Source organism: Nocardia sp. 852002-20019_SCH5090214, assembly GCF_001665865.1.
Taxonomy (GTDB): domain Bacteria; phylum Actinomycetota; class Actinomycetes; order Mycobacteriales; family Mycobacteriaceae; genus Nocardia; species Nocardia nova.
In genome coordinates this window covers 57,672-115,342 of record NZ_LZMK01000235.1, presented here as the reverse complement: position 1 = coordinate 115,342, position 57,671 = coordinate 57,672, and the positions used below count along the sequence as shown (strand labels likewise).

At 68.8% G+C, this 57,671-nt stretch carries 33 protein-coding genes and 1 tRNA gene (2 of these 34 cut by a window edge); 14 read left to right on the top strand and 20 right to left on the bottom strand.

Translation table 11 applies throughout. The features are described 5' to 3' along the window. Together A5780_RS19115 and sigJ are read right to left on the bottom strand one after the other, a co-directional pair. Positions 1 to 1,114 carry the 5' portion of a cytochrome P450 gene (locus A5780_RS19115; protein WP_063017631.1) on the bottom strand. Its footprint begins 113 nt before the window's first position, so 1,114 of the gene's 1,227 nt are visible here — the first part of the coding sequence; the start codon lies at positions 1,112 to 1,114; its stop codon lies off the left edge, out of view. A 148-nt stretch (positions 1,115 to 1,262) separates the two neighbouring features. Beyond that, positions 1,263 to 2,165, bottom strand: a complete 903-nt coding sequence (gene sigJ / locus A5780_RS19110) for an RNA polymerase sigma factor SigJ (RefSeq protein WP_064909144.1) — start codon at positions 2,163 to 2,165, stop codon at positions 1,263 to 1,265. Positions 2,166 to 2,281: 116 nt separating this feature from the next. Between sigJ and A5780_RS19105 the strand changes: the two genes are divergently transcribed. Next, positions 2,282 to 3,049 (top strand): hypothetical protein, encoded by a 768-nt coding sequence (locus tag A5780_RS19105; protein ID WP_146100905.1) that lies wholly within the window; start codon positions 2,282 to 2,284, stop codon positions 3,047 to 3,049. Positions 3,050 to 3,085: 36 nt separating this feature from the next. Here A5780_RS19105 and A5780_RS19100 read toward each other — a convergent pair whose 3' ends face one another. The 5 genes from A5780_RS19100 to A5780_RS41075 all read right to left on the bottom strand — a co-directional run bounded on the left by A5780_RS19100 (position 3,086) and on the right by A5780_RS41075 (position 7,587). Continuing rightward, a complete protein-coding gene (locus A5780_RS19100; RefSeq protein WP_156769557.1) occupies positions 3,086 to 4,861 on the bottom strand; it encodes an ABC transporter ATP-binding protein in 1,776 nt (591 codons plus the stop codon). Beyond that, complete coding sequence (locus A5780_RS19095) at positions 4,851 to 5,300, bottom strand: lasso peptide biosynthesis B2 protein (RefSeq protein ID WP_156769556.1); 450 nt, start codon at positions 5,298 to 5,300, stop codon at positions 4,851 to 4,853. The genes A5780_RS19100 and A5780_RS19095 overlap by 11 nt, the downstream gene beginning before the upstream one ends. Further along, on the bottom strand, positions 5,297 to 5,554 hold the full coding sequence (locus A5780_RS19090; RefSeq protein ID WP_030513325.1) for a lasso peptide biosynthesis PqqD family chaperone: 258 nt from the start codon (positions 5,552 to 5,554) through the stop codon (positions 5,297 to 5,299). Before A5780_RS19090 ends, A5780_RS19095 begins: the two co-directional genes overlap by 4 nt. A gap of 15 nt (positions 5,555 to 5,569) precedes the next feature. Next, on the bottom strand, positions 5,570 to 7,288 hold the full coding sequence (locus A5780_RS19085) for an asparagine synthase-related protein (protein WP_064909142.1): 1,719 nt from the start codon (positions 7,286 to 7,288) through the stop codon (positions 5,570 to 5,572). A 158-nt stretch (positions 7,289 to 7,446) separates the two neighbouring features. Next, on the bottom strand, positions 7,447 to 7,587 hold the full coding sequence (locus A5780_RS41075) for a keywimysin-related RiPP (protein WP_146098681.1): 141 nt from the start codon (positions 7,585 to 7,587) through the stop codon (positions 7,447 to 7,449). A 761-nt stretch (positions 7,588 to 8,348) separates the two neighbouring features. Here A5780_RS41075 and A5780_RS19080 point away from each other — a divergent pair. After that, a complete protein-coding gene (locus tag A5780_RS19080) occupies positions 8,349 to 9,611 on the top strand; it encodes a diguanylate cyclase domain-containing protein (protein ID WP_063017643.1) in 1,263 nt (420 codons plus the stop codon). 31 nt (positions 9,612 to 9,642) lie between these two features. Here A5780_RS19080 and A5780_RS19075 read toward each other — a convergent pair whose 3' ends face one another. The 3 genes from A5780_RS19075 to A5780_RS19065 all read right to left on the bottom strand — a co-directional run bounded on the left by A5780_RS19075 (position 9,643) and on the right by A5780_RS19065 (position 12,692). Beyond that, positions 9,643 to 10,848 (bottom strand): FAD-dependent monooxygenase, encoded by a 1,206-nt coding sequence (locus tag A5780_RS19075; RefSeq protein WP_064909141.1) that lies wholly within the window; start codon positions 10,846 to 10,848, stop codon positions 9,643 to 9,645. 626 nt (positions 10,849 to 11,474) lie between these two features. Beyond that, positions 11,475 to 11,547 (bottom strand) — tRNA-Arg (locus tag A5780_RS19070). 113 nt (positions 11,548 to 11,660) lie between these two features. Beyond that, on the bottom strand, positions 11,661 to 12,692 hold the full coding sequence (locus A5780_RS19065) for a hypothetical protein (RefSeq protein WP_231983012.1): 1,032 nt from the start codon (positions 12,690 to 12,692) through the stop codon (positions 11,661 to 11,663). A 136-nt stretch (positions 12,693 to 12,828) separates the two neighbouring features. On the opposite strand from A5780_RS19065, the gene A5780_RS19060 reads away from it, so the two are divergent. After that, positions 12,829 to 13,683 carry a universal stress protein gene (locus tag A5780_RS19060; protein WP_063017649.1) on the top strand — a complete coding sequence of 285 codons (855 nt, stop codon included), beginning with the start codon at positions 12,829 to 12,831 and terminating at the stop codon, positions 13,681 to 13,683. On the opposite strand, the gene A5780_RS19055 is transcribed toward A5780_RS19060, so the two are convergent. Continuing rightward, on the bottom strand, positions 13,684 to 14,619 hold the full coding sequence (locus tag A5780_RS19055; protein WP_063017669.1) for a TIGR03564 family F420-dependent LLM class oxidoreductase: 936 nt from the start codon (positions 14,617 to 14,619) through the stop codon (positions 13,684 to 13,686). Between the two features lie 139 nt (positions 14,620 to 14,758). Between A5780_RS19055 and A5780_RS19050 the strand changes: the two genes are divergently transcribed. Next, positions 14,759 to 16,996: a M20/M25/M40 family metallo-hydrolase gene (locus A5780_RS19050; protein WP_156769555.1), complete on the top strand. Its 2,238-nt coding sequence runs from the start codon at positions 14,759 to 14,761 to the stop codon at positions 16,994 to 16,996. A 16-nt stretch (positions 16,997 to 17,012) separates the two neighbouring features. On the opposite strand, the gene A5780_RS19045 is transcribed toward A5780_RS19050, so the two are convergent. Then, positions 17,013 to 18,479, bottom strand: a complete 1,467-nt coding sequence (locus tag A5780_RS19045; RefSeq protein WP_030513333.1) for an NAD(P)/FAD-dependent oxidoreductase — start codon at positions 18,477 to 18,479, stop codon at positions 17,013 to 17,015. A gap of 458 nt (positions 18,480 to 18,937) precedes the next feature. Here A5780_RS19045 and A5780_RS19040 point away from each other — a divergent pair, with 458 nt between their 5' ends. The 3 genes from A5780_RS19040 (at position 18,938) to A5780_RS19030 (ending at position 23,145) form a co-directional block, all read left to right on the top strand. Continuing rightward, positions 18,938 to 20,572 (top strand): long-chain fatty acid--CoA ligase, encoded by a 1,635-nt coding sequence (locus A5780_RS19040; protein WP_063017671.1) that lies wholly within the window; start codon positions 18,938 to 18,940, stop codon positions 20,570 to 20,572. Positions 20,573 to 20,775: 203 nt separating this feature from the next. After that, positions 20,776 to 21,261, top strand: coding sequence for a YiiD C-terminal domain-containing protein (locus A5780_RS19035; RefSeq protein ID WP_064905159.1), 486 nt, complete (start codon positions 20,776 to 20,778; stop codon positions 21,259 to 21,261). A gap of 249 nt (positions 21,262 to 21,510) precedes the next feature. After that, positions 21,511 to 23,145, top strand: coding sequence for an acyl-CoA synthetase (locus tag A5780_RS19030; protein ID WP_063017656.1), 1,635 nt, complete (start codon positions 21,511 to 21,513; stop codon positions 23,143 to 23,145). A 44-nt stretch (positions 23,146 to 23,189) separates the two neighbouring features. On the opposite strand, the gene A5780_RS19025 is transcribed toward A5780_RS19030, so the two are convergent. After that, positions 23,190 to 23,582: an SCO5389 family protein gene (locus A5780_RS19025; protein WP_030513337.1), complete on the bottom strand. Its 393-nt coding sequence runs from the start codon at positions 23,580 to 23,582 to the stop codon at positions 23,190 to 23,192. 57 nt (positions 23,583 to 23,639) lie between these two features. Beyond that, positions 23,640 to 24,752 (bottom strand): nitronate monooxygenase, encoded by a 1,113-nt coding sequence (locus tag A5780_RS19020; RefSeq protein ID WP_369829533.1) that lies wholly within the window; start codon positions 24,750 to 24,752, stop codon positions 23,640 to 23,642. A 133-nt stretch (positions 24,753 to 24,885) separates the two neighbouring features. Between A5780_RS19020 and A5780_RS19015 the strand changes: the two genes are divergently transcribed. From A5780_RS19015 to A5780_RS18990, 6 genes are all read left to right on the top strand, one after another. Then, on the top strand, positions 24,886 to 25,755 hold the full coding sequence (locus tag A5780_RS19015) for a M23 family metallopeptidase (RefSeq protein WP_064905166.1): 870 nt from the start codon (positions 24,886 to 24,888) through the stop codon (positions 25,753 to 25,755). Between the two features lie 53 nt (positions 25,756 to 25,808). After that, a complete protein-coding gene (locus A5780_RS19010) occupies positions 25,809 to 26,786 on the top strand; it encodes a LuxR C-terminal-related transcriptional regulator (RefSeq protein WP_063017860.1) in 978 nt (325 codons plus the stop codon). Between the two features lie 215 nt (positions 26,787 to 27,001). Continuing rightward, positions 27,002 to 34,363: a non-ribosomal peptide synthetase gene (locus A5780_RS19005; protein WP_064909152.1), complete on the top strand. Its 7,362-nt coding sequence runs from the start codon at positions 27,002 to 27,004 to the stop codon at positions 34,361 to 34,363. Positions 34,364 to 34,414: 51 nt separating this feature from the next. Further along, positions 34,415 to 51,376: an amino acid adenylation domain-containing protein gene (locus A5780_RS19000; RefSeq protein WP_369829532.1), complete on the top strand. Its 16,962-nt coding sequence runs from the start codon at positions 34,415 to 34,417 to the stop codon at positions 51,374 to 51,376. A gap of 196 nt (positions 51,377 to 51,572) precedes the next feature. Continuing rightward, positions 51,573 to 52,601 (top strand): alpha/beta hydrolase family protein, encoded by a 1,029-nt coding sequence (locus A5780_RS18995; RefSeq protein ID WP_063017856.1) that lies wholly within the window; start codon positions 51,573 to 51,575, stop codon positions 52,599 to 52,601. A 158-nt stretch (positions 52,602 to 52,759) separates the two neighbouring features. Then, positions 52,760 to 53,962, top strand: a complete 1,203-nt coding sequence (locus A5780_RS18990; protein ID WP_219822886.1) for an Nramp family divalent metal transporter — start codon at positions 52,760 to 52,762, stop codon at positions 53,960 to 53,962. Here the strand turns inward: A5780_RS18990 and A5780_RS18985 are convergent. Beyond that, on the bottom strand, positions 53,943 to 54,827 hold the full coding sequence (locus A5780_RS18985; protein ID WP_064909138.1) for a polysaccharide deacetylase family protein: 885 nt from the start codon (positions 54,825 to 54,827) through the stop codon (positions 53,943 to 53,945). The two genes, A5780_RS18990 and A5780_RS18985, sit on opposite strands and share 20 nt — an antisense overlap. A gap of 65 nt (positions 54,828 to 54,892) precedes the next feature. Here A5780_RS18985 and A5780_RS18980 point away from each other — a divergent pair, with 65 nt between their 5' ends. Continuing rightward, entirely contained in the window at positions 54,893 to 55,264 is a 372-nt protein-coding gene (locus A5780_RS18980) for a MerR family transcriptional regulator (RefSeq protein WP_064909137.1), read from the top strand. 31 nt (positions 55,265 to 55,295) lie between these two features. Here A5780_RS18980 and A5780_RS18975 read toward each other — a convergent pair whose 3' ends face one another. From A5780_RS18975 to A5780_RS18960, 5 genes are all read right to left on the bottom strand, one after another. After that, the gene (locus tag A5780_RS18975; RefSeq protein WP_231983011.1) at positions 55,296 to 55,694 is read right to left on the bottom strand and encodes a hypothetical protein; all 399 of its coding nucleotides are present in this window, start codon (positions 55,692 to 55,694) and stop codon (positions 55,296 to 55,298) included. Positions 55,695 to 55,724: 30 nt separating this feature from the next. Next, the gene (locus A5780_RS39190) at positions 55,725 to 55,928 is read right to left on the bottom strand and encodes a type II toxin-antitoxin system HicA family toxin (protein ID WP_082976561.1); all 204 of its coding nucleotides are present in this window, start codon (positions 55,926 to 55,928) and stop codon (positions 55,725 to 55,727) included. 62 nt (positions 55,929 to 55,990) lie between these two features. Beyond that, entirely contained in the window at positions 55,991 to 56,848 is an 858-nt protein-coding gene (locus A5780_RS18970) for an ABC transporter permease (protein ID WP_369829534.1), read from the bottom strand. Between the two features lie 5 nt (positions 56,849 to 56,853). Next, on the bottom strand, positions 56,854 to 57,663 hold the full coding sequence (locus A5780_RS18965; RefSeq protein WP_030513348.1) for an ABC transporter permease: 810 nt from the start codon (positions 57,661 to 57,663) through the stop codon (positions 56,854 to 56,856). Then, positions 57,660 to 57,671, bottom strand: the 3' portion of a protein-coding gene (locus tag A5780_RS18960) for a daunorubicin/doxorubicin resistance ABC transporter ATP-binding protein DrrA (RefSeq protein WP_064909134.1). The gene runs 951 nt beyond the window's last position; only the last 12 of its 963 coding nucleotides appear in the window; its start codon lies off the right edge, out of view; it ends in the stop codon at positions 57,660 to 57,662. Before A5780_RS18960 ends, A5780_RS18965 begins: the two co-directional genes overlap by 4 nt.

Below are 57,671 nucleotides of genomic sequence, written 5' to 3'. Positions count from 1 at the left end.
CGGTGAAGGCGACGGCGGCCTCCATCCGGGCCAGCGGAGCGCCGACGCAGAAGTGGATTCCGTGGCCGAAGGCCACATGTCCGGACGGCTTCCGGCCGATATCGAGTTCGTCGGGTGAACGGTATCGATCGGGATCGCGATCGGCCGCCGAGAGCGCGACGTAAACCAATTCCCCTGCGGGGATGACGATTCCGCCGATGTCGACGGGTTCCTCGGTGTACCGGACCGTGGCCCAGCCGACCGGGCCGTCGAGTCGCAGAAACTCTTCCACGGCGGCGGGGACACCGTCCGGATCCGCCCGCAGCGCATCGAATTGGGGCCGGTTGCGCAGCAGGGCGAAGGTGCCGTTGCCGATCAGGTTCACCGTCGTTTCGTGACCGGCAACCAGCAGCAGGAAAGCCATCGCCACCAATTCGGGATCGGTGAGGCGGTCGCCTTCGTCCTGTTCGGTGGCCAGTCCCGACAGCAGGTCGTCGCCGGGCCGAACGCGTTTGTCCGCCAGCAGCGCCGTCAGATATCTGCCCATATCGGCGGAGGCGCGGTCGCGGTCCGCCAGATCTCCGGAGGCCCCGACCAGGATCTTCGTCCACAGCTGGAAATCGTCGCGATCGGTGAAGGGAACGCCGAGCAGTTCGCAGATCACGGTGACGGGTAGCGGGGTCGCGAACGCATGAAGCAGATCGACCTCGTCGTGCGCGGCCACTTCGTCGAGCAATCCGGCGGTGATCTCCTCGATGCGCGGGCGCAAGGCCGCCACCCGCCGCGGCGTGAAGGCCTTGTTCACCAACTTCCGCAGTCGCGTGTGTTCCGGCGGATCGGTATTGAGCATATGGGTGCTCAACGCCTGCGCATCCGAATTCGACAGCACCGCAGAGCCTTTGCGCCGGAACAGTTCGAAGGTGCCGGCCGAGTTCTTGCGCAAGCGCGGATCGGCCAGTGCCGCACGCGCTTCCGCATGGCCGACGACGACCCAGCACGGAATCCCGCGCTCGTGCGTGAACCGCACGTGGTGCACCGGCCCCCGGGCCCGCCAGCGCTCGTAGTACTTGTGTGGATCGTCGTGGAAGTCGTCTTCCACCAGCTCGATCTGCTCGGAAACCTCGGCCTCGGTCATGCTGTGCTCCCTGCTACCGGCGCCGATCGGCGCTCCCCACGGTGTCGGACCGGTCCTGACGGTGACCGTATCCAAAGTACCGAAAATCAGGCCGAGCCGCGGATGTCCGATTCGCGTAGAAATCGTTCCGCCCGAACCACTTTCATGGTCACTGCGGTGACAGCCGGTGTTCCGTCCATTGCCGTAGCTTCTCCGGATTGCGGATCGCCCAGATCCGGGTGATCCGGCCGTCGGCGATATCGAAGGCGTAGACGGTCGCGATGGCGCCGTCGATCTGTGCCACCAGGCCGGGCTGGCCGTTGACGGTGCGCTCGAGAAGTGTGACTTCCGCGGCGCGGGAGGCGATTTCGATCCATGCGCGAGCGATCTGCTCGCCACCGGTGATCGGATGACGGAAGGCGACCACCCGGCCGCCGCTGTCGGCCGTCGCGACGGCCCGTGGATCCAGGATCTCGATCAGTGCCTCGATATCCTTCGTCTCCCACGCGCGTTTGAAGTCTCGGACGACCTCGGCACGCTCGTCCCGAGAGGGACGTGCCGAGGTCTGGATACGACGGCGTGCGGAGGAGGCCAGCTGTCGGCAGGCCGCGGGAGTGCGGCCGACGATATCGGCGATCTCGGCGAAGGAATACCGGAAGACATCGTGCAGGACGAAGGCCACGCGCTCGGCCGGCGTCATGGAATCGAGTACGACGAGGAACGCCATGCTGATCGATTCGTCGAGCGTCACCCGGTCGGCCGGATCGGACGGTGCGGGCGCGCCCCACTCGCTGCGGTCCGGGACCGGCTCCGGAATCCACTCACCGACGTAGCGCTCGCGGCGAGCCCGCGCCGAACCGAGCAGATCCAGACAGATGCGGCTGGCCACGGTCCGCAACCAGCCACCCGGCGCCTCGACGGCCTGCTGTTGTTCCGGGGACAGGGCGTACCAGCGCGCATAGGTCTCCTGCACCACGTCCTCGGCCTCCGCGAGGGAGCCGAGCAGCCGGTAGGCGAGGTTGAGCAGCGCCCGCCGCTCACCCACCACCGCGCTCGCTTCCGGATCGGTCATGATCTCGCTCCCTCGTTCGGTACAGGTCCTTCCACTGTTAAACGACACAGCACGCCGAAATGTGAGGTCCAGGTTGTATGCTGCCGTTCGCCGGTGACAGTCGGGGGGAGTACCCAGTGAAAAGAGCAGTGTGGGTGGCAATCTGGTTCGGCGTGGCGGCGCTTTCGGCGTGCGGTACGGACGATGCCGCTGATGGACCGGCCTCCTCCGAACCGGTTGCTCAGCAGGTCAGCGGATCGCCGGATCAGCAGGCCGGGTGCCCGCACTCGCCCGTGGCCTCGGCAGGGCCGTACACCGCCACCACCGTGCCGGTGCGGGAACAGACCGCGACGCTGACGACCGACGTGACGCTGCCGCAACTCGAGGGCGGTGAGCAGGCAGTGCGCGATCGGTTCAACGCGGCGATGCGCGCCTCGCTGGCCGATACGAGCGGCGGCGACGCGAGCGGTGCGCTGCACGACGCCCGGCTGCGCTGCGGGGAAACCAGCCGCGTCACCCGGATCGGGACGAAGGTCGTTGCGGGCGTGCTGATCACCGACCACACGTGGGAGGGCGGCCCGCATCCGGTCAACCAGATCGGCACCGTGGTGATCGACACCGGAACCGCGCAACCGGTCATGTTGCCGACGGCCTTGCGCGACCGGGCCCAGAGCTGGAACGCCCTCGCCGCGACCGCCCAGAGCCTGGTGCCCGCGGACGGGCCCACCCTGTTCACACACGCTCCCGGCAGTGACGATTTCGCCAACTGGGTCCCCTCCCCGGAGGGACTCACCGTCTACTTCTCCGTCGCGCACGCGCGGGGCGACTACTACCCGGTTCAGCTCCCGTGGAACCGAATCCGGGACCTGTTCGACCCGGCCGCGGTGGTGACCCTTTCGAGCTGACGGATCATCGGAACACCCGTCGGTCCCGCACCGGATTCACACCGTCGCTCCGACCAGCTGTCGATAGTCGGCGTTGCGGGCGACCAGTTCGTCGTGGGGCCCGCTGTCGACGATCCGCCCGTCCTTCAGGAACATGACGATGTCGGCCTCGCGGATGGTGGACAGGCGATGGGCGATCACCAGGAGGGCACATTCTTGTCGCACGTTCTGGATGGTCACGTTCAGCGCCTTCTCGGTTTCGGCGTCGAGCATCGCGGTGGGTTCGTCGAGCATCATCAGGACGGGCCGGCGGATCAGCGCTCGGGCCAGTGCTACGCGTTGACGCTCGCCGCCCGAGAGCAGGACGCCGTGCTCGCCCACGGGAGTGTCCAGCCCACGGGGGAGCCGGGAGACGAGATCGGCCAGCCCGGCGAGCTCTGTCGCGCGCTGCAGATCGTCTTCGCCGAGGCCCGGCTGCCGGTAGGTCAGATTGTCCCGGAGGCTGCCGAACAGCAGCGGCGCGTTCTGCTCCAGCAGGCTGATTTCCGAGCGCCACGCCCGCCGTGGTCGACCGGCGTAGGACCGGCCGCCGAGCAGAATGTCGCCGCCGTCCGGATCGTAGAACCGGCTCACCAGGGAGAATACGGTGGATTTCCCGGCGCCCGAGTGCCCGACCAGGGCCACATGTCCCCGCGGAGGTACCGAGAAACTCACGCCGTCGAGAATCGGCCGCTCGTCGTAGGAGAAACGCACCTCGCGGAATTCCAATGCGGGACGCCCGTTCGCCGAGGCGGTCTCGATCGCCGAATCACAGTCGACGCCGACCTGCGGAATCTCGTCGACGTCCTCGGCCGGCAAACTCAGCGTCGATTCGATCCGGCTCAGCGCGCCCAAGGCCTTCTGCAATCCGACGGAGCCGTTGAACAGATCGCCGACCGGAATGAGCAGGTTCATCGCGAGGAGCATCATCGTGACGAGGCTGCTCAACTCCATCTGATGATTGGCCACCCGCACACCGCCGACCAGCAAGGACACCACGAACGACCCGGTCACCGCCAGGTGCATGGCCGGATTTCCCAGCGCCTTCAATCGGGCCGCGCGCACGCCGGCGGCGAATGCGGCACCGGCCAGTTCGGTCAACCGCTCGTGTTCGCGGTCCTCGGCATTGTTGACCTTCACCGTGCGCACGCCGTTCAGCGCGCGCTCGATATCCGCGGACAGCGCGCCGACGCTCTCCTGCAAGCGCACCGAAGCCACTTCGATTCGCGTCATGACCAGCAACATCGCCGCCGCGGCGACGCCCACGGTGACGAAGACGATCGAGAACAACAGCCAGTCGAGATAGATCATCACCGCCACGGTGCCCACGAGTGTGATTGCACCCGTGAGTATTTGGACGAGGCTGCTGCCCACGGCGTTACGGATCACGGTCGAATCGAGCGTGACCCGGGAGATGAGATCGCCGACCCGCTGTGACTCCAGAGTGGGAATTCTCAGCCGCAGCAGATGCCCGGTCAGACGATGACGCACGGACAAGAGTACGGATTCGCTGGACCGCTCGAGTATGTAATTGCCGCCGGTATCGGCGACGGCATACAGGAGATAGGCCCCCACCAACGCCGCGAGCGACCACGCGATCGTCGCGCCCACCGAGGCATCGCGGACGACCTGTCCGGCCAGGAGCGGTTGCGCCAACGACAAACCGGTGCCGACGAGAAGCAGTGCCGTCGCCGCGAGCAGCGAATTACGTTGTGGTGCGAGAATTCTCAGCAGCGCCCCGACCCGGCGCAGCCAGGACTCGCGCTCTCGAATCTCACCGTCGTCAGCTGACATCGTCACCCACGTTCACATGCCGGCCGACCACGATCAGTCGACTGAATGTCGTCATGTCTCCCGCCTCCCCGACAAGCTTTCCGTCTGCTTCGACCCATGCGTGTGCGGCGAACGGCAACTCGGTGCGCACGCCGACACACCAGGTTGTCCACGCACCGTAGCGTCGGCTCAGCAGCGTCGTCGCCACGGACCTCGTCAGGCAGCCGTATCTTCCGGCGGCGTCGGGACTCACCTCGACGACCCGGCGCCGCCATCGCTCGGCATCGTCGAACGGGGCCGGACGACTTCCTCGGTGTAACTGCTTCAGGATCCATTCGATCCGTCGCGGTGGCAACCTGACGAGGACCCTCGCGGCGCGAACGGCCCAGGCCGCGGCCGAGCGCTCACCCCTGCGTACGTCCACCTCGAATTCGGTCCCGAGCGCCATCTGGTGGCTCACGACGGCACCAGCCCCACTGCTCGGAGGTGGCTCACCAGTTCGGCGACGTCTCGCTGCGCGGTAACGGCATCGACGTCGAACCGATCGAGCACTGCCGCAACGGGATCGGCGGCGTCGCCGGCGAGGAGCGATGCGAACACTTCCGCTCCGACCGGATTGAGCCGCCAATACTCGCCCTGTTTCAAATCGAGAACGACGCCCCCGTATTCCGTTCGCACGAAAGACAAGCCGGGCCTCGGTGTCGTGGTATCCATGGTCCCTCCCACTCCTCAGGCTTTCCGCGCGCTACTGTCGCGCGGATCGAGAAAATTCCGTTCCAGATCGCGCAGCCAGAGTTCGCAGGCGATGGTGCTGAACATCGTTCCGTCTTCCAGTTCGAACGAACTGGGGCTGGCGCACAAATGCTTCAGTCGCTTCGAGTCGATCAGGCCCATGGCGCCGAGCCGCGAGTTCTCCCACAGAGCCACGAGTTCGTCGCGATGCTTGCGCAGGCCCACTTCGACGTCGTGTGATCCGCTGTCCTTGGTCTGCCGGCGCAGTACCTCGTCGGGCACGATTCCGCTGACCGCGGCCCTGAGCAGAGGCTTGTACGTCCAGGCGCTGACCCGATCCGGAACCGCCACCGACAGGGCAGCGGAAATAACTCGGTCATCGAAATAGGGTGCGGACAGGGGCGGCCCGCCGGATGCCAGTGACATGCGGTTCAACACGGCCACCGTCCGGGCCCCCTCGACAATCGACTCCAGTTCGACGTGGCGCCCACGAGCGGGCGCCAGCGGTTCGGCATCGGCGGCCATCCACGAGATTCCCTCGTGCACAGCATCTTTCGCCGCTGCCGAGGCCCACACCGGAATGGACGGAACCAGGGCCCAGCCCAGCATCGGTTTGCGCCGTTCCGGCACACCGGCGATCGGTACAGAATTCCTTTTCCACCACGCCCGGAAATCCGCGGGCTCGACCGCGCCGCGCACGAGATCTCGTGATCGCCAACCGCCGAGGGCGCCGAAACTGCGCAGTCCCCGCCATGCGGTGAGCGGGCGACGCCACAGTAGATCGCGGTAGAGCGTCGGCAGTCCGGTGAAGAGGTGATCGCCCCCGTGGCCGGTCAGGTGCACGGTGGGACCGAAGGTTGCCGCCAGTGCCGCGAGCGCACCTACCCGGCTTCTGCCGGCGATGAGCGGTGAGGGCTCGTTCAGCCAGGTCGGCCCCTCCTCCAGGCCGGCGTAGGTGAAAGGCAGTTCGGAATCGGGAAGGATCGTGTGCCGCACATGTGGCAGGTGCCGGGCGGCGAGCAGGGCCCATTCGAGGTCTTCATTGGCGGAATCGCGTCCGCGTGCCGTCAGCAGCGTGATCTCCGCCGGTCCGCGGGCGGCGAGAAAACTGATCGACGTCGAGTCGTAACCGCCGGAAAGTTCGCAGGTAACCGTGCCACCCGCCGCGGTCCGAGCCCGTACCGCCGCCTCGAGTCGGCTCCGTACCTCGTGTGCGCCCTCCTCGAGGCCCCGGACGGCGGTCCTTTCACTCGCGCTCCGCACCATCCGGGACGTTCCGGTCGGTGTGATCACCAACCCGGTACCGCGGGCGAGCGGTTCGATTCCCGTGAGCAGCGGACGTTGTGCGAGGTGATGCGGAACGGGTTCGAGCAGATGTGCGGCGAGGGCACCGGCGTCGAGTTTGCCGCCGACGAGGTGCCGCAGGGCGTGCACGGTATCGGCGGCGATGTCGATGCCGTCCACGCGGGCGCGGTACAGGCCGCGGGATCCGTATGCGGCACCGTTCAGGTGGATGTCGCCGTTCACCTCGACGATCGAGTGAAACGATCCGTCGATCGCGTCCAGGATCACTCGCCATCGAGCCGGTGAACCTGTCGACATCGCATAGTCGAGGACGGCCTGCTCGCTGATCAGAGCGTGGCCGAGGATCACCACCTGCGCCGCGCGGCCGTTCGCGTGAATGACCGGCCGGTCCGGGCAATGTCCGACGACCATCGGACGTCCCGAACGGTGCTCTGCCAACACCCGCGCCCACGGGAGGAGACGCCTGGCGATGCTCACTGCCGCCCCGTGGTCGGGCAGAACGACAAATCCTGTCCGAGCATCGCCAGTCATCCTCCAACCCCCTATGATTCGAGCTCGGTGCTGACGGCTCAGATCATTCCGCGGCGTCCGACCAGCAGGTCGGATTCCGTGGTGAAAACGCCCCCGGTGAGGTTGCGGAAATCGCCGCATTTGGCGATCACCGGCTTCTCGTAGATCTTCTTGTCCGAGCTGTCTGCCGTGTTCTCCATCTTCACTTTCCTTCCTTTCCTCGCACTCCCCTTGGAGGCGGTCTCATTCCGAGTCGTTCTGTTCGACTCGGACGTGTGCAACCGAGAATTGATGGAGTCGTGGATTCGAGGAAAGCGGATCGCGCCGGAATTTCGACGCACTTGATCAGTCCCCCCGTGCTGCCGGTCCGAACGAACATGTCGTTCCGGATGTAAGTCGCTATCCCGCAAGGAATTTCGGGCCTGTGCGAATCCTCCCCCGATATCGCCCGGCGACCTGCCCCCGTCCCCGCCCGCTATTCTGCGCCGTATGCCACAGCCCGTCAAGGATCTTCGCGAATTGCCCTCGAAAATAATTGCTGCGCTGCACTTTGCAATGCGGTGCGATCAGTCGCCAGGGGCCCTCGGCTCGAGCTCTCGCACGTCCTGAGCGGCGACGTCGGTGAGCGCCATCGAGGGCTTCGGCCACCGACCACGCCACCGGGTTACGGCGGTCGAGCCGTGCGGAAACGGTGCATCCGGACATCTCGACGCGGAACCGGGGGCGTTACTCTCCCGCGATCGGGGGTAGTTCCCGAGTGGATCGGACAGCTGCCTCGCGTCGTCGTGCGGGCGTCCCGTGTGCAGGGGATGCCGGCTCGACCGGGGGCGTCGGTAGTGCGGCCGGTTCCCGCCGTCACCCACACGGCAGAGCGGTTGTTTCGTATGCTCGTTGGTAGCGAATGGGGAGGGTCGTCGGTGCCGGGCCTCGCGGGTCCGGCGATGGAGGAAGGTCCTCGCGGATGGACAGGCGCGAGGTTGCCGACATGGCGCGAGACTGGTCGGCGGCCCTGGTCGATTGCGGTGGCGTGCCGACATCTCTGCCGCGCGTCGAGCAGTTGACCACGTGGATCGTCGAACTGGACGTTGCCATGTCGGCCGAGCCGTTCGATCCGTCGCCCGCATACCGCGTCGGGGTCGAGATGGTGCGGTGGAAGCTGACCGACCCCGCATTGATGACCCCGTCCGCGACGGTGCTGGCCGGTTTGCTGGAACGGTCGCAGCGGCCGGATAGCACGCGGCGGTTCGGCGCGCTCCTGGGCGAACTCGGCCGCGGCTACAGTGCCGAACTGTTGAAGGTCCACGCGGACAGCCGCGAGGTTGCCGACCAGCGCTTCCGCGTGGTGTTCGACAACGCTGCGGTGGCGATCGCCCTCTACGACAGCAACGGCATCACGCTGGAAGCCAACCGGACCACGGCACGGATGGTCGGGATGAAGCCGGAGGAACTGCCGGGCGTGGCTGGTCTGGATCTGATGCATCCCGAGGATCGCGACAAACTTCAGCAGGTGGTCGTCGACCTGTACCAGCGCCGGTATGGCACCGTGCACTTCGAAGGCCGCTTCTGCCGTCCCGACGGCACCGTCTGCTGGGGTGCCTGGACGATGACGCTGGTGCGCGGAGCGGGTGGGCGCGATCTGCGGCTGCTCGCCGTCGGAGAGGACATCACCGAACGGCGCGCGATGGAGCGGAAACTGTGGTGGCAGGCGCGCCACGACCCGTTGACGGGACTGCCCAACCGACACTGCCTGCTCGAGCAGTTGGAGGCCATCGTCGCGACGGCCGGTCCCGCCGACCACATCGGTTTGTGTTTCCTCGACCTCGACGAGTTCAAGCTGATCAACGACCGGTACGGCCACCGCGCGGGCGACAGCGTGCTGGCCGAGGTCGGTCGCCGGCTGGACGCGACGATGACCTCACCGGCGGTCACGGTCACCCGCATCGGCGGAGACGAGTTCGTCGCGCTGCTCGCACCTCCGTGTGACGAAGAGGCGGCGCACGCCGCCGCCGAGACCATGCTTGCGACCCTGCGGGAACCGGTCCCGGTCGGTCCCACCGATCTGCTGGCGATGTCGGCCAGCATCGGCGCCGTCGTCGCCCCGGTGGCGGGCGCGAACGCCGAGAAACTGCTGAACGATGCCGACGTGGGCCTGTACCGGGCCAAGGCCGCCGGCCGCGGCACCTGGGTGCTGCATCGCGACGAGAGCAGTCGCGCCGCCGAGTAGATCAGCGCCGAGTAGATCAGCGCCGAACAGATCAGCGCCGCGGCATCGCGAGTTCGCCGCGCCGCGCCGCTCGCCACCACCGCTGCCCGGAATCGATACCCCTGCGCATCGTGCGCACGGCGGGAACCTGTGTGAGCAGGTGCATCTGGTATCGCCACGGCATTTGCAGCCCGTGCCGAACCGCCATCGCATAGGCGAACTGCACGGCGTTGCGGTCCAGATACCGGTCGGCGTGTTCGAACCAGGTCATGCTGGCACGGGCGGCGGCCTGGATCGGGCGCATCGCCGCGCGCCGCTGCGCATCGTAATTCTCCAGCGCATCGGCGATCTCGCCGTGTTCGTACAGGCTCTGGGCGAGCACGATGGCGTCGATGATCGCCAACCGGGTGCCCGAACCGATGGTGAAGTGCGTCGTGTGCGCCGCATCGCCGACCAGCACCACATTGTCGTGATACCAGGTTTTGTTGGTCACTTCGGGAAAGCAACTCCACCTTGCGAATTCGCCTCGTGTCTTGCTGATCAACGAGTGACCGTCGAGAACGCGCGCGAATATCTTTTCCAGAAGACGCACATTCGCGGCGCCGTCCAGGGAATCGAATCCCGATTCGCGCCACGTCCGCGGTTGGCATTCCACGATGCAGGTGCTGATCTTTCCGGCGATCGACGGGTAGGCGTGGAACCAGATCCAACCGGCCGGCGTGTGTTCGAAGGCGAAAGTGAATCGGTCGAAGACCTTGTCGGTGCCGAGCCAGATATATCGATTCTCGCCGAGGTTCACCGATGTTCCGAAGCGATGATCCTCCAGCTGCCGCACGCGGCTGTTCGCGCCGTCGGCGGCGATGACGAGATCGGCGTCGTCGAAGCCGGACAGATCGTGAATTTCCCGGCCGTGCTGGACATCGACGCCGAGGTCGGTGGCCCGCTGCGACAGCACATCGAGCAATGCCGCTCGCCCCATGCTGAATCCGTAGCCCGGGAAATATGCGGTCCCGTCGTCGCCGACGTGGATCGCCTGTTCTCGCCAGAGCACAGATCCGGCCCGCACCGTCTGTGCGCTGTCGGGGTCGTTCCGGTACAGGATGTCGAGCAGATCGTCCCAGTAGACGACGCCCCAGCCGTAGGTGGACCCGGGAGGATCTCGGTCGATCACCGTGACGGCATGGCCCGGGTCGCGCCGCTTCATCGAAATGGCGAAGTACAGTCCGGCGGGCCCGCCACCGACACATACGATTTTCATTCGGTCACCAGTTCCGGCCCGGTCGGTCTATCCCGGCATCACACGATCGGTATCGGACGCGGCCGAGCCCGGCACGCTGTGCGTGTCCGGGCTCGGTCATCGGCACTAGAAGCTTCCCCAGCCGCCGCCGAATGGGTTCCACCAGCCGGGATTACCCCAACCGCCGTTACCCCAACCTCCGTTACCCCAGCCGCCTCCGTTACCCCAGCCGCCGCCATTTCCCCAACCCCAGCCGTTCCCGTGGCCCCAGCCATTGCCGTGGCCCCAGCCGTTGCCGTGGCCCCAACCGGGATTGTCGACGGATTGAGTTGCGGATGTCGACGTCGTTGCTTCGGTGGCGGATGCTTGTGTCGCGGCTGCGACGACCGGAACCGCAGCGATTGCGGCCATTCCGGCTGCTGCTGCCAACCGGGCGAGTTTCGAGTGTGAATTCCTTTTCTTGATCATGATGGACTCCAGATAGCTGTCCCGACCTGGTGGAATTCTACGCGTTTCCGCCGTGTATCAGAAAGTTGCCGAATCAACCCTTTTACAATGTCCGGCCGCCGCATTCGGCAGGGTTCGCGGGTCCGTAAATATTTCGGTTTCCAGGGCAGCGGCAGACCTGAACAGGATGAACCGATTTGTGCCCTCGGCAGGATTCGAACCTGCGACACCCGCTTTAGGAGAGCGGTGCTCTATCCCCTGAGCTACGAGGGCGCGGACCGTGCGCGGAAATGTGGAAAACCCCGTTTCGCAACGGAATTCGCACCTGCCTCGCAGTGGTCCACGATGCCTGTGCCTCCCGGGGGTGACGATCAGGCGTGGTCAGTCTAGCGTGTGGCGGGCCGGTGGCCACCCCGCCATGGGGCGACCGGTCTCCGGCGCCTCAATGCGGCAAGGACAGGAAATCCTCGACCGGGCGGCGCGGGGTGGGCGGGACGAAGGTGTCGTGGGGTGCGGTGCCCAGGCGGATGAGTACCTGGGGGATCCGATCCGGGTCGGGGAGGAGCGCGCGGATCGCGCGGACGGCGGCCGGGATTTCGGTGATGTGGGTGAGGGGGGCAGGTCGCCAGTCCGGCCGCGGTGGCCGACAGCAGGGCGGTGGACAGGGTTTCGCCGGTCGCCAGCCATTCGTGCGGAGTGTTCTCGGCGGTGCTGAGCACCACCAGGGTGGCGTGATCGGGTTCGCCGGTGCGGTGCGGGTCTCCGGACGGGACGGGAAAGTTGCGGCCGACGTCGACCAGTGCCGCCTCGCGGGCGGTGGGCAGAGCGTAGGACGGTATCCCTTCGGGAAGATCGAAATTGCCTGTCCACCAGCGTAATTCGTTCTGGTAAGGGGTGTCGAACTGTTGCAGGGCGGCGGTCTGCTCGGAAGCGGCGGCGAGCCGGGGCCGCACCGAATCGTCGACGGCGTTCAGGTGCACACCGTCCACCTCGGACACCTCACGCAGCTGTCGCACCAGCTCCGGCCGGTCCGGCGCCGACATCGGGAGCCGGTCGGTGCGGCGCGCGCGGATCGCGGCGGCGAGGGCGCGTTCGCGATCCGAAGGCGCGCGGGGCGGCTCGAATTCGGCGACGGCCAGCAGGTCGTGCAGCCCTTCCTCGGGCACATAGGACACCGCGATGGGATGCCCCTGCTCGGCGAAGGCGATCCGGGCGTGGTGCAGGTTGGCGCCGCAGCTGATCAGCTCCTGGCGCCCGCTCGGATCGGCCACCTTCAGTTGCCGGGTGGAATCACTGAACAGGTGCAGCCGGGTGCCGTCGAAATCCCAGCGCCAGGGCTGGGTGTTGTGCACGGACGGGGCGCGGGCGGCCAACTGCAGGGCCGCGACGATCGTCGAGCGGTCGGGAACGTGCTGCATGATGCCTCCCAGAGCGATATTTCGTCGGGTGCATTCGTCGGAGTATCGCCAGTATCGCAGTTGTCACCATCCCGGCCGGTAGGGTGGGGGTGTCTTCGCCCTGGAACGTTCGTGAACCGCTCGGAAGGTGGGACGCATGGCCTCGAAGGCGCCCGTGGTGGTGGGAGTCGACAGTTCCGACGATGCGCTGCGGGCCGCGCGCTGGGCCGCCGATGATGCGGCGCTGCACCGGGTTCCGCTGGAGGTGGTTTCGGCGGTGCCGCCGGTTCCGGAGGACCGCGCCGGCGACGAGGGCGTGTGCGCCTACCACGAGCGCACCCGCGAGCAGGCCCAGCGCGCGGTCGCGGCGGCCGCTCGGGTGGCGGCCGATATCGCCCCGAAGATCGATATCGACACCGCCGTCATCGATGCGCCGATCATTCCCGCGCTGCTGTCCCAGGCCGACGAGGCTCGTCTGGTGGTGGTCGGCGCGCGAGGACTCGGGGCCTATCAGCGCAGCCTGCTCGGTTCGGTCAGCACCGCACTGGTGCGGCACGCTCGCGGCCCGGTCGCCGTGGTGCCGGCGGATCCGCTGCTCGGGTCCGAGCGGCCGGTGCTCGTCGGATACGACGATTCCCCGTGCAGCGCACAGGCTCTCGCGATCGCCGTCGACGAGGCGCGGCGGCGCCGGACCGATCTGGTGGTCGTACACACCTGGCAGCGGTTCGGCGACTACCCGTCCCCGGCGGCCCTCGAAGAGGAGGGAAATCGGCTCCTCGACGCCGCCCTGGCCGCGCACGAGGATCCGGACGAACCGATTGCGGTGCGCCGGGTCGTCGTCGAGGATCGGCCGGTGCGGCGCCTCCTCCGCGAATCCGCCGCGGCGCAGCTCGTCGTGGTCGGCAGTCACGGTAAGGGCGGATTTCCCGGAATGACGTTGGGCTCCACCAGTCAGGCGCTGATGCACAGCGTCGAATGCCCGATCATCATCGCCCGGCCCCGGAGCGAATGATCAGGCGGTGAGCTCGGCAAGCAACTTCCAGGTGCGCAGCTGATCGTCCTCGCCGGCGAGATCGGTCTGGTGGATCAGCAGCTCGGTGGCACCGGCATCGACATACGCCTGGAGGCCGCGGGTGACATGGTCCTCGTCGCCGATCAGCGCCACATCGACCGCGTGGGCGAGGCCCTCGCGGTCGAGAACCGCGCGGTAGGAATCGAATTGTTCGTAGAACGCCAGCGCGTGCGCCGCGGTCTCGCGCACCTGCTCGGCGCGATCGGTGACGATCGCGACCACACCGGCGACCACCTGTAGCGGCCGCACCGGATTCGCCGGGCGGGCCTGCTGCAAAGTAGGCACGATATGCGATTCCAGCGTGCGCGGCCCGGCGAGGAACGGCAATACGCCGTCGGCCGATTCGCCCGTGGCCCGCAACGCTTGCGGCCCCATGGCTGCCACGAGCAGGGGGATATTGCTGCCGCCGTGCACCGTCGTCGGTATCGGCGGGCGGGCGTACACCCGCTCGCCCTGTACGTCGACGGTGCCGTCCTCGATGGCCTGGCGCAGCGCGATCAGATATTCGCGCAGCCGCCGCACCGGCTTGTCCTCGCGGATGCCGAATGCCGCCGATTCCAGTGGGGGAGCGCCCAATCCGATGCCCAGGCGGAAGCGGCCGCCCGACGCGGCCTGTGCGGTCTGGGCCTGCGACGCGACGACCAGCGGATGGCGCGGATTGATCGGCACCACGGAGGTGCCCACCCCGATCTCCGGTACGGCGAGCCCGACCACCGCCGCGAGGGTCAGCGCATCGAGATCGAATTTCTGTCCGAACCACACCGAACGCACACCCGTGCGCTGCGCCTGCGTGGCGAGCCGGAGGACCTCGTCGACGTCGTTGGCCGCATCGGGCCGCGGCCAGACCGAAACCCCGATCGGAACTGAAAGACTCATCGGATCGAGGCTAGTGCGCGCATCGGGCGATCCCACCCTTGTGTTCGGACGGATCGAAACCGTTGCGGTGCTGCCCTTTGCGGGTCGCGGGCGCTCGGCCTGTCCGATTTTCGCGGTTTTGCCGGGTTACCATCGCACGATGGGGCGTCGAGTATCGGGTGTGCTGGCCTTCGCTGTCCTGGTCCTGATCGCGATCGCGACGGCCTGGGAGCAACAACCGCACGGATATCGCGACGCCGCGGCCCCTGCTGCGGAATTCGGTGCCGCCCGTGCGCTGGCGACGATCCGGGAGATCGCCTCGCGGCCACACCCCGTCGGCACCGCCGAACACGACCGGGTGCGCGAGCATCTGGTGGGCAAGCTGCGAGAACTGGGGCTGGACACCGATGTTCGCTACGGCGTGGGCAAGTATCCGGTGGATCCGCATCGTGCGGTAGCGGTGCTCGGGCAGACCGGAAATATCGTCGCCCGCTGGCCGGGACGCGCCGCTACGGGAACTGTTTACCTTGTCGCGCATTATGATTCGGTGCCGTCCGGTCCCGGTGCGAACGACGACGGGGTCGGTGTCGCCACCGTTCTGGAAGCGGTGCGTGCGCTGCGGGCGAGCGGACTGCAGCCGCGCAACGATCTCGTGGTGCTGCTCACCGACGCCGAAGAGGTGGGTCTGCTCGGCGCCGAGGCCTTCGCGACCTCCGGCGGCGCCGACCGGCGCGGCGGAGTGGTGATCAATCACGAGGCGCGCGGCGCCGGTGGTCCGCCGATGCTGTGGCGGATCAGTCACCCCGACGCCGGGCTGATCAGTGTGGTCACCGGAGTACCGCATCCGAACACCGATTCGCTGTCCACGACCCTGGGCGGGGATCAGACCGGGAGCAATACCGATTTCGCGGCGCTGGACCCCCACGGCTTCCGGGTGCTCGACTGGGCCTTCGCCGGTCGGAACGCCTACTACCACAATCCGTTCGACGACCCGGACCACGTCGACCTGGCCACCGTGCAGCAATTCGGCGACAACACCACCGCCGCGGCGCGCGAATTCGCGGCGCGGGATCTGCGGGCCGCGGCCGATCAGCCGAATCGCGCGTACTTTCCGCTGCCGTTCGGTGAGCTGGTGGTGCTGCCGCTGTGGCTGGTGGTCGTGGCGGCGGTGGCTTCGGTGCTGCTCGCGGCGTGGGTGGTGTGGCGGATCCGCCGGACCGGTGAGGCGACGATCGGCCGGACTCTGGGCGCGGCGGCAACCGCTCTGGTGGCGGTTCCGATCGGAATGGGCGCCGTCTACGGATTGTGGAAAGCGATCACCGCGATCCGCCCGGAGTATCGCGCGCTGTTCGTCGATCCGTACCGCCCGCAGTTCTACGCCGCGGCCGTGGTGATGGCGTGTGTGGCGGTACTCGCCGCTTGGTATGCGCTGTCGCGTCGACTGTTCGGGCCCTCCGCGACCGCCGTGGGCGTGCTGTGCGCGGTGACGGCGATCGGTGCGGTGGTCACGGCTGCGGCGCCGGCCGCGGGTGTGATGGTGGTGGTTCCGGCCCTCGCCGCTGTCGTCGGCGTCGCGCTGACCTTCGCGGTGCCCGACCGCCTGCGGTTGCCGGTGCTCACCCTGTTCCTCGTCCCGGCGGCGGTCTTCGCCGGCGGCACCGCGTACGCGGCGCTGCAGACCGGACTCGCCGCCGCCGCATATCTCACCGCGCCCGTGGTGCTGATACTCGGCGGCTTGTTCACCCTCACCCTGACCCACGCGTGCCCGAGCCGTCGGGGCGTCCTTATCCCCGCGGCGGCGGTGGTCCTCACGGTGGCGCTCGCGGCGGCCGGGACGGTCGTCGACCGGTTCGACGCGCGGCATCCACTGATGTCGCAACTGTCCTATGCGCTCGATGCGAACAGCCGCGAGGCGCAGTGGATTTCCGCCGAGGCCCCGGATCGATGGACCCGCGGTTTCGTCGAATCCGGCTCGCCGCCCGGGGCATTCGCGCAGTTGTGGACCGACGCGGCATCCGCCGGCGCCGCCCCGGCGCACGATCTCCCCGGTCCTGTCGCCGAAGTCCTTTCCGACCGCACCGAGGCGGATCTGCGCACCGTGCGGCTGCGGCTGCGATCCACCCGTGGGGCCACCTCCGTCGCGCTGCGGTATACCGGGCCGGTGCGCGCACTCACGGTCGCGGGACGCGACATCAACCCGGTGCCCGCCCAGGGGGTCCGGTTCTACGCGCCGCCCGCCGAAGGGGTCGATATCCAACTCACGGCGCCGGCCGGACCGCTCACTCTCCGGGCGGTCGATTACAGCCGGCTACCCGATGCTCATCTCGCCGACGCACCGGCCGACATCTACTACCGCCAGGACAGTACGGTCGCGGTGTTCACCACCCTCCGGTTGTGAACACCGTGCCGGCGAATCAGGCTCCGGCCACACCTTCGGCATAGTCGGCCGGGTCGAAACGCCGTGTCTTCCATCGGAAGAGCAGCGTGGCGCCGGGCCAGTTGTTGGTGATGCGGCCCGAGGCGTTGCGATACCAGCTGGAGCAGAAGTTCCACGGCGTATCGGCCAGGCGCTTGCGCAGCCAGTCGTCCCAGGCCTGTTCGGCAGCGGGCTGTGCGGCGAGGAAGTGTCCGGGTTTGGCGGACAGATACTCCACCACCTGCCGGATGTAGCGGGCCTGTGATTCCAGCATGTAGATGATGGAGCCGGACCCCACATTGGTGTTGGGCCCGTACATCATGAACAGATTCGGGAAGCCCGGCACCGACATGCCCAGGAATGCCCGCGCACCCTCCGGCGCCCATTCGTCGGACAGTTTGCGACCGCCGAGGCCGTAGATGTTCATCGGCGCGAGGAATTCGGTGCCCTTGAATCCGGTGCCGTAGATGATCACGTCCACCGGATGCTCGACGCCGTCGGCGGTGCGGATTCCGTTCGCCGTGACCGCCTCGATCGCGGTGGTCTCCACGCTGACATTGGGCTGGGCGAGTGCGGGAAAATACTCGTTGGAGAACAGGCCGCGCTTACAGCCGGCGGCGTAGTCCGGAGTGAGCTTGGCGCGCAATTGTTCATCGGGCACGGCGTTGGCGCGATGCCGGTCGGCGATCGCGACCACCGGATGTTTGATCCACGGCACGTCGGTCAGCGCCAGCGCCATCACCTCGAAGAAGGTCCAGATGGCGAAGCGTTCGGCCCACCGGCTGGGCGGAAAGTACTTGAACAGCGCGTGATGCAGGCCCGTGTATTCGGTGTCGAATTTCGGCAACACCCAGGCGGCGGAGCGCTGGAACAGGGTGAGATGCCCGACCGTCGGCTGAATGGCCGGAATGTATTGGATCGCACTGGCTCCGGTGCCGATGCACGCCACCCGCTTGCCCGTGAGATCGACGCTGTGGTCCCATTCGGCGGAGTGGAAGGCGGGACCGGTGAAGGTGTCGATGCCGGGGATATTCGGCATCGCCGGCCGCGAGAGCTGGCCCACCGCGGGAATCAGCACGTCGGCGGTGAGGGTCTCACCGTCCGCGGTGCGCACCTGCCAGACGCCGCGGGCCGGATCGAATTCCGCGTCGGTGACCTCGATGCCGAAGCGGATCTTGCGCGGCAGATCGTGCTTCTCGGCGACCGCGCGCATATACGCGTGGATGTCGCGCTGCTGCGAAAACCGGCGAGGCCAATCGGATTTGGGTTCGAACGACCACGAGTACAGCGGCGAGGGCACATCGCAGGCCGCGCCCGGATAGGTGTTCTCGCGCCAGACGCCGCCCAGATCGGCGGCCTTTTCGACGATGGTGAAGTTGTCGATACCGGCGCGCTGTAATTCCAGCGCCATGCCGAGGCCGGCGAATCCGGCGCCGATGATCACGATGGACGGCGTGGCAGTCATAGTCGAAGAGTAGAGCGCCGGGCGGTCGGTTCCGAGAGATCAGCGGCCAATGAATCAATATTTCCGGCCACGCTGCGGTGGCCGCAGTGGACCGGACATGTGACTCCGCTGGACAGTTCCGGCCCGCCGAACCTACTATCTATACCAGTTCCTCTTCAAAAAGCCTGTCCCGGTGGGTATTTGGCGTTTCGACGGCGCTGCAGGGGGTGTCGTCGCGCGTCCGGCGGCCATTCGGGACGGATCTGCCGTATCCGGGTGCACCCGGACGGCAGGGACGGCTGCCCGTGGCGATCAGGGGTTCGCCACGGGCAGCCGATTCATCCCCATGCCCGCGCTGTTCGCGCCGCGTGTCGCGGGAAAAGTGGACCATCTGGTCGGCCCGATAATCGCTACGTCCGGTTTCGGCTATCCTCGCGGCAGGTGTGACGTCGTTCACCGGTGAAGGAGTGCGGTTACTGATGTTGAGCACGATGCAGGACGAGCAACTGTCGCTGGCCACTCTGCTGCGATATGCGTCCACGTTCCACGGCGATGCCACGGTGTCGACCTGGACGGGCGACGGGGTTCGGACCATGACCTATCGGGAATTGGGCGCGGAATCGGCGCGGCTGGCCAACGCGCTGCGCGGGCTGGGGATCGACGTGGGCGACCGCGTCGCCACGTTCATGTGGAACAACAACGAACATATGGTCGCCTACGCCGCCGTTCCCGCGATGGGCGCCGTGCTGCACGCGCTGAACCTGCGGCTGTTCCCCGAGCAGGTCACCTACGTGGCCAATCACGCCGAGGATCAGGTCGTGATCGTCGACGGCTCGCTGCTGCCGATGTTCGCCAACTATCTGCCCACGCTGAAGACCGTCCGCCACGTCATCGTGGCCAACGGCAATGCCGCGGATCTGACCGCGCCCGAGGGCGTGCAGGTGCACTCCTACACGGAACTGCTTGCGGGACAACCGGATACCTACGATTTCCCGGTCGTCGACGAACGCTCCGCGGCCGGCATGTGCTACACCTCCGGCACCACCGGCGACCCCAAGGGCGTGGTGTACTCGCACCGGTCCAATGTCCTGCACGCCATGCAGGTACTGACCAACGCGAGTATGGGATTCACCTCCTCCGACACCGTGCTGGCCATCGTGCCGCTGTTCCACGCCAACGCCTGGGGTCTGCCCTACGCGGCGATGCTGTCGGGGGCGAGCGTGCTGATGCCCGACCGCTTCCTGCAGCCGGCGCCGCTGCTGGAGATGATGGCCGCGGTGCAGCCGACCTTCGCCGCCGCGGTGCCGACCATCTGGGGTGGCGTGCTGGCGCAGTTGGACGCGAAGCCGCAGGACATCAGGCATCTGCGCGAGGTGGTCGTCGGCGGGTCCGCGCTGCCGCCGTCGATGATGCGGGCCTTCCAGGAAAAGCACGGGGTGCGACTGCTGCACGCCTGGGGAATGACCGAGACCTCGCCGCTGGGCAGCGTCGCGCACCCGCCGAAGGGTGTGACGGGCGAGGACGAATGGGAGTACCGCTATACGCAGGGCCGGTTCCCGGCCCTGGTCCAGGCGCGCCTGGTCGGCGACGACGGCTCGGTGCTGCCCAACGACGGCGAGGCCGTGGGCGAACTCGAGGTGCGCGGCCCGTGGATCGCCGGGGCCTATTACTCACCGGAGGGTGCGTCCGTCGACCCCGACAAATTCGACGACGGCTGGCTGCGCACCGGCGACGTCGGCAAGATCACGCCCAACGGCTATCTCACGCTGGTGGACCGGTCCAAGGATGTGATCAAGTCCGGCGGCGAATGGATCTCCTCGGTGGATCTGGAGAACGCGATCATGGGTCATCCGGCCGTCGCGGAGGCCTCGGTGATCGGGGTGCCGGACGAGAAGTGGGACGAGCGGCCGCTGGTCGCGATCGTCCTCAAGGAGGGCGCGAGCGCCGAACCGGCCGAGCTGCGTGATTTCCTGGCGGACAAATTCGCCAAGTGGCAGCTGCCCGAGCACTGGACCTTCATCGACGAGGTGCCCAAGACGAGCGTCGGAAAATTCGACAAGAAGCGGTTGCGGGCGCGCTACGCCGACGGCGAATTGAGCGTCACGACGCTGTGACACTGAGCGTCCCGACGCTGTGAACGATCCCGCAGCCGCGGCCGGAACATCCGGCCGCGGCTGCGGCGTGAGCGGGGCCGGTGGTGCCCGCCCGTGCCGGTCGGCGGGGGATCACCGAACCTGTTGGCGCTATGTCAACAAGGTGTCGTAGGCTGAGCACCGACGTCCGGTGGGCGTTCGATCACGTGCAGAAAGGGTTGGCGATGACCGAGACGAGCAGCGCCGAGACGAACAACGACACCCCCGCGTTCGCGGATGTCATGAACGGCGCGCTGGAGTTCACCATCCCGATCGCGCACAAGATGGGTGTCAAGGCACTCGAGGTGCGGCCCGGATTCGCGGCCACCACCGTGCCGATCGAGGGCAACGGCAACCACTTCGGCGTCATGTACGCCGGCGTGCTGTTCACCGTCGCGGAAATTCTCGGCGGTGCGATTCCGATCGCCACCTTCGACAACGCCAAGTACTACCCGCTGGTGAAGGACCTGCAGATCTTCTTCCGCAAGCCGGCGAAAACCGATGTACGCGCCGAGGCTTCGCTGTCGGAGGAGGAGATCGCGCGGGTGATCGCCGACGCCGAGGCCAACGGTAAGGCCGATTTCACCCTCGAGGCCACGGTGACCGACGCCGACGGCGTGGTCGTGGCCGAGACCCGCGGGCTCTACCAGTTGCGCGCACACGGAAAGTAGGAAGTCCGGCAGGAGCGACTCCGCCCGCACGGCTGCGGTCGACCGATCGTGCGCGGCGGGGTTACGGTGAGGGCGCGTACCGTCGAAGGGGCGGTGTTGTATGCGCCCGACAGGGGAGCCCGCGTGGCCACGCAGCCGTAGCCTCCTCGCGGACCCCCGGCTCCACCGGGCGGGGACAGAGAGGTCCGGGGTCATGGGCGTGCACCGCCATCCGATGCGAGACAGTCGGCGCGGCAGGGGGATTCGAGCATGACGGTGAATCTGTTACGCACGGTGATCGCACGGGCGTGGTCCGAGCTGGATTATCTGCGGCTGGCAATCGGCAGTGGCGTGATCGGCATCGACTCGCCGTTGACGTTGCTGTCCGCGGGCGACGCGCTACTGCGTCACGGTGCCCTGCCCGCGCTGCTGCGGCTCGCCGCCGGCCGCTACGGCGATCGCGCCGCCGTGATCGACGACCTCGGCACGCTGAGCTATCGGGAACTCGACGACCGCTCCAACCGGCTGGCCAACGAATGGCGCAAGCGCGGATTGCGCACCGGCGAGGGCGTGGCGATTCTGGCCCGCAATCACCGCGGTCTGCTCGACGCGGTCTTCGCCGCGGCCAAGTGCGGGGCCCGGATCATCCTGCTGAACACCGACTTCGCCGGGCCACAACTACGCGATGTGACCGCCCGGGAGGGGGCGGATCTGCTGGTGTACGACGAGGAGTACGAATCCATCCTCGGCGATCTGAGCCCCGAGCGAGGAGCGTATCGGGCCTGGTCGGAGACCGGGCACACCTCCAGCCTGGAATCGCTGATCACCGCCGGCTCGCCCGCCACGCCGCCGTTCTCGCGCTCCGGCGCCAAGATCATCCTGCTGACCAGCGGCACCACCGGCACACCCAAGGGCGCGCCGCGGTCGGAGCCGCGTTCGCTGGAACCGCTCGGCGCGATTCTCAGCAAGGTGCCGTTCCGGACCCGCGAGGTGACCGAATGCCCGGCGCCGCTGTTCCACACCCTCGGCTTCGCGATGTCGTTGCTGGCCATCGGTTTCGGCTCGACACTCGTGATCCGGCGGCGATTCGATCCGCAGCGGGTGATCGACAGCATGGCCGAACATCACGCGACCGCGCTGATCGTGGTGCCGGTGATGCTCGCGCGCATGGTCGAACTGGGGCCGGAGGCGGTGAGTGAGCGGGATCTGTCGGCGCTGCGCATCGTTTTCGTCGCCGGATCGCAGTTGGGTGCCGACCTGTGCCGGCGGGTGACCGCCATCTTCGGGCCGGTCGTCTACAACCTGTACGGATCCACCGAGGTCGCTTACGCCACCGTCGCCACGCCGGAGGATCTGGCGGAGGAACCGGGATGTGTGGGCTCACCCGTGGCGGGCGCGGTAGTCGAGATCCTCGACGGGCAGGGCGAGCCGGTGCCGCCGGGGACCACCGGGCGGATCTTCGTCCGCAACGCGATTCCCTTCGACGGCTATACCGGTGGCGGCGGCAAGGAGCAGATCCGCGGGCTGATGTCCACCGGCGATGTCGGTCATTTCGATTCCGCCGGAAGGCTTTTCATCGACGGCCGCGACGACGACATGATCGTCTCGGGCGGGGAGAACGTGTTCCCGGCCGAGGTCGAGGAATTGCTCGACGCGCATCCGGACGTGCGAGAGGCTGCGGTCATCGGCGTGCCCGACGACGAATACGGCGCCCGGCTGGTCGCTTTCGTCGTCCGCACCACCGAAACCCTCGGCGCGGAGGAGATCAAAGCGCATGTGAAGTCGAACCTGGCGCGTTACAAGGTGCCTCGCGAGGTGGTGTTCATCGACGAGCTGCCGCGCAACCCCACCGGAAAGGTCCTCAAGCGCCGGCTGCGGGAATGGGGAGCGGGCGGCGAAGCGTAACGCCGGTTCCGGCGCCGGACGCACCGGCGCCGGAACCGTACGGGTCAGCAGTTACGCAGTTCCGGGCTCTGATTGAGCAGTTGAGCGCGGGTGGAGATGAAGGTCGAGTAGGTGTCGCCGCCGACGGCGGACAGCGGGAAGGCCGCCACCCGATGGCAGTTCTGGAAGGCCAGCTTGATGCCGAAATGCCGCTCCAGGCTGCCGCGAATCGAATCCGACGCCATCGCGCGCAGCAGTTGGCCGCGGGCTGTCTCGTCCGGCGGGGGTACCTGGTTGTCCGCGAATTCTGCTGTGCCGGAACGCAAGTCGGCGGCCACTCGGCTGACGACCTCGTAGGCGTACGGCAGGGAGGTGCGAACGCATTCGACGAATTCCTCGTCGCTGACCGGACCGCTTTCGGCGCGTTCGAGCAGTGCGGCTGGGACATCCAATGACATGACGCTCTCCTCGTGGGATGGCGGGTGATGTCCCACGAGTCTAAACGAAAAACGTTGTCAACAAGACGGGAATGGCCGCGAAAGTGCCGATTGCAGAGCGGCTTTCGCTTCTTCCGTGAGCTTGCGTACCAGGTCGGCGGCCGGAACGGCCTCCGCGAGGGTATGTGCCTGCCCGGCCCACAGATTCACCGCGTCCGGGTTGTCGGCGGCGCGGGCCTCGGCTCGCAACGGTCCGGTGGCGTAATGGATTTCGGGGTAGGCCGCAGGCGCGTCGGGGTTGTCGAGCATGAATTGATTGCGCAGGCCGCGGGCTCGGCGGCCGCTGAAGGCGCGGGTCAGCATGGTCGGGGTTTCGATCTCCAGCGCATCGCGGTGCAGTGCCGAGGTGCCCGCCTCCGGACAGCGGAGGAAGGCCGTGCCCAGCTGTGCGGCCGCGGGACCGCCGGCGAGGACCGCGGCGATACCCGCGCCGGTGGCGATGCCGCCTGCCGCGACCACCGGCGTCTCGACCGCTGCGTGCACCAGCTGCACCAGTGCCAGGGTGGTGAGCGGATCGGCCACGTCCTCCTCGGGCCGGTCGGCGAAACCGCCCCGATGTCCGCCGCCCTCCGCGCCCTGGGCGATGAGGACGTCTGCACCCGTCTCGGCCGCGACCCGGGCCTCCGGCACCGAGGTCACCGTGACCCACACCTCGGATCCGGCGCGATGCAGGCGCTCGATCTCGGCCTCCGAGGGGCAGCCGAAGGTGCACGAGACCACCGCCACCGGCTCGGCGGTGAGCAGGTCGAGCTTCTCGTCCCAGGCGTCGGCGTCGAAACGTGCCTCGCCGAGCGGGAAGCGGCGGCTGAGCCGGTCGAGGTAGGCCGCGAAGTGTTCCGGCGGCGTGGGCGCGCCCGGAACGAACAGGTTCACGCCGAAGGGCGTCTCGGTGAGTTCGCGCAGCGTCGCGATGCGCGCGGCGGTATCGGCGGCACTCAGATATCCGGCGGCGAGGAATCCCAGGCCGCCCGCCTCGCCGACAGCGGCGGCGAGTTCCGGGGTGGACGGGCCGCCGGCCATCGGCGCCAGCACGATCGGGGTGCGCACGTTGTCGAGGATCACCTGTTCAGTCTGAACCCGGCCGTGGTCCTCGATAACGGCGCCCACGGCACCAAGATCAGCCTTCCACATGCGAATTCCTCCGAGGAGGTTGCGAAAAGGTCACGACGGAGTACAGTTTCCGTCACAACAGATGCCGAATCGTTACCGAATGTGAGGTTTCGACCCGGCGCCGCCACCGAGTTGATCGACGCTAGGACGAGCCTTGCCGCAGCACCGTGAGACATCCAGTTCCGTATCCGTTCAGGACCTCCTCGGTGACATCTACGCCGGTGACGGCGCTGCCGAGCGTCCCACCCGCCACCGCGCCCAGCCGCGCACGGGCGACCGGATGAAGCTCGCCGCCAGCGCCGCCGTCGCGACCGGCGCGCTGATCGGCACCGCCACTCAGTTCGCGCACGCCGCGCCGCTGCTGCCCGGCGGCCACAACGACACTCCCGAGCCGGTCGCGCTGAAGTCGGCCTCCGAACCCGCGCACGAGGCCGAACAGCAGGCCGCGCCCGTCGCGGCCCCGGTCGCCGCCGAGACGCCGGCCGCGCCGCAGGCCCAGCCGGTGGCCGCGCCCGCGCCGTTCGGTCTGCAGAATCTGCCGCCGGAGGTCGCCGGTCCGCTCTCGCACGCCGAAGAGGTGCTGAAGGGTATTCAGCAGCAGCTCGCACCGGCCCAGGCCGTGCGACCGGTGGCCGGGGTCGTCAGTTCCGGCTTCGGATCCCGATGGGGCGCCATGCACTACGGTGTCGACTTCGCCGACGCGATCGGTACTCCTATTCATTCGGTGGAGAACGGCACGGTGATCGATGCCGGTCCCGCCTCGGGCTTCGGGCTGTGGGTCCGGGTGAAGCAGGACGACGGCACCACCGCGGTGTACGGCCACGTCAACGACATCCTCACCCACGTAGGCCAGCGGGTGAACGCCGGCGACGTGATCGCCACCGTCGGCAACCGTGGCAACTCCACCGGCCCGCACCTGCATCTGGAGATCTGGGATCCCAGCGACGTCAAGATCGATCCCGCTCCCTATCTGGCGAGCAAGGGCGTCGTCCTGTCCCAGCAGTCGTGGGGGGCGGGCGAATAGCGCCCGCGCTGTCGTCGGCCGCCCGGCTCGGCCGGCCGCGGGGGGTTGATGCATTGACTGGTTTGTATGAGCTGTTCGACTCCGGATCCGTGCACGGCCGCACCTATACCGCTCTGGTGCAGCATCCGCGGTCCAGCCTGTCGGAGCTGGCGCAATATCTGGAGTGTTCCCGCGAGTCCGTCGCGGCGGCCCTGGACGAACTCTGTGAGATGCAGGCCGTGGTCCGCATCGAAATCGGTGACTCCGTCCGCTGGGACGCGCATGCCCCCGAGGCCCTGTCGGAAGCCGAATCCCGCCGCCGCCAGGCCGAAACCGCGCGCATGCACGAGGCCGCGGCCCGGCTGGGCGAGACCTTCCGCTCGGTGCGCCGCACCACCCGCGGCGACGGCACCGTCGTGCCGATGTACGAGGCCCGCGAGGTGGTCGCCGAATTCGAGGATCTGCAGCGCGCCGCGCGCAGCCGGATCCGGATGATCGACCGGGGCCCGTATCTGTGCGAAGGCGAACGCGCCGCACGGCTGTTCGATCTGCGCTCGGCGCGGATGTCGGCGGGCGTGCGCTACCAGACGCTCTATCAGGACACCATCTATCAGGATCCCGATCGGCTGCGCTTCGCGCTGCAGGCCAATACCGCCGGGGCGCAGGCGCGCACGTTGCCCGATCCGCCCTTCAAGGTGATCATCGCCGACGACGACCGCGCGGCGCTGATGCTGCACCACGACGAACGCCGCGGCGATCCGATGGGGCTGCGCATCGCGGCCTGTCCGACGCTGGACGCGATCGTGCACACCTTCGAGGTGTTGTGGTCGCTGGCCGCGCCGATCTCGGTGAATCCGGACCAGCCGCTGGACGAACGCGACCGGGCCATTCTGACCCTCATGGGCCTGGGCGCGACGGACGACACCATCGCCCGGCGGCTGGGCATGTCCCGGCGCACGGTGGTGCGGCGGACCGCGAGCCTGCTGGAGCGACTGGGTGCCAGCACCCGGTTCCAGGCGGGCGTGCAGGCGATCCGCCGCGGCTGGCTGTGACAAGCTGGGGACCTACTGTGACCAGTGCCACGGAAGTCGACACGAAGCGCAACATCGAGGCACCCTGGCAGCGATGAGTACTAGGAGTACCGGCGGGTCACCAGTTCGATCCGGCGCACCACGCCGTGCTCGCCATCCTTATATGATTGCTCGGACCGCGCGAGGGGGTGTTCGACCGTGCGGACCTGCTGGACGCGAGAGGTGAAGACACTCGAATGGATACTGCCCGCCGTTCCGCTCGTGGAGGTCGTCGCCGCAGGTCGGGCAGCCCCCTTTTCGGCCAGCTGCTGACCGCTGCGGTCGAATCCGCCGCCGATGCGGTGGCGATCCGGTTCGCGCCGACCGATGATCCGGCCGACGCGCGGCAGCTGACCTATCGAGAGCTCGACGAGGGATCGTCGCGCCTGGCCCGGGAACTCATCTCCCGCGGCATCGGCGCCGGCGACGTGGTGGCTATCGGCATCGCCCGCTCGATCGAATCCGTCCTCGCGGTCTGGGCGGTCGCCAAGGCGGGCGCGGCCTACGTTCCGGTCGACCCGGCCTATCCGCCCGAGCGCATCGCGCATATCGTCGCCGACTCCGGCGCGGTACTCGGCCTGACCACCGGAGCCCATCGCCGGGCGCTGGGGACGGGTGTGTACTGGCTCGAACTCGACGATCCGGTCGTGTCGGAACGAATCGGCGCGCGCCCCGCCCATCCGATCTCCTACACCGACCGGGTCCGCCCGCTCACCGAGGATCACCCGGCCTACGTGATCTACACCTCGGGCTCCACCGGTCGTCCCAAGGGCGTCGTGGTGACCCATGCCGGACTCGGCGGTCTGGTCGCGGCCGAGCGCGAGCACTACGGCGTGACCGAGGATTCCCGTGTCCTGCACGTCTGTTCGCCGAACTTCGACGTCTCCGTTCTGGAACTGCTGTTGGCCTTCTCGTCGGGTGCGACCCTGGTGGTCTCGCCGCCGGAGGTGTTCGGCGGTTTCGAGCTGGCCGATCTGCTGCGCCGCGAACAGGTTTCGCACATGCTGATCACCCCCGGCGCGCTGGAGTCGGTCGACCCGGCCGGACTGCCCGACCTCGAGGCCGTCGTCGTGGCCGGCGACAAGTTCGGCCCGGAACTGGTGGGCCGCTGGGCGCGCGACGGGCGGCGCTTCTACAACGGCTACGGCCCGACCGAGGCGACGATCCTCGCCACCTCCAGCGCGGAAATGATTGCCGGCGAGCCGATCACGATCGGCACCCCGATCGCCGGCGTCGGCGCGTTCGTGCTGGATTCGCGGCTGCGACCGGTGCCCGCCGGGGTGGTCGGCGAGCTGTATCTGGCGGGTCCGGCGCTGGCACAGGGATATCTGGGCCGCCCGGGGCTCACCGCGGAACGGTTCGTGGCCAGTCCCTTCGGCGCCGAAACCGGCAGGCCCGGGGCCCGGCTGTATCGCACCGGCGACCTGGTGCGCCGCAACGAGTCCGACGGCACCATCGAATATCTGGGCCGCTCCGATTTCCAGGTCAAGATTCGCGGCTTCCGCATCGAACTGGGCGAGATCGACAACGCGCTGACCGCGCATCCGGATATCGATTTCGCCGCCACCATCGGCCGCACGCTGCCCTCCGGCGCGACGGCGCTGGTGTCGTACGTGTTGCCGCGTCCCGGTGCGGCGCTCGATATCGCGACCCTCGACGATTTCCTGGCGGCCTCGTTGCCCGCCTACATGATTCCCGCGGCGATCATGCCGCTGGACGAGATTCCGCTGACCCCGGTCGGCAAACTCGACCGCGCCCGGCTGCCGGAACCGACCTTCGCCGCACGCGAATTCCGCGCTCCCGCCACCCCGGTGGAGGAGATCGTCGCCGAGGTGTTCGCGGCCCTGCTCGTTCCCGGCGAGGGCGACAATCCCGGCCGGGTCGGCGCCGACGACGACTTCTTCGAACTCGGCGGCAACTCCCTGCTGGCCGCGCAGGCGGCGGCCCGGATCGGCTCGGCCCTGGGCGCCCGGGTGCCGGTGCAGCTGTTGTTCGAGGCATCGACCGTGGCCGCACTGGCCGAACAGGTGGAACGGCACGCCGGAACCGACACCGGCGAGCGGTTGCGGCCGATGCCGCGGCCCGAACGCATCCCGCTGTCCTATGCCCAGCAGCGGATGTGGTTCCTCAACCGCTTCGATCCGGCGGGCGCGGTCAACAACATCCCGGTCGCGGTGCGGCTGAGCGGACGCCTCGACGTGGACGCGCTACGGTCCGCGGTGCGCGATCTGGTGGAGCGCCACGAAGTGCTGCGCACCATCTATCCGGAACTCGACGGCGAGGGCTACCAGCGGGTGCTGCCCGTCTCGGATCCCCGGGCGATCCCCGAGATTCCCCTGGTCGAAGCGCGCGAGGACGAGGTGGCCGCCCTGGTCGCCGAAACCGTCTCGGGCGGCTTCGATGTGACGGCCGCGCCGCCGGTGCGCCTGCGGGTGCTGCGCGCGAGCGAGACCGAACACGTCCTGGTGTGCGTGGTGCACCACATCGCCGGTGACGGCTTCTCGATGGGCCCGCTGACCCGCGATCTGATGACCGCCTACCTCGATCGCGTGCGCGGCGGTCATCCGGAATGGACGCCGCTGGCCGTCCAGTACGCCGATTACGCCCTGTGGCAACGGGAAACGCTCGGTAGCGAGGACGATCCGGAGTCGGTGCTCGCCGCGCAGATCGACTTCTGGCGGCGCGAACTCGCCGCGCTGCCCGAACAGCTGGACCTGCCGGCCGACCGGCCGCGTCCGGCGGTCGCGTCCTATCGCGGCGCCACGCTCGACTTCGAGATCGCCCCGGATGTGCACGCGGCGCTGAACCGCCTTGCGCACCAACATCATTCGACGTTGTTCATGGTGGTGCACGCCGCGCTCGCGGTGCTGCTCGCCCGACTGTCGGGCACCCGCGACATCGCGATCGGCACCCCGGTCGCCGGGCGCGGTGAGGCGGCGCTGGACGAGCTGATCGGCATGTTCGTCAACACCCTGGTGCTGCGCACCGAGATCGACCCGGCGCGCAGTTTCGAGCAGGTACTGGCCGACGTCCGCGGCACCGACGTGGCGGCGTTCGGCCACGCCGATGTGCCGTTCGAGCGGCTGGTCGAGATCCTGGATCCGGCGCGTTCGGCCGGGCGGCATCCGCTGTTCCAGGTGATGCTGACCTTCCAGAACCTGGCCCGCACCGAATTGGAGCTGCCCGGGCTGGCGGTTTCCGGTGTCGACCTCGACATCGAGCTGGCCAAGTTCGATCTGCAGCTGGCGATGGCCGAGCGGATCGACGCACATGGTGTGCCGCAGGGGATTTCGGCCGCCTTCAGCTACGCCACCGACCTGTTCGACGAGGCGACGGTGCGCGATTTCACCGATCGGTTCACGCGCATCCTGAACGCCGTCGCCGCCGACGCCGCGGCCGTGGTGGGCGATATCGATGTGCTGGCCCCCGGTGAGCGCGAACTCGTTCTGCACGAATGGAATTCGCCCGGCGCGCCGGTGCCGCCGGTGACCCTGGTCGATCTGATCACCGCACAGGTCCGGCGCCGGCCGGGCGCGGTGGCGGTCCGCTTCGGTGACACCACCCTCACCTTCGGAGATCTGCACCAGCGCGCGAGCCAGGTGGCCCGGGCGCTGATCGCCCAGGGCGTCGGGCCGGAATCGCTGGTGGCCGTGGCGGTGCCGCGCACCGAGGAACTGCCGGTCGCGCTGCTCGGCGTGCTCCTCGCCGGTGCCGCCTATCTGCCCATCGACACCGGTTATCCGGTGCAGCGGCTGGAATTCATGCTCGGCGACGCCGCGCCGGCATGTGTGCTCACGACCGCCGAGTTGCGGGAGGCGGTGCCCGCCGCCGGCCTGGCGACGGTGCTGCTGGAGGAGACCGGCAACTTCGCCGGCGGTCCGATCACCGACGCCGAGCGGCCCGCCCCGCTGCGACCGGCCGATCTGGCCTACGTCATCTACACCTCGGGCTCCACCGGTGTGCCCAAGGGGGTCGGCGTCACCCACCGCAACGTGCTGGAACTGTTCGCCAACACCCAGCTGCTGTTCGACTTCGACGAAACCGACGTGTGGACGCTGTTCCACTCCTTCGCCTTCGACTTCTCGGTCTGGGAACTGTGGTGTTCGCTGGCCAACGGCGGTGCGGTCGTGGTGGTCGACCACCTGACCTCGCGATCGCCGGAGCTGTTCCGCGAGTTGCTGATCCGCGAGCAAGTCACCGTGCTGAACCAGACGCCCTCGGCGTTCTATCAGCTCGCCGAGGCCGACCGCGCGGCGCACAGCCACACCGGTGACGCCGCGGTGACGGTCGCGGCCAAATTCGCGTTGCGCTACATCGTCTTCGGCGGTGAGGCGCTGGATCTGCGCCAGCTCGCGCGCTGGTACGAGCGGCACGGCTCCACCACCCCGCAGCTGGTGAACATGTACGGCATCACCGAGACGACCGTGCACGTGTCGTTCCTGGCACTGGACGAGGGTCTGGCCGACCATCCGGCCAGCGTCATCGGCCGGGCGCTGCCGGGCCTCGAGACCTATGTGCTCGACGACCGGCTGCATCCGTCGCCGGTCGGCGTCGCCGGTGAGATGTACATCGCCGGACAACAACTGTCGCGCGGCTATCTCGGCCGTCCGGGCTTGACCGCGGCGCGGTTCGTGGCCAATCCGTACGGTGCGCCCGGTTCCCGGATGTATCGCTCCGGCGATATCGGCCGCTGGGCCGGCTTCGACGGCGAGGCCGCGCTGGAATACGCGGGACGCAGCGATCAGCAGGTGCAGCTGCGCGGCTTCCGCATCGAACTCGGCGAAATCGAGGCCGCGCTGCTGCGCTGCACCGGTGTCGCGCAGGCGGTGGCGATGGTCCGCACCGCAGAGCACTCCGGTGAACGGCTGGTGGGTTACGTTGTGCCCGAGGCTGGTTCGTCGCTCGATCCGCTCGCGCTGCGCGCCGAGGTCGGCGCCTTCCTGACCGGCTACATGGTGCCCGACGTGGTGGTCGTGCTCGACGCGCTGCCGCTGACGCCGAACGGCAAACTCGATCGTCGCGCCCTGCCCGAACCGGCGGTCGTCAGCGCGGCCGCCTTCCGGGCGCCGAGTACGCCGATCGAACAGGCCGTCGCCGACGTGTTCGCCGACCTGCTCGGTGTCGCCGGTGCGGAGACGACCGGCGTCGGCCTCGACGACGACTTCTTCGCCCTCGGCGGCAATTCGCTGCTCGCGACCCGTGCGGTGGCTCGCATCAACGAGGCGCTCGACGCGAACCTCGTGGTCCGGGAGCTGTTCGAGGCCTCGAGCGTGGCAGCCCTCGCGGCGCGGATCGTGCCCGGCGCGGCCGCCGGTGCGGTGCGCCCGCGCCTCGAGCCTGCCGCGCGTGGGGAGCGGATTCCGCTGTCGCCGGCCCAGCAGCGGATGTGGGTGATCAACCAGCTCGATCCGCAATCGCCGGGCTACAACATTCCGCTGGCGATCCGGCTCACCGGCGATCTCGATGTGGACGCGTTGCGCCAGGCGGTCGCCGATGTCGTGGAGCGGCACGAGGTGCTGCGCACTTGCTACCCCGCCGGCGGTCCGGGCGGGCTGCCGTATCAAGAGATCCTCTCGGTCCGCGAGGCGCTGCCGGAGGGCCTTCCGGTCGAGGACACCGCCGAGCCGATCGACCGCATCGCCGCGCTCATGGCGACCGGATTCGATGTGACCCAAGAGGTTCCGGTGCGCGCCCTGCTGCTGCGCAGCGGGTCCGACCAGGTGCTGGCGCTGGTGATCCACCACATCGCCGGCGACGGTTCCTCGATGGCCCCGCTGGCCCGCGATCTGATGACCGCCTATGTGGCCCGCACCGGCGGCCGCGAACCGGGCTGGGCGCCACTGGAAGTCCAGTACGCCGATTTCGCGATCTGGCAGCGCCGGGCCATCGGCACCGACGACGATCCGGATTCGGTGGCGGCGAAGCAGCTCGCCTACTGGCGGGATCGGCTCGCCGGGGTGTCCGGTTCGGCGCTGCTGGCGCCCGATCATCCGCGTCCGGCCGTGCCGTCGATGCGCGGCGAATCGATCGGTTTCGCGATCCCGGCCACGGTGCACGAAGGCCTGGTCCGGATTGCGCGAGAACACAATTCGTCGCTGTTCATGGTGGTGCACGCCGCGCTCGCGGTGCTGCTGGCCCGGCAGTCCGGTACCGCCGATGTGGTGGTCGGCACGCCGATCGCGGGCCGCGGCGAGCGCGCACTCGACGATCTGGTCGGCATGTTCGTCAACACGCTGACGCTGCGCACCGGTGTCGACACCACCGACACCTTCGACGCGCTGGTGGAAACCGCCCGCGACACCGATCTGGCGGCCTTCGCGAACTCCGATATCCCGTTCGAACGGGTCGCCGAGGTGGTGGCTCCGGGACGAGGTGGTGCGCAGAGCCTGTTCACGGTGGTGCTGTCGTTCCAGAACACGCAGCAGCCGTCGCTGGAACTGCCGGGCCTGTCCATCGCCGCACTCGACACCGATGCCGTGGCGGCGAAGTTCGATCTGCAGGTCACGGTCGAGCCGCGCCACGAATCCGACGGCTCACCGGCGGAACTGGTCACGGTCTTCACCTACGCGCGGGAACTGTTCGATCCCGCGACGATGCGCACCCTGGGTGATCGATTCGAGCGCATCCTCGCGGCAGTGGCCGCCGACCCGCAGATCCTGCTCGGCGCGATCGACCTGCACGACGAGTCGGAGGTTGTGGTCGAGGCGGCCCGCACCGAACCGGCCGAGACCGGCTCCACCGTCGGCACCGCGCTGGCGCAGGCGCTGGCCGCCGCCGTCGAGGACGACCCCGAGGGGCCGGCGCTGGCCTGGGGCGAGGAGGCGGTCTCGTATCAGGAGCTCGACGCCCGCTCCTCCCGGCTGGCCCGGGCCCTCATCGGTCGCGGCTGCGGCCCGGGTAGCGGGGTCGCGGTGCGGCTCGAGCGCGGTATCGAGTCGGCGGTCGCGGCCTGGGCGGTGCTCAAGGCCGGTGCCGCACTGGTCCCGGTCGTCGACGGCGGCGAACTGCCGGCGGAGCTGGAGATCAAGACCGGCGTCACCGTGGCCGCGGCCCGCCCGAAGGCGGGGCCGAACGGTATCGACTGGCTGGTCCTCGACGATGCGGCGGTCGCCGCCGAGATCGCGGGTGAGTCGGCGCGGCCGGTGACCTACGCCAACCGCACCCGGGCGCTGCGCGGCGCCGATCCGGCCTTCGTCGGCGCGGAGGGCACCCACAGTTACGACGCGCTGGCCGCCGCGGTCGACCGGTTGCGGGCCCGCACCGAGCTGGACTTCGAATCTCGCACCTTCCGGCAGGGCCGGGCCGACGGTATCGCCGCACTGCTCGAGGTGGTCGGCGCGGGGACGACCGGTGCCTCGATGGTGTTGCCGGCCGAGGTCGGCACCGACGGGCTCGCCGACGAATGGGTCACCCACCTGTTCACCGATCGTGCCGGTCTGGACCGGCTGGATCCGGAACCGCTGGAAGACCTGCGGGCCGTGGTGCTCGAGGACGGGCCGGCGCCGGCGGCCTTCGGTTCAGCCGGGCTGGTACTGCTGCCGGACAATGTGCTTCGCTGAGCAACCGGTGGCACGATCGCGGGAAAGTAACGCCCGCCGCGGCCGGAATCGATGGACAAGGGTGGCCTGCGTGCAGGCGCATGCGGCGACGACAGGCAGGATGAGATAGGTGGTACGGGTGGTCAGCGGACAGTACGCGCTGGAAGTGACGGCATGACGCGCCCCGCTCGGGTCCGGCCGACACGCACCCGCCGGCCACGCGTCACCACCCTGCCCCAGCTCATGGCCACCGCGGTCGAGGCGGATCCGACCGGTACGGCCCTGGTGTTCGCCGATGCCACCACCACGCTGGCCGAACTCAGCTACGCCGAGCTCGACGAGCGTTCGACCCGGCTGGCCCGGCTGCTCATCGCTCGCGGCATCGGCCCGGAGGATCTGGTCGCCGTCGGTATTCCCCGGTCGGTGGAATCGGTGGTCGCGGTGTGGGCGGTGGCCAAGACCGGCGCCGGATTCGTGCCGGTGGATCCGAACTATCCGGCCGATCGCGTCGCGCACATGGTCTCCGACTCCGGTGCGAAACTGGGTCTCACGGTGTCGCCGGTGCGGGAGGACCTGCCCGATTCGGTGGAGTGGCTGACCGTCGACACCGCTGATTTCGCCGCGCGGCTCGAGGAGTTCTCCGGCGACCCGGTCACCTATGCCGATCGGTTGCGGCCGTTGCGGGCCGAACATCCGGCCTACGTGATCTACACGTCCGGCTCGACCGGCAAGCCGAAGGGGGTCGTGGTCACCCAGGCCGGGCTGTCGAGTTTCTGTGACGAACAGCGCGAGCGGTACCGGGTCGGAAACGACTCGCGCACCCTGCATTTCGCATCGCCCTCGTTCGACGCCTCGGTGCTGGAACTGCTGCTGGCCATCGGCGGTGCGGCGGCCATGGTGGTGGCCTCGCCGTCGGTACTCGGCGGCGACGAGCTGGCGAATCTGCTGCGGCGCGAACGGGTCACCCACGCCTTCGTCACCCCCGCCGCCCTGGCTTCGGTGGATCCGGCCGGACTGGACGACCTGCGCGTCGTGGTCGCCGGTGGTGAGGCCTGCCCGCCGGAACTGGTGCGGCGCTGGGCGATCGCGATCGAGGGCGGCACCCGCGAGTTCTACAACGGGTACGGCCCGACCGAGACCACGATCATGACCAACATCAGCGCGCCGCTGGTGCCGGGGGAGACGGTCACCATCGGCGCGCCGGTGCGCAACATCACCGAATACGTGCTCGACGAACAGCTGGCGCGGGTGCCGCGCGGCGCGGTCGGCGAGTTGTACATCACCGGGGCGCAATTGGCGCGCGGCTACCACCTGCGCCCCGGCCTGACCGCGGCGCGCTTCGTCGCCAACCCCTTCGACGCCAACGGTTCGCGGTTGTACCGCACCGGTGACCTGGTGCGCTGGACGGCCGCCGGTGAACTGGAGTATCTGGGCCGCAACGACTTCCAGGTCAAGATCCGTGGCTTCCGGATCGAGCTCGGCGAGATCGACGCGGTACTGGCCGCCCACGATTCGGTCGACTTCGCCGTCACTGTCGGCCACACCCTGCACAGCGGCGCCACGATTCTCGTCTCGTACGTGCACGCCGCCGAAGGTGCGAAGGTCGACACCGACGAGCTGAGCGAGCATGCGGGACACAGTCTTCCGGCCCACATGGTGCCGACGACGATCATGGTCCTGGACGCGATTCCGCTGACCCCGGTCGGCAAACTGGACCGCGCGGCGCTGCCGGAACCGGTCCTGGCCGCCCGCGAATTCCGCGCGCCCTCGGGTGCGCTCGAGGAGATGGTCGCGGCCGTCTTCAGCGATCTGCTCGACCCGCCCGGACCGGTCGGCGCCGACGACGACTTCTTCGAACTGGGCGGAAACTCGCTGATCGCCACTCAGGTCGCGGGCCGCCTCGGCGCCCAGATCTCGGCGCGGGTACCGGCCCGGCTGCTGTTCGAGGCGGCCACGGTCGCCGAATTGGCACAGCGGCTGGAACCGCTGAAGGGTGCGGGCGGGCGCCTGGCGCTGGCGCCGATGCCGCGTCCGGAACGCATTCCGCTCTCGCTGGCCCAGCAGCGGATGTGGTTCCTCAACCAGTTCGATCCGGAATCAGCGGCCAACAACATTCCGTTCGCGATCCGGCTCACCGGCGCGCTGAACGTGGAGGCGTTGCAGGCGGCCGTCGCCGACGTCGTCGAGCGCCACGAAACCCTGCGCACCGTCTACCCGTCCGCGGACGGCGCCGGACACCAGGTGATTCTGCCCGCGTCGCAATCGGTTCCGGATCTGGCGCCGAAGCCGGTGACCGAGGACGAACTGCCGCAGTGGCTGGCCGGCTATCTGCTCGCCGGATTCGATGTGGCCGCCGAGGTGCCGCTGCGCATCGCGGTGGCCGAACTGGCGCCCGACGATCATGTCGTGGCGGTCGTGGTCCACCACATCGCCGCCGACGGCGCCTCGGTGGCGCCGTTCATGCGCGATCTGCTGGCCGCCTTCCTCGCCCGGCGCAACCGCGCCCGGCCGAGCTGGCAGCCGCTGCCGGTGCAGTACGCCGACTACGCGCTGTGGCAGCGGGCGCTGCTCGGCGACGAACACGATCCCGACTCCCTTGCGGCCCAGCAGATCGACTACTGGCGCACCACCCTGGCCGGCATCCCGGACCGGCTGGATCTGCCCGCGGATCGGCCGCGCCCGCAGATCGCCTCGGGGCGCGGCGCGGAATACACCTTCGACATCGCGCCCGAGCTGCACGCCCGGCTCGAGGAACTCGCCCAGCGCACCGGCACCTCGCTGTTCATGGTGGTGCATGCGGCGTTCGCGATTCTGCTGGCCCGCTCCAGCGGCACCGACGACATCACCATCGGCACCCCGGTGGCCGGGCGCGGTGAGGCCGAACTCGACGCGCTGGTCGGCATGTTCGTCAACACCCTGGTGCTGCGCACCCGCATCGACGCCGCGACGACGGTCGAGCAACTGCTGGCGGCGGTGAAGGACACCGATCTGGGCGCCTTCTCGCACGCCGAGCTGCCGTTCGAGCGCCTGGTCGAGGTGCTCGACCCGGTGCGGTCGCAGGCGCATCATCCGCTGTTCCAGGCCGCGCTGTTCTTCCAGAACATGCAGAAGCCGCAGCTGCGGCTGCCCGGACTGGTCGCCGAAACGGTCGAATTCGACGGTGCGGTGGCGAAATTCGATCTGCAGCTCACCGCCGTACCGCGAACGGACGCGGGTGCCCCGGCCGGCGTATCGGCCATGTTCACCTACGCGCTGGATCTGTTCGACGAGCCGACCGTCGCCACCTACGCCGACCGGCTGGTGCGGGTGCTGGAGGGCATCGTCGCCGATCCGGCGGCCGCCGTGGGCGATATCGAGCTGCTCGATCCGGCCGAGCGCCTGCGCATCCTGCAGGACTGGAACGACACCGCCCACCGGGTCGAACCGGAGCTGCTGCTCGACGGCTACCGGCGCACGGCGCTGCGCAATCCGGATGCGGTGGCGGTCACCTACGAGGGTGCGCAGCTGACCTACGCCGAATTCGACGCCCAGGTCAATCAGCTGGCGCGCCTGCTGATTTCGCGCGGTGTCGGCCCGGATGCCCTGGTCGGCCTGGCGATCCGCCGATCGCTGGATCTGGTGGTCGGCATGTACGCGATCGTGGCAGCCGGTGGTGCGTACGTGCCGCTGGACCCCGATCATCCGGCGGACCGCATCGCGCACATCCTCGATACCGCACAACCCGTCTGCGTCGTGACCACCGTCGCCGATACCGTCGCGGTGCCCGCGCGGATTCCGGTGCTGCGGCTGGACACCATGGATCTCGGCGGCTTCGATCCGAGCCCGATCCGGCCCGGCGAACTGCTCGCGCCGGTGCGGCCGGACCATCCGGCCTACGTCATCTTCACCTCCGGCTCCACCGGCCGGCCCAAGGGCGTCGCGGTCTCGCATGCCGCGATCAACAACCAGATCGAGTGGATGCTGGCCGCCTACCCGCTGGGCAGCGGCGACGTCTATCTGCAGAAGACGGCGACCACCTTCGACGTCTCGCTGTGGGGCTATTTCATGCCGCTGCGGGCGGGTGCCGAGCTGGTCGTGGCCACCCACGACGGCCATCGCGATCCGCTGTACGTCGCGGAAACCATTGCCGCGCACGGGGTTACGGTCACCGACTTCGTCCCGTCGATGCTCACCGTCTTCGCCGCGCACATCGCGGCGGGCAGCTGCCCGAGCCTGCAGGACATCTTCGTGATCGGCGAGGCGCTGCCGCCGGAGACCGCCGATGCCGTGCACGCGGTGTGCGATGCGCGCATCCACAACCTGTACGGGCCCACCGAGGCCGCGGTGTCGGTCACGTATTGGCCTGTCGGTGAGGACGACCGGCCGACCGTGCCGATCGGCCTGCCGCAGTGGAACACTCGCGTCTACGTGCTCGACGGCCGCCTGCGTCCGGTGCCGGTGGGCGTGCCCGGTGAGCTGTATCTCGCGGGTGACCAGCTGGCCCGCGGCTATGTGCGCCGCCCCGACCTGACCGCGGACCGGTTCGTGGCCAACCCGTTCGGCCACGGCGAGCGGATGTACCGCACCGGCGATCTGGTGCTGTGGCGTGACGCCGACGAGACCCGGCCCGCGCGGCTCGACTACATCGGCCGCACCGACTTCCAGGTGAAGTTCCGCGGCCAGCGCATCGAGCTGGGCGAGATCGAGACCGCACTGCTGGCGCTGCCGGGCGTGAGCCAGGCGGTCGCGCTGGTGATGGGCTCGGCACTGGGCGATCAGCTGGTCGCCTATGTCGTCGCCCAGCCGCGCACCACCCTCGATCCCGAGCGCCTGCGCAACGGCGTGAAGGATTCGCTTCCGGCCTATATGGTCCCGGCGGTCGTCGTGGTTCTCGACGCCTTCCCGCTCAATCCGAGCGGCAAACTCGACCGCAAGGCGCTGCCCGAACCCACCTTCAGCAGCCGCGAATTCCGGGCGCCGAGTACTCCGGTGGAGGAGATCGTCGCCGAGGTCTTCGGCTCCGTGCTCGGCCTGGAACGAGTCGGCGCCGACGACGACTTCTTCGCCCTCGGCGGCAATTCGCTGATCGCCACGCAGGTGGTGGCCCGGCTCGGTGCGGCGGTCGGCGGCCGCGTGCCGGTGCGGTCGCTGTTCGAGACGCCCACGGTGGCCGGACTGGCCGCCACCCTCGATTCCCAGACCCACATCCGGCGCGGCGTGGAACTGGGCTCGATCGAGCGTCCGGAACAGCTGCCGCTCTCGCTCGCGCAGCAGCGCATGTGGTTCCTCAACCGCTTCGACCAGGCCGAAACCGCCGAGGAGGCGGTGCATTCCGGTTCGGCCGCCTACAACCTGCCCTTCGCGCTGCGGCTGACCGGCAGCCTGGATGTGGAGGCGCTGGGCGCGGCCCTCGACGATGTGGTCGCGCGGCACGAGGTGTTGCGCACGGTCTACCCGGAGACTCCCGAGGGTCCCGTCCAGGTGATCCTGCCGGCCGACACCCGGCTGGGCCTGCGGCCGGAACGCACCGCCGCCGCCGCGGTCGCCGATGCGGTATATGCCCTGGCCGCAACGCCTTTCGATGTCACCTCCGAGGTTCCGCTGCGGGTGCGGCTACTGGAGATCTCCGACCTCGCCCCCGGTTCGCGACGCGAATACGTGCTCGCCGTGGTGGTGCACCATATCGCCGCCGACGCGTCCTCGATGGGCCCGCTGGTGCGCGACGTGATGACCGCCTACGCCGCCCGCACCTGCGGCGCCGCGCCGGACTGGGCGCCGCTGCGCGTGCAGTACGTCGATTACGCGCTGTGGCAGCGTGCCGTCCTGGGCTCGGAGTCGCAGTCGGATTCCATTGCCGCCCAGCAGATTTCGTACTGGCAGCGCGAGCTGGCCGGCCTGCCGGACGTGCTCGAGTTGCCCACCGATCGCCCACGTCCGCCGGTGGCGACGCTGGCCGGTGCGCGCGTGGACGTGCGGATCGCACCCGAGGTGCACGCGGGCCTGGTCGAGCTGGCCCGCGCCCACGGCGCCACGCTGTTCATGGTCGTGCATTCGGCGTTCGCGCTGCTGCTGGCCCGGTTGTCGGGCGGCGACGACATCGCCGTCGGCAGTCCGGTCGCCGGTCGCGGTGAGGCCGAACTCGACGATCTGATCGGCATGTTCGTCAACACCGTCGTCTTCCGGACCCGTGTCGAGCGCGGCGAGCCGTTCACCGAGCTGCTGGCCCGCCAGCGCGAAACCGATCTGCAGGCCTTCGCCCACGCCGACATTCCGTTCGAGCGGCTGGTCGAGGTGCTGAACCCGCCGCGTTCCACCGCGCACCACCCGCTGTTCCAGGTGGGCCTGTCGTTCCAGAACCTGGCGCGCACCGAACTGGAACTGCCCGGATTGAGCGTCGCCGGTGTGGACGCCGATCTGGACGTCTCCCAGTTCGACCTGCATCTGATCGTGGCCGATGCGTACGACGCGGACGGAAATCCGGACGGCATCGGTGGTTTCCTCACCTACGCCACGGATCTGTTCGACGCCGCGACCGCCGAATCGATCGTCGAGCGGCTGTCGCTGCTGCTCGCCGGGGTGGTCGCCGAGGCCACCACTGCGGTCGGCGATCTCGACATCCTGACCTCGGCCGAGCGGGCCGAGCTGGAGCGTGCCGCGACCGGCGCGTCGCATCCGGTCGCTGCCGCGACGCTGCCGGAACTGCTGGCGGCGACGATCGCCGCACGGCCGAACGGGGTGGCCCTGACGGCCGATGCCGACGAGCAGTTCGGCGGTACGCCCGCCGAGCTCACCTACGGCGAACTCGGCGAGCGCGTCCACCGCCTGGCCCGGCATCTGATCTCGCTCGGCGTCGGCCCCGAATCTCGGGTCGCGCTGGCCCTGCGGCGCGGCGTCGATCTGGTGGTCGCGATGTACGCCGTCTCGGTGGCCGGTGGCGCGTACGTGCCGCTCGATCCGGATCAGCCCGCCGAACGCGTCGGCTACATCCTCGATTCCGCCGACCCGGTGTGCGTGCTGACCTCCTCGGATATTCCGAACCTGCCCGGACGTACCGCACCCTCGGCAGCCGCCGCGGCGACCCGGGATTGGCGCGGTCGCTCGCAGTCCATGCCCGCGCTGGCCGATTCCGGCCGGTCCGCGGCGCGCGAGGACGTGGTGCGCCTCGACGAGCTGGATCTGTCGGGCCTGTCGGCGCGGCCGGTCACCGACGCCGACCGGATCGCACCGCTGCTGCCGCAGCACACGGCCTACGTGATCTTCACCTCCGGTTCGACCGGCCGCCCCAAGGGCGTCGCGGTGCCGCACGGCGCGATCGTCAACCAATTGGTGTGGAAGACGGCCGAATTCGATCTCCGCGCTGACGACGCGGTACTACTGAAGACCGCCGCGACCTTCGACCTGTCGGTCTGGGAGTTCTGGTCCGCGGCGGTGTCGGGCGGACGGCTGGTGATCGCCGCGCCCGACGGACATCGCGATCCGGCCTACCTGAACGATCTGATCCGGCGCACCGGCGTCACCACGCTGCATGTGGTGCCGTCGATGCTGGACGCCCTGCTCACCGAGGCCCGGACGAATACCGCACCCGAGGCGACGAGCCCGCTGCGGCGAGTCCTCGCCATCGGTGAGGCGCTGCCCGCGGCGCTGGCGCAGCGGTTCGCCGCCGCCCATCCCGAGGTCGAGCTCTACAACCTGTACGGTCCGACCGAGGCCGCGGTCTCGATCACCGCGCACCGCGTCGGCGCGGCCGACGAACTGTCGGTGCCGATCGGCGCACCCGAGTGGAACAGCAGTGTCTACGTGCTGGATTCGCGCCTGCACCCGGTGCCGGTGGGCGTCTCCGGTGAGCTCTATCTGGCCGGTGCGCAGCTGGCGCGCGGCTACTTCGGCCGGGCGGATCTGACCGCGGATCGCTTCGTGGCCGACCCGTTCGGCAGCGGTTCGCGCATGTACCGCACCGGCGACCTGGTGGCCTGGACGGCGAACGGTGAGCTGGAATATCGCGGCCGCACCGACTTCCAGGTCAAGGTGCGCGGTTTCCGCATCGAACTGGGGGAGATCGAGGCGGCGCTGCTGCGCCTGCCGCAGCTCGCCCAGGCGGTCGTGGTGGCGAAGTCCGACCCGCGCACCGGCGATCGGCTCGTCGCGTATCTGGTCTCCGCGGACCGGGAACTCGATGTGGCACAGGTGAAGTCGGCACTCGCCTCGGCGCTGCCGAACTACATGGTGCCCGCGGCCTTCGTGGTCCTCGACGCGCTGCCGCTCACCGTGAACGGCAAACTCGACCGCAAGGCCCTGCCGGAGCCGGAATTCGAGACCACCGCCTTCCGTGCGCCCTCGACTCCGGTGGAGGAGATCGTGGCCGGCACCTTCGCCGAGGTGCTGGGGATCGACCGGGTCGGCCTGGACGACGACTTCTTCGCCCTCGGCGGTAACTCGCTGCTGGCCACTCAGGTGGCCGCGCGGATCGGCGCCGCGCTCGAGGTGCGCGTGCCGGTGCGCGCGCTGTTCGAGGCGGCGACCGTGGGTGCACTGGCCGCCCGGGTGGAGCGCACCGGAACCGAACGGCCGCGGCTGCCGCTGGTCGCCGGTCCGCGTCCGGACGCCGTTCCGCTTTCCTACGCCCAGCAGCGGATGTGGTTCCTCAACCAATTCGACACCGCCGCAACGGTGTACAACATCCCGGTCGCCATCCGGCTGTCCGGTGCGCTGGATGTGGCCGCGCTGCGGCAGGCCGTCGCGGATCTGGTGGCCCGGCACGAGGTGCTGCGGACCATCTATCCGGAATCCGAGTCCGGCGGCGCGGTGCAGCAGGTGCTGGCGCCGGGCGCGGTGAGCATCGACCTGGAGCCGGTGCAGATCGGTGAGGAGCGGGTGGCCCACGAGGTGGGGCGTCAGGTCGCGAGCGGATTCGACGTGACCACCGAGATCCCGTTCCGGATCCGGTTGTTCCAGCTCTCGGCGAGCGAGTTCGTCCTCGTCTTCGTCGCCCACCACATCGCGGCCGACGGCTGGTCGATGGGCCCGCTGACCCGGGATCTGATGACCGCCTACGTGGCCCGGGCCGCCGGACAGGCGCCCTCGTGGGCGCTGCTGCCGATCCAGTACGCCGACTACGCGCTGTGGCAGCGCGCCGCACTGGGCGCCGAGGACGATCCGGAATCCCTGGTCAGCGCCCAATTGTCTTACTGGACACAGGAACTGGCCGACCTGCCGGACGAGCTGCGGTTGCCCGCGGACCGGCCGCGGCCCGCGGTGCAGAGCTTCGCCGGCGCCAAGGTCGACTTCGCCGTCGATTCGCAGGTGCACGCCGGCCTCACCGCACTGGCGCAGCGGCACAATTCCACGGTGTTCATGGTGGTGCACACCGCCCTGGCCGTCTTCCTGGCCCGCATGTCGGGTACCGAGGACATCGCCATCGGTGCGCCGATCGCGGGCCGCGGTGAAGCCGAACTCGACGATCTGATCGGCATGTTCGTCAACACACTGGTACTGCGCAGCCGGGTGGCGCCGGGCCGCAGTTTCGCCGAACTGCTGGCCGACAACCGGGAAACCGATCTGCGCGCCTTCGCCCACGCCGACGTGCCGTTCGAGCGGCTGGTCGAGGCGCTGGACCCGGAGCGCTCCACCGCCCGGCATCCGCTGTTCCAGGTGGCGCTGTCGTTCGAGAATCTGGCCGCAACCAGTTTCGAACTGCCGGGCCTGAGCTTCACCGCCCTGGATCCGGCCGCCGACACCGCGAAATTCGATCTGCTGCTGACGCTGCGCGAACAGCGCACCGGAGCCGGCGGCGAAGCCGGCATCTTCGGCGAGTTCACCTATGCCACCGATCTTTTCGACCGGGACACGGTCGTCGACTTCGGCCGGCGGCTGGGCCGGATCCTCGCCGCGGTCGCGCGCGACGCCGATATCGCGGTCGGCGATCTCGACATCCTGGTCGGATCCGAAACCGAGGATCTCGCCGCTCGCACCGGACTGCCCGCGGTGGCGCCCGCCACGCTGCCGGATCTGATGGCGGCCGCGGTCGCGGCGAATCCGGACGGTCCCGCGGTCGTCGTGGGCGGGCGCGCGTTCACCTATGCCCAGCTGGATCTGGCCTCGACCAAACTGGCCCGCCGGCTCATCGAACTGGGCGCCGGGCCGGACAAGCATGTGGCGGTGGCCATTCCGCGCTCGCTCGAGGGTGTGGTGGCGCTGTGGTCGGTCGCCAAGTCGGGTGCGGCGTTCGTGCCGATCGACCCGACCTATCCGTACGACCGCATCGCGCACATGGTCGCCGACTGCCGCGCCGACCTCGGAGTCACCGTGCGGGCCGAGGTCGCGGACCTGCCGGATACCGCCGGCGGCTGGATCGTGCTCGACGATCCCAACTTCGCCTACGAGGTCGATTCCCTGTCCGGCGCACCGGTTTCCGATGCCGAACGCCTGGTCCCGCTGCGCCCGGACAACACCGCCTATCTCATCTACACCTCCGGTTCCACCGGTCTGCCCAAGGGCGTCGTGGTCACCCATGCGGGTCTGGCGAACTTCAGCGCCGAACAGCGGGAGCGTTACCGGCTGGATCACGATTCGCGGGCGCTGGCGTTCGCCTCGCCGTCCTTCGACGCCTCGATGCTGGAGTTGCTGCTGGCCATCGGCGCGTGCGGGGCGCTGGTGATCGTGCCGCCACGCACCTTCGGCGGTGAGGAACTGGCCGAGGTGATCCGCGGTCAGCGGGTCACGCACGCCTTCCTCACCCCGTCGGTCCTGGCCTCGCTGGATTCGGATGCGCTGGCCTCGATGCAGGCCATCGTCGCCGGTGGTGAGGCCGTGCCGCCCGATCTGGTCGCGAAATGGGGTGGTGCGCCGGATGGTTCGGGCCGCCGGTTCCACAACGGGTACGGCCCCACCGAGACCACGATCATGACCAACATCAGCGATCCGCTCTCGCCCGGTGACGTGGTGACCATCGGCGGGCCGATCCGCGGCATGCGGGCGCTGATCCTCGACTCGCGGCTGCGGCTGGTGCCCGAAGGCGTCGCCGGCGAACTGTATCTGGGCGGCATCCAGCTGGCCCGCGGTTACCACGACCGGCCCGGCCTCACCGCCGCCCGGTTCGTCGCCGATCCGTACGGCCCGCCCGGGCAGCGGCTCTACCGCACCGGTGACGTGGTGCGCTGGCGTCGCGGCGAGCCGGTGGTGGAATATGTGGGCCGCAACGACTTCCAGGTCAAGATCCGCGGCCTGCGCATCGAACTGGGCGAGATCGACAGTGCGCTGATCGATCAGCCCGGTGTCGATTTCGCGGTCACCGTGGGGCATCGCACCGCCACGGGCACCACGATTCTCGTCTCCTATGTGCGTTCGGCCGCCGGTCTGCCGCTGGATACCGAGACGCTGACCGCCGAACTCGCCGCGCGGCTGCCGGAGTACATGGTTCCGACCGCGATCGTGGTTCTGGACGAGATTCCGCTGACCCCGGTCGGCAAACTCGATCGCAAGGCCCTGCCGGAACCGGTCCTGGAGGCCAAGCGCTACCGCGCACCGCAGACCGCCACCGAACAGGTGGTCGCCGAGGTGATCGGTGAGGTGCTGGGCGTCGATCGCGTCGGCGTGGACGACGACTTCTTCGCCCTCGGTGGCGACAGCATCGTCTCCATCCAGGTCGTGTCCCGGGCGCGGGCGCGCGGTGTGCACTTCACCCCGCGTGACGTGTTCACCGCGCGCACGGTCGAGGCGCTGGCCCGCGCGGCCACCGTCGAGGCGCCGGCCGCCGCCGAGCAGTCCGGGCCGATGCCGTTGCCGCCGGCCGCGATTCGCGCGCTGGAACTCGACCCCTCCGGTCGCGAACTCCGGGCGATCGCCCTCGACATTCCGGCCGACTGCGATCCCGAGCGGATCCGTGCGGCGGTGACCGGCGTACTCGACCGGCATGCCGTCCTGTCGGCTCGCCTGGATGTCGAGGCCGGCGCCCTGGTGATTCCGGAAACTCCCGTCCCGGCGATCCTGCGGCAGTTCGCGCCGGGCCCCGACGCCGTCGACCTGGCGGTGCGATCGCTGGCACAGGAGCTCGATCCGGCCGACGGGCGCACCATCGCCTTCGCGCTGATCGCGCCCTCCGACCCGGGGGAATCCGCGGGCGCCGCAACGAGTCTGGTCGTGGCCGCCAACGGTCTGGTGGTGGACGACACTTCGTGGCGCATCGTCGTCGACGAACTGTCGGAGTCGTGGGCGGGCGGACATTCCGCGCCCGCGGCCGTCGATGCCGGTCCGCTGGGCGTGGGTCGCGCGCTCGCGGCCAGTGCCGTCGCGGCCGAGACCGTGGCGCAGCTCGACTGGTGGCAGCGTCATCTCGCCGCCGCACCCGCCGACGCTCCGGTCGAGGGCATCGATCTGGCGGCGCGCGGCCGGGTCTCGCTGGTCATCACCGCCGAGGGCGCGGCTGCCGTCGACGCGGTCGCGCACGCCTATCACGCCACCATCGAGGATGTGCTGCTCACCGCGTTCGCGCTGGCGCAGGAGCGGGGCGCCCGTGCCGATGCCGGTGATCTGATCGGCACCGTGGTGCGGCTGGCGGCCGACGGCCGTGCGGTCGCCGGCGCCGAATCCGCCGGTACGGTCGGTGGTTTCACCTCCACCTATCCGCTGCTGGTCGGCCTCACCGATATCGATGTCGAGCAGGCGCTGCTCGGTAACCGCGCCGCGGGCGACGCCATCGCGCAGATCAAGGAACTGCGGCGCAGGGTGCCCGATTCGGGTGTCGGCTACGGTCTGCTGCGGTATCTCAACCCCGACACCGCGTCCGCGCTGGCCGCGGCACCGCAGGGCCGCACCGCGTTCCGCTACCGCGATCTGCGTCCGGCCCGGCCGTATCCGCACCTGCCCGCGGCCGACCTGCTGCTCGACATCACCGTCGACGCCACCGAGGACGGACTGCTGGCGCGATTCGACTACGCGGCAGCCGTTTTCACCGTCGACCAGGTGAAGGAGTTCGCCGGACTGTGGGTGCGTGCGCTGGGCGGCCTCGCCGAGCACGGAACCCACGCCGACGCCGGCGGTTTCACCGTGTCCGACTTCGAACTGGTCCGCCTGGAAACCGCCGATATCGCGAAGTTGTCGCAGGACTACCCGGATCTGGCCGATGTCTGGCCGGTGACGCCGCTGCAGTCGGGCATGCTGTTCCACGCCCTGCTGGCCGACACCTCGACCGACGTCTACATCACCCAGTTCACCCTGGATCTGGGCGGTGCCGTGGACGAGCGGAGGCTGCGCGCGGCCGCACAGGCCGTGCTGGACCGGCACGACAACCTACGGGTCGCCTTCGCCGCCGATGCCGCCGGGAATCCGGTGCAGGTGGTGCTCGATCACGTCGACGTCCCATGGCGCAGTATCGATCTCACCGATCTGGCACCCGAGGCCGCCGAGGCCGAAGCGGTCCGGATGTGTGAACTCGACTACGGCCGGCGGTTCGCGATGGACCGGGCGCCGCTGCTGCGGTTCACCCTCTTCCGGCTCGGCGCCGACGCCTACCGGCTGCTCGTCACCAGCCACCACATCCTCATCGACGGCTGGTCGACGCCGCTGCTCATGCAGGATCTGCTCACGCTGTACGCGGTGGGCGCGCGGTCGCGGCAGCTACCGCCGGCCGGATCCTACGGTGACTATCTGCGCTGGCTGATCGCGCAGGATGCGGCCGCCGCGCGGGCGCAATGGCAGCGGGCGCTGGACGGGATCACCGAGCCGACACCGCTGGCGCCGGTCGACCCGAGCCGGGAGATCTCCGCGGGTGTGGGCGAAATCGGCTTCGAGCTGTCGGTCGCCGACACCACCGAGCTGACCCGGCTCGCCGCCCGGCTCGGTGTCACGGTCAACACCGTGGTGCAGGCGGCGTGGGGTCTGCTCATCGGCCGCAGCATCGATCGCGACGACGTCGTCTTCGGCGCCACGGTATCCGGGCGCCCGCCCGCGCTGCCGGGTGTGGAGACGATGGTCGGATTGTTCCTCAACGCCATTCCGGTGCGGGTGCGTCTGGGCGCCACCGACACGCTGGCCGGACTGCTGAGCCAGTTGCAGGCCGAACAGGCGGCGCTGCTGGACTTCCACTACCTGGGCCTGAGCGATATCCAGCAGGCCGTCGGAGTGGAAGGGCTGTTCGATTCGCTGGTCGTGTTCGAATCCTTCCCGGTCGATCGCGACGGACTCGACCGGGTCGGCTCGATCGACGGTATGCACGTCACCGGCATCGGCGCGGTCAACGGCACGCACTATCCGGTGACGGTGATCGTGGTGCTGGACAACCAGCTCCGGATCAGCCTGAAGTATCTGCGCGACGTCTTCGACGAAGCGGCGGCGCAGGCGCTGTCGCAGCGGCTCGCGGCGCTCATCGGTCGCTTCACCGATACACCGCAGGCTCGGGTCGCCGATGTCGACGCGCTGCTGGACGGCGAGCGCGCCGCACTGGAGGCCCGCAACGCCACCGAGGTGCCGCAGCTGCGCGATCAGGCGACCCTGCTGAGCCTGTTCGACGAGCAGGTGGCCCGCACCCCGCAGGCGCCGGCGCTGCACTTCGGCGACGTGACGCTGAGCTACCGCGAGCTGGATCTGCGGTCGCGTGCCCTCGCCGCCGAACTGCTCGGCCGCGGAGTGGAACCGAATTCGCTGGTGGCCGTGGCCATGCGGCGTTCGATCGACCTGGTGGTCGGCATCTACGCGGTGCTGCGGACGGGTGCGGGTTATGTCCCCGTCGACCCGGATCACCCGGCCGAACGCAACGAGTTCGTGCTGGCCAACGCCCGTCCGGTGTGCGTGCTGACCACGGGCCGCGACGGCTTCGCCACCGACAGCGGAGTCCCGGTCGTCGATATCTCCGGATTGGACGGCGAACCGGAATCGGTTGCGGCGCTGCGATTCCCGTACGTCCATCCGGATGCGGTGGCCTATGTCATCCACACCTCCGGCTCGACCGGCCGGCCGAAGGGCGTGGTGATCACGCACCGGCAGATGACCAACCAGTTCCGGTGGGCACAGCGGACCTATCCGCACGACACCGGCGACGTCGTCCTGCACAAGACGCCGATCACCTTCGACATCTCGACGTGGGAGTTGTTCTGGCCGTTGCAGACCGGTGCGGCGATCGTGATCGCCGAGCCGGACGGCCACCGCGATCCGGCGTATCTGTCGCAGGTGATCGAACAGCGCTCGGTCAGCACCGTGCACTTCGTGCCCTCGATGCTGGACACGTTCCTGGACCCGGCCGCGAATGCGGCGGTGACGCGCGGTTATCCGTCGCTGCGACGGGTGTTCGCCGCCGGTGAGGCGCTGTCGGGGGAGACCGCGCAGCGATTCCGCGCCACGCTCGCGGACACGGAGCTGGTGAACTGGTACGGCCCGGCCGAGGCCACCGTGGTCACGGCCTGGCCCGCCGGCGACAGCGACGGCGTCGCGGTCCCGATCGGCACACCGGTCGCCAACACCCGGGTGTACGTGCTGGACCGGCAGCTGCGGCCGGTGCCGCCGGGCTCGCCCGGTGAGCTCTACGTGGCCGGTGTGCAGCTGGCCCGCGGATATCTCGGCGCACCGGCGCTGACCGCCGAACGGTTCGTCGCCCACGAGGGCGGGCAGCGGCTCTACCGCACCGGCGATATCGTGCGCTGGCGCGAAACCGGCGCCGGCGCGGCACTGGAATACCTGGGCCGCAGCGATTTCCAGATCAAGCTGCGTGGTCAGCGCATCGAGCTCGGGGAGATCGAGGCGGTGCTGGCCGGCTTCGCGCCGGTGCGCCACGCCGTGGTGTCGCTGGTGCGCAGCTCGTCGGGTGACCGCCTGGTCGCCTACGTGGTGCCCGACGCGGGCGCGATCGACGAGGCCGAGTTGCTGGCCTACGCGCGGGAATCATTGCCCGCGTATATGATTCCGGCGGCCGTGGTGGTACTCGACGCGCTGCCGCTCAACGCCAGCGGCAAACTCGATCGCAAGGCGCTACCGGTGCCGCAGTTCTCCGGACGCCCCTACCGGGCGCCGTCGACATCGCTGGAGGAGGCGATCGCCTCCGTCTTCGCCGAGGTGCTGGGCGCCGACCGGGTCGGCCTGGATGACGACTTCTTCGATCTGGGCGGCAATTCCTTGGTCGCGACCCGTGCGGTGAGCCGCTTGCGCGCGCTCACCGGTGTCGAGGTCCGGGTGCAGTGGTTCTTCCTCGGATCCACCGTCGCCGCACTCGCGCAGCGCATCGTCGCGGCGATGAGCGACGAGCACGACTACGACCTGGAATCGGATGCGGCACTGGGTGTGCTGCTGCCGATCCGCGCGCAGGGCGAGGGCGACACACTGTTCTGCATCCACCCGATGTACGGATTGTCCTGGTGCTACGCGGGTCTGACCCGGTATGTCGCGGACCGGCCGATTCTGGGTGTGCAGTCGCCGGCGCTGTCGGAGGACGATTACCTGCCGGAATCGTTGCAGGAGATGGCCGATCGCTATGTTGCCGAGATTCGCGCGGTGCAGCCGCACGGCCCGTACCACCTGCTCGGCTGGTCGCTGGGCGGTGTGCTGGCCCATGCCGTCGCGACCACCCTGCAGGCGGCGGGCGAGCGGGTCGGCTCGGTGAGCATGCTCGACAGCCACGCCGAGATCGACGTCGCCGATTTCCGGACCGCGATCCGAGAAGCCCTGGCGGAGATCGGGATCGGCGCGGAGGCCCTGGTCGGCAACGGCGACATCCACGACCTCAGCGAGGAGGCGGTGGCCGCCCTGCACGCCACCATCCCGCCGGATATGGCCGTGCTGACGCCGGACCGGGTACGCCGTATCTACCGCAGCGCGGTGCGCTCGGCGGAGTTGATCGCCGAACATCGGCCGGACGTATATCGTGGCCGCCTGGACTATTTCAGCGCGGCCGGCCACGAAACGGCGGCGCAGAACTGGCGGCCCTATGTCGAGGGCGAGATCGCCGATCACCCGGTCGGCGTCTCGCACGACCAGATGACCTCGCCGCCGGCGCTGGCCGAACTCGGTCCGGTGCTGGCACAGGTACTGGCGCGCGGGGGCGGTCCTCGCCCGGACGGGTCGTCTCCGGCATGATGGGGCGGCGCATACGTAACGGACCGGTCTGGTCAGACGACTAGATAGGCCGTAGGGTCGGGCGAGTTCTCGACCGTCCGGGGTGGCGCCTCGCCGGGCGCCCCACGGAAGAGCTGAAACCGAATTCGAGCAGATAGCGAAGGTGTGAACATTGATTCGTCGACACTTCCGGCGTAGTGGCCTGAGAGCTGCTGCCGTGCTCGCGGCCACCGGGGTCCTCACAGGCGTCGTGGCCGGAGTCGGCGCAACGTCCGCCTCGGCGGACGATCCGGTCATCGCCTCGAAGTCCCTGTTGGCCGACCCGCAGTCGCCCGACGGATCGCGTATCGAGAAGGCCACCTACAAGGACGACCGCAGCATCCGGCTGTACGTCCACTCGGCGGCGATGAACCGCACCTTCCCGGTCGATGTGCAGCGCCCCGCCGACGCGTCGGTGCCGCGCCCGACCCTGTATCTGCTCAACGGCGCGGGCGGCGGCGAGGACGACGCGTCGTGGCAGAAGAAGACCGACATCGTCAACGGCTTCCTGTCCGACAAGAACGTCAACGTCGTGCAGCCCATCGGCGGTAAGTGGAGCTACTACACCGACTGGCTGAAGGACGACCCGAACCTGGGCCGCAACAAGTGGAAGACCTTCTTCACCGAGGAGCTGCCTCCGCTGATCGACGGCGCGCTGGGCACCAACGGCGTCAATGCCATTGCGGGCCTGTCGACTTCGGGCACCTCGGTGCTGAACCTGGCGATCGCCAAGCCGGGTCTGTACAAGTCGGTGGCCGCCTACTCCGGCTGCGCGGAGAGCAGCACCGACGTCGGCCGCGAAGCGGTGAAGCTCACCGTCAACACCTGGGGCGGCGGCGACGTGCGCAACATGTACGGCGACGACGACAACCCGGCCTGGCAGGACAACGACCCGCTGCTGCACGCCGATCAGCTGCGCGGCGCGAACCTGTACATCTCCTCGGGTAACGGCCTGCCCGGCCAGTGGGACACCCTCAACGGCCCCTACGCCCTGCCCGGCGCCTACGGTCTGGGCAACCAGCTCGTCATCGGCGGCGTGATCGAGGCCGCGACCAACTACTGCAGCCACAACCTGCAGACGAAGCTGGACTCGCTGAACATTCCGGCGACCTACAACTTCCGTAACTCCGGCACCCACTCGTGGGGCTACTGGCACGACGACTTCCTCGACTCGTGGCCGGTGCTGGCCCGCGGTCTGGGCATCTGACTGCCCCGAACGAACCACCGAATCCGCCTCGATCGCCGTCGCGATCGGGGCGGATTCGCCATTTTCCGGGGGCTGTCTCACTAATAAGTTCGGTTCGCCGTAAACTATTTTTCATGAATGCGATCACCGTCGAGGTCGGGCCCACGCGCCGGAATCGGCTGCGTTCGCTCGTGGTGCTGCTGGGCCCGGCTTTCGTGGCGGCGATCGCCTATGTCGATCCCGGGAATGTGGCCTCCAATATCAGCGCCGGCGCGCAGTACGGCTACCTGCTGGTGTGGGTGGTCGTCATGGCGAATGTGATGGCCGCGCTGGTGCAGTACCTGTCGGCGAAACTGGGGGTGGTGACCGGCCGCTCGCTACCGCAGATCGTGCGCGAACGAGCCGGGCGCCCGGTCCGGCTGGCCTATTGGGGTCAGGCCGAATTGACCGCGATGGCAACCGATCTCGCCGAAGTCGTCGGTGGCGCGATCGCCTTGAACCTGCTGTTCGGCCTGCCGCTGCTGCTCGGCGGCGTGATCACCGGCGTGGTGTCGATGGCCCTGCTGGCCGTGCAGAACCGCCGCGGGCAACAGCCGTTCGAGCGCGTGATCATCGGCCTGCTGGCGGTGATCGCGATCGGGTTCCTGGCCGGTGTGGTGATCTCGCCGCCCTCGCCCGCCGGGGTGGCCGGCGGGCTGGTGCCGCGTTTCGACGGGGCGCAGAGCGTCCTGCTCGCGGCCGCCATGATCGGCGCCACGGTCATGCCGCACGCCATCTATCTGCACTCCGGCCTGACCCGCGACCGGCACGGCCGCACCGAGCCGGGCCCGCGCCGCAGTCGCCTGCTGCGCGCGACCCGGATGGATGTCGGCCTGGCCATGATCATCGCCGGCGCGGTCAATCTCGCGATGCTGCTGATGGCCGCCGCCACGCTCGGCGGCCGCGATGTCGACTCGATCGAATCCGCCCACGCCGCGGTCCGGGAGGTTCTCGGCCCCTGGGCCGCGCTGCTGCTTGCCGTGGCACTGCTGGCCTCCGGGCTGGCCTCCACCTCGGTGGGCGCCTACGCCGGCGCGATGATCATGGACGGGCTGCTGCGCCGCAAGGTGCCGCTGCTGTTGCGCCGCGTGGTCACCCTGATTCCCGCTCTGCTCATCCTCGCCGCCGGCGTGGACCCGACCCGCGCGCTGATCGTCTCGCAGGTGGTGCTGTCCTTCGGCATCCCGTTCGCGCTGATCCCGCTGGTGCGGTTCACCGGTGATCGCAGCCTGATGGGCGCGGACGCCAATCGACGGGCGACCACCGTGGCCGCGTGGCTGATCGCCGCCGTGATCAGCGCGCTGAACCTGCTGCTGATCTATCTCACCGTGGCCGGTCGCTAGCGGCCGTCGTCCGCCGATAGTGCGCGGCGATCTCGTCGCTGGTGGTCACCCACACGCCCGGATGGTTCACCACGTACTCGAGCGTCTCGTCCAGATAGCGGTGCCGGAACGCCTGACCGGTGACGAACGGGTGCAGGGCCAGCGCCAGCACCCGGCCGCTGTCGGCGGAGTCGGCGTAGAGCTGGTCGAGTTGGTCGCGGACCATGCGGACGAAATCGGGGCCGGTGAGCCCCTTGCTGACGAAGATGCCGATGTCGTTCAGTTCCACCGAATACGGAACGCTCAGCATCCCCGGCACATTCAGCCGATAGGGCTGATCGTCGTTGGTCCAGTCGAGGACGTATTCCAGCCCCAGTTCGGCCAGGAGCCCGGGCGTGTGGAAGGTTTCGGTGAGCCCGGGACCCATCCAGCCCCGCGGCCGGCGGCCGGTGGTCTTCTCGATCGTCGAGACGATGTCGGTCAGAACGCGGCGCTCCTCCTCCAGCGACAGTCCGGTGTGCAGGTGGCTGTTGCTGCTGCCGTGCGCGAGCCAATCCCAGCCGCGTTCCTTCCCGGCCGCGATGATCTGCGGATACCGTTCGCCCACATCGGAATTCAGCAGTGCGCTGGCGCGGATCCCGTATTTGTCGAGCAGCTGGATCTGGCGCCAGATGCCCACCCGCGGCCCGTAGTCGCGCCAGCCGTAGTTCAGCGCGTCCGGCGTCAGTGCGGTGGTGCCCTCGTAGGTCGCGGTACCCGGCAGGTCGACGTAGAAATGTTCGATATTGAGGCCGACGTAGAACGCGACTCGCTTACCGTCGGGCCAGTGGATCGGCTCGCGCTCGGTGATCGGGGAGTAGTCGTACAGTGTGATGTCCGTGCTCATGCCGGTATCGTCGGACCTTGACATAGATGTGAAGGTCAACCGAAAGTCGTTGTGAGGTAGAGCATATGCGAATCGGTGAGTTGGCGGAGCGGACCGATACCTCCCGGCGGCTGCTGCGCTACTACGAGGAGCAGGGACTGATCCGGGTGCGCCGCTGCGATAACGGCTATCGCGACTACGACGAGCGCCTGGTCGATCAGATCCTGCACATCCGCGGACTATTGGACGCGGGCCTGCCCACGCGGATCATCAAGCAGATCCTGCCCTGCCTGGACGATCCGCGCGACATTCATTTCGCCGACGCCACACCGGAAATCATCGCGACCCTCGAACATCAGCGCGACCGCCTGACCCAGCGCATCGACCTGCTCACCCGCAACCGCGACGCCATGACCACCTACATCGGCGAACTACGCGGCTGCGCCCGCCCGGCCTGAGGAAGCCGCTATCCGGCCGCAGCGACGGGGCTCAGCTCGCCTGCGCCTGCTCACGAGTCTTGGATGCCGTCATCTGCCCGATTCGCTGGAAGGTGTACCCGGTGAGACTTGCGATGTCTCGCAAGGAAATCCCCTGCGCGGCGAGTTCGACGGCCAACGCCTGGGCCTCAGCCTGATTCTCGCGCTCGATGCGCTCGATTTCGGCACGCCCGGCGCGGATCCGGGCGGCGCGTTCGTTGATGTTGCGGACGCCACCGAGGTCATCGATCACTACCTCGATGTCGATGGTCGAAGGGGCCACATCGAGGGCCACGGTGACATAGTCTCGCGCCTCGTCCGCGACGTCGTCGAGCCTGCGTGCCTGGGTCTGTGCGTCCTCGCCGAGCGCGGGAATGGTCACCGCCCACCACCGGCCCTCGCGTCCGGTCACGTGTGCCTCGTATTTCATCGCCGTCTCCTCTCAGCAACTGCAGCCGTCGACCGCTTCCCGGATGCTCCGCACCACGCCGGCTCGGATCGTCGTATGCCCATCCGGAACAGTCACCGAATGTTGCCCGGTCGGACACTGCCACAGACTGTGACTGCCCTTGCCCTGGCGCTTACGGCTCCATCCCGAACGGATGAGCTCCTGGAGGATCGTCCGGGTCGGCTGTTCGCTGATCACCAGTGTTGTCTACTCATTGGACAATTACAAGTCAAATGAGTAGACGTTTTGACCCGGTCGGATCAGGCGCCCGTCTCTGCGGCGCGGCGGTAGCCTCGCACGGCCGGGTAGCCGAAGACCACGATCATGCCGAGCACCCAGGCGACGGTCTTCCACAGGGGTTCGGCGACGGGGCCGTCCCAGCAGAGTCCGCGCATCGCGTCGATGGCGGTGCTCATGGGCTGGTTCTCGACGACCTTCTGCAACCACGTGGGGTAGGCGAAGACCGGGACGAAGCCGGAGTTGAAGAACATCAGCAGGGTGTTGATGATGCTGACGATGTTGACCAGCATCACGCCCTCGGAGACGGTGGCCAGGGCGGTGACCATCACCGCGAAGCCCACGCCGAACAGCACCGGGATGCCGATCATGGCCAGGGAGGCCAGCGGACCGTTCCAGAAGCGGAAGCCGATGCAGACGCCGACCGCGATCACGAACAGCGTGGTCACCAGGACGCGCAGCGCCTCGGCGAGCAGTCGCCCGGTGAGTCCCGCGGCCCGGTGGATCGGCATCGTCCAGAAGCGGCCCAGCAGGCCGGTGTACTTCTCGGTCTTGAAGCCCAGCGCGCTGACCACCGCTCCGGACATCGCCGCCACCAGGGTGATCAGGGGGACCGTGCCGTAGACGCTGGGCATGCCGGTGGCCGCGGTGATCGAATCGCCGAGCACGATCCGGAACATCAGCAGGGTCAGGGCCGGGTAGATCAGCGTCTGAATGGTGGTCGCGGGGTCGCGCGCCCACACCATCAGCAACCGTTTGCACTGGATCAGGCTGTGCCGTGCCCAGGTCGTGACCGACCGCTCCGATCGAGCCGCGACCCTCGGCAGCGGCGTCTTCCAGCCGAGAGTTTCCGGAGACGCCTCGGTGGCATCGATGGTCAGACTGCTCACGATCGCCTCACACTCGCCCACACCGCCAGCGGAACGAAGGCCGCCGTCAGACTGATCAACCACACCAGCGGCACCCACAGCACATGCCAGCTCACGCCGCCCGCGGCCATATCCCGCAGGGCGAAGGAGAACTGGGAGACCGGCTGATTGCGGGCGAACGGACGAATCCACGCCGGGAATCCGGATTCCGGCACGAAGCCGCACGAGAGCATGCCGAGAATCAGCGTCGGCAGCGTCAGCGCCTGACTCAGCGCCTCCGGACTCTTGGTGAAACTGCCCAGCGCGTCCGCGCCGATCGCCAGCACGGTCCCGACGGCCAGCGAGAACGCGCAGAACAGCACGGCCTGTCCGAGTCCGGCGGTGAACCGGAAACCGATCATGTATCCGAAGATCAAGGCCGCGATCAGTGAGGTCACCGAACGCACCAGGCCCGCGCAGATGCGGGAGACCAGCGGAACCATCGGCCCGATCGGCATGGTCTGCATGCGGGTGTGCAGACCGGTCATCGATTCGAAGGCCGCGATCTGCGCATTCGACATCATGGTGAACGACATGGTCTGCAGCACGATGATCGGCATCACGAACTGCGCGTAGTCGATGCCGCGGAACTGCATCACATACCGCAGCGGCAGATAGAACCCGAGGGTGAACACCAGCGGCGTGATCACCGCGACGACCAGTTCACCCTTGGTCGCCATCGTGCGCACGATCCGCCCGGTCAGCGCCCGCCACTGGGCGAAGCTGGAGATCCGCGCCTCGGGCATCTGCGCGAAGAGGCGGGCCTCGGCGGCCACCGGCGCGCTCATTGATGTCC

Excerpts from the sequence above, each read along its gene's own strand:
- sigJ (WP_064909144.1), bottom strand. The coding sequence starts at position 2,165 with ATGACCGATCCGGAAGCGAGCGCGGTGGTGGGTGAGCGGCGGGCGCTG.
- A5780_RS19100 (WP_156769557.1), bottom strand. The coding sequence starts at position 4,861 with ATGTCAGCTGACGACGGTGAGATTCGAGAGCGCGAGTCCTGGCTGCGC.
- A5780_RS19090 (WP_030513325.1), bottom strand. The coding sequence starts at position 5,554 with ATGGATACCACGACACCGAGGCCCGGCTTGTCTTTCGTGCGAACGGAA.
- A5780_RS19085 (WP_064909142.1), bottom strand. The coding sequence starts at position 7,288 with ATGGTCGTCGGACATTGCCCGGACCGGCCGGTCATTCACGCGAACGGC.
- A5780_RS41075 (WP_146098681.1), bottom strand. The coding sequence starts at position 7,587 with ATGGAGAACACGGCAGACAGCTCGGACAAGAAGATCTACGAGAAGCCG.
- A5780_RS19080 (WP_063017643.1), top strand. The coding sequence starts at position 8,349 with ATGGACAGGCGCGAGGTTGCCGACATGGCGCGAGACTGGTCGGCGGCC.
- A5780_RS19075 (WP_064909141.1), bottom strand. The coding sequence starts at position 10,848 with ATGAAAATCGTATGTGTCGGTGGCGGGCCCGCCGGACTGTACTTCGCC.
- A5780_RS19065 (WP_231983012.1), bottom strand. The coding sequence starts at position 12,692 with ATGCAGCACGTTCCCGACCGCTCGACGATCGTCGCGGCCCTGCAGTTG.
- A5780_RS19060 (WP_063017649.1), top strand. The coding sequence starts at position 12,829 with ATGGCCTCGAAGGCGCCCGTGGTGGTGGGAGTCGACAGTTCCGACGAT.
- A5780_RS19055 (WP_063017669.1), bottom strand. The coding sequence starts at position 14,619 with ATGAGTCTTTCAGTTCCGATCGGGGTTTCGGTCTGGCCGCGGCCCGAT.
- A5780_RS19050 (WP_156769555.1), top strand. The coding sequence starts at position 14,759 with ATGGGGCGTCGAGTATCGGGTGTGCTGGCCTTCGCTGTCCTGGTCCTG.
- A5780_RS19045 (WP_030513333.1), bottom strand. The coding sequence starts at position 18,479 with ATGACTGCCACGCCGTCCATCGTGATCATCGGCGCCGGATTCGCCGGC.
- A5780_RS19040 (WP_063017671.1), top strand. The coding sequence starts at position 18,938 with ATGTTGAGCACGATGCAGGACGAGCAACTGTCGCTGGCCACTCTGCTG.
- A5780_RS19035 (WP_064905159.1), top strand. The coding sequence starts at position 20,776 with ATGACCGAGACGAGCAGCGCCGAGACGAACAACGACACCCCCGCGTTC.
- A5780_RS19030 (WP_063017656.1), top strand. The coding sequence starts at position 21,511 with ATGACGGTGAATCTGTTACGCACGGTGATCGCACGGGCGTGGTCCGAG.
- A5780_RS19025 (WP_030513337.1), bottom strand. The coding sequence starts at position 23,582 with ATGTCATTGGATGTCCCAGCCGCACTGCTCGAACGCGCCGAAAGCGGT.
- A5780_RS19020 (WP_369829533.1), bottom strand. The coding sequence starts at position 24,752 with ATGTGGAAGGCTGATCTTGGTGCCGTGGGCGCCGTTATCGAGGACCAC.
- A5780_RS19005 (WP_064909152.1), top strand. The coding sequence starts at position 27,002 with ATGGATACTGCCCGCCGTTCCGCTCGTGGAGGTCGTCGCCGCAGGTCG.
- A5780_RS19000 (WP_369829532.1), top strand. The coding sequence starts at position 34,415 with ATGGACAAGGGTGGCCTGCGTGCAGGCGCATGCGGCGACGACAGGCAG.
- A5780_RS18985 (WP_064909138.1), bottom strand. The coding sequence starts at position 54,827 with ATGAGCACGGACATCACACTGTACGACTACTCCCCGATCACCGAGCGC.
- A5780_RS18980 (WP_064909137.1), top strand. The coding sequence starts at position 54,893 with ATGCGAATCGGTGAGTTGGCGGAGCGGACCGATACCTCCCGGCGGCTG.
- A5780_RS18965 (WP_030513348.1), bottom strand. The coding sequence starts at position 57,663 with ATGAGCGCGCCGGTGGCCGCCGAGGCCCGCCTCTTCGCGCAGATGCCC.